The 57,671-nt window shown below is 60.2% G+C and carries 49 protein-coding genes and 1 pseudogene (2 of these 50 cut by a window edge); 33 read left to right on the top strand and 17 right to left on the bottom strand.

Going from position 1 to position 57,671, the window contains the following annotated elements:
• The 5 genes from C1719_RS11650 to C1719_RS11630 all read right to left on the bottom strand — a co-directional run.
• Positions 1 to 843, bottom strand: the 5' portion of a protein-coding gene (locus C1719_RS11650) for a (Fe-S)-binding protein (protein WP_102375265.1). 510 nt of this gene lie to the left of the window's left edge; the window shows 843 of its 1,353 coding nt (coding positions 1-843); its start codon is at positions 841 to 843; its stop codon lies off the left edge, out of view.
• 187 nt (positions 844 to 1,030) lie between these two features.
• Complete coding sequence (locus C1719_RS11645) at positions 1,031 to 1,462, bottom strand: PadR family transcriptional regulator (RefSeq protein ID WP_180963575.1); 432 nt, start codon at positions 1,460 to 1,462, stop codon at positions 1,031 to 1,033.
• 188 nt (positions 1,463 to 1,650) lie between these two features.
• Entirely contained in the window at positions 1,651 to 3,063 is a 1,413-nt protein-coding gene (locus C1719_RS11640; protein WP_245874508.1) for an SLC13 family permease, read from the bottom strand.
• Between the two features lie 133 nt (positions 3,064 to 3,196).
• The gene (locus C1719_RS11635) at positions 3,197 to 4,456 is read right to left on the bottom strand and encodes an MFS transporter (RefSeq protein ID WP_102375262.1); all 1,260 of its coding nucleotides are present in this window, start codon (positions 4,454 to 4,456) and stop codon (positions 3,197 to 3,199) included.
• Between the two features lie 527 nt (positions 4,457 to 4,983).
• Positions 4,984 to 5,958 (bottom strand): LysR family transcriptional regulator, encoded by a 975-nt coding sequence (locus C1719_RS11630; RefSeq protein ID WP_102375261.1) that lies wholly within the window; start codon positions 5,956 to 5,958, stop codon positions 4,984 to 4,986.
• 269 nt (positions 5,959 to 6,227) lie between these two features.
• On the opposite strand from C1719_RS11630, the gene C1719_RS11625 reads away from it, so the two are divergent.
• The 9 genes from C1719_RS11625 to C1719_RS11585 are packed head-to-tail and all read left to right on the top strand — an operon-like array spanning position 6,228 to position 15,445.
• Positions 6,228 to 7,373 carry an acyl-CoA dehydrogenase gene (locus tag C1719_RS11625; RefSeq protein WP_102375260.1) on the top strand — a complete coding sequence of 382 codons (1,146 nt, stop codon included), beginning with the start codon at positions 6,228 to 6,230 and terminating at the stop codon, positions 7,371 to 7,373.
• A gap of 27 nt (positions 7,374 to 7,400) precedes the next feature.
• Entirely contained in the window at positions 7,401 to 8,162 is a 762-nt protein-coding gene (gene fixA, locus C1719_RS11620; RefSeq protein ID WP_102375259.1) for a putative electron transfer flavoprotein FixA, read from the top strand.
• Positions 8,163 to 8,174: 12 nt separating this feature from the next.
• The gene (locus C1719_RS11615; RefSeq protein WP_102375258.1) at positions 8,175 to 9,119 is read left to right on the top strand and encodes an FAD-binding protein; all 945 of its coding nucleotides are present in this window, start codon (positions 8,175 to 8,177) and stop codon (positions 9,117 to 9,119) included.
• Between the two features lie 30 nt (positions 9,120 to 9,149).
• Positions 9,150 to 9,608: a PaaI family thioesterase gene (locus C1719_RS11610; RefSeq protein ID WP_102375257.1), complete on the top strand. Its 459-nt coding sequence runs from the start codon at positions 9,150 to 9,152 to the stop codon at positions 9,606 to 9,608.
• A gap of 48 nt (positions 9,609 to 9,656) precedes the next feature.
• Entirely contained in the window at positions 9,657 to 11,024 is a 1,368-nt protein-coding gene (locus C1719_RS11605) for a phytoene desaturase family protein (RefSeq protein WP_102375256.1), read from the top strand.
• A 22-nt stretch (positions 11,025 to 11,046) separates the two neighbouring features.
• On the top strand, positions 11,047 to 12,288 hold the full coding sequence (locus tag C1719_RS11600) for a CoA transferase (protein WP_102376051.1): 1,242 nt from the start codon (positions 11,047 to 11,049) through the stop codon (positions 12,286 to 12,288).
• Positions 12,285 to 13,856, top strand: a complete 1,572-nt coding sequence (locus C1719_RS11595; protein ID WP_102375255.1) for a class I adenylate-forming enzyme family protein — start codon at positions 12,285 to 12,287, stop codon at positions 13,854 to 13,856. The genes C1719_RS11600 and C1719_RS11595 overlap by 4 nt, the downstream gene beginning before the upstream one ends.
• Before the next feature lie 12 nt (positions 13,857 to 13,868).
• A complete protein-coding gene (locus tag C1719_RS11590) occupies positions 13,869 to 15,155 on the top strand; it encodes an FAD-dependent oxidoreductase (RefSeq protein ID WP_102375254.1) in 1,287 nt (428 codons plus the stop codon).
• On the top strand, positions 15,152 to 15,445 hold the full coding sequence (locus C1719_RS11585; protein WP_102375253.1) for a ferredoxin family protein: 294 nt from the start codon (positions 15,152 to 15,154) through the stop codon (positions 15,443 to 15,445). The genes C1719_RS11590 and C1719_RS11585 overlap by 4 nt, the downstream gene beginning before the upstream one ends.
• A gap of 296 nt (positions 15,446 to 15,741) precedes the next feature.
• Here the strand turns inward: C1719_RS11585 and C1719_RS11580 are convergent, their stop codons facing one another.
• From C1719_RS11580 to C1719_RS16360, 3 genes are all read right to left on the bottom strand, one after another.
• Complete coding sequence (locus tag C1719_RS11580; protein ID WP_102375252.1) at positions 15,742 to 16,566, bottom strand: 4Fe-4S dicluster domain-containing protein; 825 nt, start codon at positions 16,564 to 16,566, stop codon at positions 15,742 to 15,744.
• 2 nt (positions 16,567 to 16,568) lie between these two features.
• Positions 16,569 to 19,181, bottom strand: a complete 2,613-nt coding sequence (locus C1719_RS11575) for a molybdopterin-dependent oxidoreductase (RefSeq protein ID WP_102375251.1) — start codon at positions 19,179 to 19,181, stop codon at positions 16,569 to 16,571.
• A 114-nt stretch (positions 19,182 to 19,295) separates the two neighbouring features.
• Positions 19,296 to 19,547, bottom strand: a complete 252-nt coding sequence (locus C1719_RS16360) for a zinc-ribbon domain-containing protein (RefSeq protein WP_102375250.1) — start codon at positions 19,545 to 19,547, stop codon at positions 19,296 to 19,298.
• Between the two features lie 333 nt (positions 19,548 to 19,880).
• Between C1719_RS16360 and C1719_RS11565 the strand changes: the two genes are divergently transcribed.
• Positions 19,881 to 21,389, top strand: a complete 1,509-nt coding sequence (locus tag C1719_RS11565) for a response regulator transcription factor (protein WP_102375249.1) — start codon at positions 19,881 to 19,883, stop codon at positions 21,387 to 21,389.
• 5 nt (positions 21,390 to 21,394) lie between these two features.
• Here the strand turns inward: C1719_RS11565 and C1719_RS11560 are convergent, their stop codons facing one another.
• On the bottom strand, positions 21,395 to 21,817 hold the full coding sequence (locus C1719_RS11560; protein ID WP_146007892.1) for a hypothetical protein: 423 nt from the start codon (positions 21,815 to 21,817) through the stop codon (positions 21,395 to 21,397).
• A 387-nt stretch (positions 21,818 to 22,204) separates the two neighbouring features.
• Here C1719_RS11560 and C1719_RS11555 point away from each other — a divergent pair, with 387 nt between their 5' ends.
• Complete coding sequence (locus C1719_RS11555; protein WP_102375247.1) at positions 22,205 to 23,785, top strand: hypothetical protein; 1,581 nt, start codon at positions 22,205 to 22,207, stop codon at positions 23,783 to 23,785.
• A 152-nt stretch (positions 23,786 to 23,937) separates the two neighbouring features.
• Here C1719_RS11555 and C1719_RS11550 read toward each other — a convergent pair whose 3' ends face one another.
• Both C1719_RS11550 and C1719_RS11545 read right to left on the bottom strand, forming a co-directional pair.
• Positions 23,938 to 24,354, bottom strand: coding sequence for a SufE family protein (locus C1719_RS11550; protein ID WP_180963574.1), 417 nt, complete (start codon positions 24,352 to 24,354; stop codon positions 23,938 to 23,940).
• 40 nt (positions 24,355 to 24,394) lie between these two features.
• Complete coding sequence (locus C1719_RS11545; RefSeq protein WP_180963573.1) at positions 24,395 to 26,194, bottom strand: putative bifunctional diguanylate cyclase/phosphodiesterase; 1,800 nt, start codon at positions 26,192 to 26,194, stop codon at positions 24,395 to 24,397.
• A gap of 1,004 nt (positions 26,195 to 27,198) precedes the next feature.
• Between C1719_RS11545 and C1719_RS11540 the strand changes: the two genes are divergently transcribed.
• The 3 genes from C1719_RS11540 (at position 27,199) to C1719_RS11530 (ending at position 29,621) form a co-directional block, all read left to right on the top strand.
• The gene (locus C1719_RS11540; RefSeq protein ID WP_102375244.1) at positions 27,199 to 27,921 is read left to right on the top strand and encodes a hypothetical protein; all 723 of its coding nucleotides are present in this window, start codon (positions 27,199 to 27,201) and stop codon (positions 27,919 to 27,921) included.
• A gap of 66 nt (positions 27,922 to 27,987) precedes the next feature.
• Positions 27,988 to 29,121, top strand: coding sequence for a hypothetical protein (locus tag C1719_RS11535; protein ID WP_102375243.1), 1,134 nt, complete (start codon positions 27,988 to 27,990; stop codon positions 29,119 to 29,121).
• 104 nt (positions 29,122 to 29,225) lie between these two features.
• Positions 29,226 to 29,621, top strand: coding sequence for a hypothetical protein (locus tag C1719_RS11530; protein ID WP_102375242.1), 396 nt, complete (start codon positions 29,226 to 29,228; stop codon positions 29,619 to 29,621).
• 645 nt (positions 29,622 to 30,266) lie between these two features.
• Here the strand turns inward: C1719_RS11530 and C1719_RS11525 are convergent.
• From C1719_RS11525 to C1719_RS11515, 3 genes are all read right to left on the bottom strand, one after another.
• Positions 30,267 to 30,446 (bottom strand): hypothetical protein, encoded by a 180-nt coding sequence (locus C1719_RS11525; RefSeq protein WP_102375241.1) that lies wholly within the window; start codon positions 30,444 to 30,446, stop codon positions 30,267 to 30,269.
• A gap of 426 nt (positions 30,447 to 30,872) precedes the next feature.
• Positions 30,873 to 31,127, bottom strand: a complete 255-nt coding sequence (locus C1719_RS11520) for a helix-turn-helix domain-containing protein (protein ID WP_102375240.1) — start codon at positions 31,125 to 31,127, stop codon at positions 30,873 to 30,875.
• An 8-nt stretch (positions 31,128 to 31,135) separates the two neighbouring features.
• Positions 31,136 to 31,369 (bottom strand): hypothetical protein, encoded by a 234-nt coding sequence (locus tag C1719_RS11515; protein WP_146007891.1) that lies wholly within the window; start codon positions 31,367 to 31,369, stop codon positions 31,136 to 31,138.
• A gap of 190 nt (positions 31,370 to 31,559) precedes the next feature.
• On the opposite strand from C1719_RS11515, the gene C1719_RS11510 reads away from it, so the two are divergent.
• The 14 genes and pseudogenes from C1719_RS11510 (at position 31,560) to C1719_RS11445 (ending at position 48,087) form a co-directional block, all read left to right on the top strand.
• Entirely contained in the window at positions 31,560 to 32,207 is a 648-nt protein-coding gene (locus C1719_RS11510; RefSeq protein ID WP_102375238.1) for an ATP-binding cassette domain-containing protein, read from the top strand.
• Between the two features lies 1 nt (position 32,208).
• A complete protein-coding gene (locus C1719_RS11505) occupies positions 32,209 to 34,713 on the top strand; it encodes a YhgE/Pip domain-containing protein (RefSeq protein WP_102375237.1) in 2,505 nt (834 codons plus the stop codon).
• 56 nt (positions 34,714 to 34,769) lie between these two features.
• Positions 34,770 to 35,402, top strand: coding sequence for a TetR/AcrR family transcriptional regulator (locus C1719_RS11500; RefSeq protein ID WP_102375236.1), 633 nt, complete (start codon positions 34,770 to 34,772; stop codon positions 35,400 to 35,402).
• Positions 35,403 to 35,611: 209 nt separating this feature from the next.
• Positions 35,612 to 37,435 carry a glutamine--fructose-6-phosphate transaminase (isomerizing) gene (gene glmS, locus C1719_RS11495; RefSeq protein ID WP_102376050.1) on the top strand — a complete coding sequence of 608 codons (1,824 nt, stop codon included), beginning with the start codon at positions 35,612 to 35,614 and terminating at the stop codon, positions 37,433 to 37,435.
• Between the two features lie 8 nt (positions 37,436 to 37,443).
• Entirely contained in the window at positions 37,444 to 38,163 is a 720-nt protein-coding gene (gene acpS, locus C1719_RS11490; protein WP_245874507.1) for a holo-ACP synthase, read from the top strand.
• Positions 38,141 to 39,016 (top strand): NAD(P)H-hydrate dehydratase, encoded by an 876-nt coding sequence (locus C1719_RS11485; protein ID WP_245874506.1) that lies wholly within the window; start codon positions 38,141 to 38,143, stop codon positions 39,014 to 39,016. Before acpS ends, C1719_RS11485 begins: the two co-directional genes overlap by 23 nt.
• A 263-nt stretch (positions 39,017 to 39,279) precedes the next feature.
• Complete coding sequence (locus C1719_RS11480) at positions 39,280 to 39,801, top strand: HdeD family acid-resistance protein (RefSeq protein ID WP_102375234.1); 522 nt, start codon at positions 39,280 to 39,282, stop codon at positions 39,799 to 39,801.
• A gap of 427 nt (positions 39,802 to 40,228) precedes the next feature.
• Complete coding sequence (locus tag C1719_RS16095) at positions 40,229 to 41,206, top strand: DNA ligase LigA-related protein (RefSeq protein ID WP_102375233.1); 978 nt, start codon at positions 40,229 to 40,231, stop codon at positions 41,204 to 41,206.
• Positions 41,169 to 42,779: pseudogene (ligA, locus tag C1719_RS11470) on the top strand (NAD-dependent DNA ligase LigA); the annotation flags it as partial. The gene C1719_RS16095 and the pseudogene ligA, both read left to right, overlap by 38 nt.
• Positions 42,780 to 42,962: 183 nt before the next feature.
• Positions 42,963 to 44,612: an ABC transporter substrate-binding protein gene (locus C1719_RS11465; RefSeq protein ID WP_102376048.1), complete on the top strand. Its 1,650-nt coding sequence runs from the start codon at positions 42,963 to 42,965 to the stop codon at positions 44,610 to 44,612.
• A gap of 23 nt (positions 44,613 to 44,635) precedes the next feature.
• On the top strand, positions 44,636 to 45,619 hold the full coding sequence (locus C1719_RS11460; protein WP_102376047.1) for an ABC transporter permease: 984 nt from the start codon (positions 44,636 to 44,638) through the stop codon (positions 45,617 to 45,619).
• Positions 45,612 to 46,541: an ABC transporter permease gene (locus tag C1719_RS11455; protein WP_219717859.1), complete on the top strand. Its 930-nt coding sequence runs from the start codon at positions 45,612 to 45,614 to the stop codon at positions 46,539 to 46,541. The genes C1719_RS11460 and C1719_RS11455 overlap by 8 nt, the downstream gene beginning before the upstream one ends.
• Positions 46,542 to 46,549: 8 nt before the next feature.
• Positions 46,550 to 47,494, top strand: coding sequence for an ATP-binding cassette domain-containing protein (locus tag C1719_RS11450; RefSeq protein WP_245874504.1), 945 nt, complete (start codon positions 46,550 to 46,552; stop codon positions 47,492 to 47,494).
• A complete protein-coding gene (locus tag C1719_RS11445) occupies positions 47,491 to 48,087 on the top strand; it encodes an ABC transporter ATP-binding protein (protein WP_245874503.1) in 597 nt (198 codons plus the stop codon). The genes C1719_RS11450 and C1719_RS11445 overlap by 4 nt, the downstream gene beginning before the upstream one ends.
• Positions 48,088 to 48,200: 113 nt before the next feature.
• Here the strand turns inward: C1719_RS11445 and C1719_RS11440 are convergent, their stop codons facing one another.
• Entirely contained in the window at positions 48,201 to 49,019 is an 819-nt protein-coding gene (locus C1719_RS11440; RefSeq protein WP_102375230.1) for an arylamine N-acetyltransferase family protein, read from the bottom strand.
• A gap of 330 nt (positions 49,020 to 49,349) precedes the next feature.
• Here C1719_RS11440 and C1719_RS11435 point away from each other — a divergent pair, with 330 nt between their 5' ends.
• Positions 49,350 to 50,627: an MFS transporter gene (locus C1719_RS11435; RefSeq protein WP_102375229.1), complete on the top strand. Its 1,278-nt coding sequence runs from the start codon at positions 49,350 to 49,352 to the stop codon at positions 50,625 to 50,627.
• Positions 50,627 to 50,956 carry a hypothetical protein gene (locus C1719_RS11430; protein ID WP_102375228.1) on the top strand — a complete coding sequence of 110 codons (330 nt, stop codon included), beginning with the start codon at positions 50,627 to 50,629 and terminating at the stop codon, positions 50,954 to 50,956. Before C1719_RS11435 ends, C1719_RS11430 begins: the two co-directional genes overlap by 1 nt.
• Positions 50,957 to 50,975: 19 nt before the next feature.
• Here the strand turns inward: C1719_RS11430 and C1719_RS11425 are convergent, their stop codons facing one another.
• Positions 50,976 to 52,835, bottom strand: a complete 1,860-nt coding sequence (locus C1719_RS11425) for a helix-turn-helix domain-containing protein (protein WP_102375227.1) — start codon at positions 52,833 to 52,835, stop codon at positions 50,976 to 50,978.
• Between the two features lie 806 nt (positions 52,836 to 53,641).
• Between C1719_RS11425 and C1719_RS11415 the strand changes: the two genes are divergently transcribed.
• Positions 53,642 to 55,333: an MFS transporter gene (locus C1719_RS11415; protein WP_102375225.1), complete on the top strand. Its 1,692-nt coding sequence runs from the start codon at positions 53,642 to 53,644 to the stop codon at positions 55,331 to 55,333.
• A 109-nt stretch (positions 55,334 to 55,442) separates the two neighbouring features.
• Here the strand turns inward: C1719_RS11415 and C1719_RS11410 are convergent, their stop codons facing one another.
• The gene (locus C1719_RS11410) at positions 55,443 to 56,030 is read right to left on the bottom strand and encodes a hypothetical protein (RefSeq protein WP_146007890.1); all 588 of its coding nucleotides are present in this window, start codon (positions 56,028 to 56,030) and stop codon (positions 55,443 to 55,445) included.
• 350 nt (positions 56,031 to 56,380) lie between these two features.
• On the opposite strand from C1719_RS11410, the gene C1719_RS11405 reads away from it, so the two are divergent.
• A complete protein-coding gene (locus tag C1719_RS11405) occupies positions 56,381 to 56,647 on the top strand; it encodes a hypothetical protein (RefSeq protein WP_102375223.1) in 267 nt (88 codons plus the stop codon).
• A 183-nt stretch (positions 56,648 to 56,830) separates the two neighbouring features.
• Positions 56,831 to 57,671, top strand: the start of a protein-coding gene (locus C1719_RS11400; protein ID WP_102375222.1) for a molybdopterin-dependent oxidoreductase. The gene runs 1,472 nt beyond the window's last position; 841 of the gene's 2,313 nt are visible here — the first part of the coding sequence; it begins with the start codon at positions 56,831 to 56,833; its stop codon lies off the right edge, out of view.

Raw genomic sequence — 57,671 nt, 5'->3', positions numbered from 1 at the left:
TCGCGCAATCATCTTCCGGCTTTCCCCGTACAAGACCTCGGGCAACGGGACGATCTCGATTTCGCCGGCAAGCAGTTCGGAAAACTCATCGGCGCACCCGGGGCAGATCGTGATCATGCGGGTTATTCCCGCGGCTCTCATCTGGTCGAGTATGCGTTGTCTGAGCGCGGCGGCGCGATCGAACAGGCCGGCGCTCATGAGGGGGCTGCCGCAGCAGTCGTCTGACAGCGCCCATGCGATGCCCGCGCGGGTGAGCCATTCGCCTGCGGCCCGCGTGAGCTCGGGGGCGTAGCTTACAAGCGAGCAGCCGGGGAAGAAGAGCGTGTCTACGTGCCCCGGGCCCGCCTCGGCGGCCTGCGCGAGCGTGGTGAACTCCGGATACCCTATCCCGTAGATCGCGCGATAGGCGCTGAAGATATGCCACTCGTTATCGACCATTACCAGCCGGGAATCGTCGGGGGGCATGAGACCTGCGCGCATGAACAGCTCGCGCCAGTCGCGCATCCGGTCGGGGGCGAGCATGTGGGTCTGGCACGTTGCCGTGCAGTACCCGCAGAAACAGCAGCGCCGAAGCGCATGGTAGAGTTCGGGTCGGCGCTCGACGATGGCGAGCGTTGCCGAGGGCTGCTCGCTTAGCGGGAGGGCGATGATGGCGCGGTAATCGCCCTCGACTGCGCCGATATCGAGGTCCGGCTCGCGCAGAACCTCGCACCTGAGCGTGCACCGCTTGCAATGGGAGCATGTCAGCCGGTTGTTCGCCCATTCGCCAAGTGCGTCGAGGATGGGGGAATCGATGCGCGCTACAGCGGCAAGGTTCTCTTCCGTCAGTTTTTGCGGCCTCATCGTCGGATACTCCCGTCTCTCAGAATTCGAGTGTAGTGCACTTTTTCGCGTTCAGGTGGTAAAACAGGCCAGCGAGCCGAAGCGTCGCTTTAAGGTGGGGCCTTGTAGCGGTGCGGACGCGTCTGCTCGCATGGCGAACGCGCCGCTTGCGCAACGCGCCCCGTCTGCAAGAAGGCTGGCGCGCAGCCTAGCCGGCGCAGCGAGGCGTGTCGGGCAGATCGATATCCAGCGCGCTGGCCGCATCGGCACGCAGTTCTTCGAGCGTGAGCTCGTAGCAGGCCAGTGCGTCGATCCAGCGGCGCAGGCAGCGGCGGCCTTTGTCGGTCAGCGAGAACATGCGCTTTGCGGAGCCTTCCTCGGGGGTGTCCCATTTCGATGTGACGAGCTCGTTTTCCTCCATGCGCTTCAAGGCGCGGTAGATTCCCGTCGCGTCGGGTTTCTTTCCGCCGAACATGGGCGACTGCGCTGCGAGTTGCACGATGATGTATCCATGAAGCGGCTCTTCGGATTTTGCGAGCAGGGTAAGTATGGTGGGCTGGGAGAGGCGGTTGAGCGATTTTCCGAGCTCGGCGCACTCCTTGAGATCGTCGTCGGACTTGGGGTTGCAGCTATGCCACATGGCGTTCCTTCCAATTGGATTCGATGGGACTATCATCCCATAAATAGTTGCAAACTGCTAGTATTTTCATGCAAACAATCCCTGGAACGACGGAAGCCATCGCGCGATGGCTTCCGTCGCAATGCCGACGTGCTCTGTCCGCTTTGCCGGCTTGTCGGCTGAGCGGACAGAGCTTTGCGACAGTTGCCCTAGATGCCCAGCACCCCCACGATGAAGGGAATCCAGAACGTGATGAGTATGATCAGGATTATGGCGGGAACGACGCCCGTTTTGAACATATCTCCAAACGTGTAATACCCCTCGCCGTAGGTTAGCATGACGGTCGGGTTGACGGGCAGAAGCACGTTTCCCGCCACGACGATGGCGAGCGCGATCGTGGGCACGGCGGGCGAAACCCCGAAGCTCGCGCACAGCGTGATCATGATCGGGATGAAGATGGCCAGGATGGCCGCGCCGATCGGGCACAGCGTATGCAGGATGTAGACGAGCGTCATCAGCACGGCTATCGAACCGAAGAACCCGAGGTTCGTGACGCCGCTGTTCATGAACAGGTTGGCGAGAAACGTTGCCCCGCCGGTCGATTCGACGACCCCGCCGAGCGTGAAGATGGCGCCGCACATGATCACGATTCCCCAGGGCACGGCGCTTTGGAATTCTTTCCAGGTTATGAGATCCATGCCGGGGACGAACATGACGATCAGTCCGACAAGCGCGACGATCGTGGTGTTGAATACGGGGATCCAGTTTCCTGCGATCCAGAGAACGACCATCAGCACGATGACCAGGATTGCCTTGATCTCGAAGGGGGATACGGTTTTGGCTTCTTCGGCCTCCTTGCGGATGTCGGCGAACACGGCCTCGGTGATGGGTTCCGGTTTGATTATGCGCGTGATGGAGAACCAGCAGACCGGAACCATGATGATGACGAGGGGAAGTCCGACGATCATCCAATCGAAGAAGCTGATGGTCTGACCGGTTATCTGCTGCATGACGTTCATGGCGACGACGTTGAAGGAGCTGCCGGCCGGCGTTGCTATGCCGCCCGTGACCGAAGCGACGGGGACGCCGATCATGAGGCAGCGCCCCAGGTTCGATTGCAGCGGCTTGGCGTCAGCGGCTTTGAGGATCGCGAGGGCGAAGCCAAGGAACAGCACGGTGCAGGGGACGTCGGACATGACGGTCGATACGAGAGCCGTCGCGATCATGAATGCGAGTACGAGCTTGGTCGAATCGGTCCCGGTGCGTTTGAGCAGAACCGAGATCAGGCGCACTCCCCAGTGCGTTTTCATCATGACAGCCGGCATGGCGAAGACGGCGATGATGAAGAAGAGGGCCGAGCTGCCGAATCCGACGAAGGCCGTCGACGCGCTTTCGAGCACTCCGATGATCGGGAGCATGACCAGCGTGAACAGTGCGGTTATCCCGACGGGGACGGCCGAGGTGGTCCACAGGCAGACGAGCGAAAGCAGGAGACCGAGGCACATGATCCCCTGGTGAGACAATTCTTCCGAGCCCGGTATCAGGCACGAAACGATGATGCAGATGGCCGCAAGGCCGATGCCGACGAGTCTTTTCGGCATCGGGACGGTAGAGTTTTCCATTGTATATACCCCCTATGTATGCGTACTCTGGTTCCCTCATGCGCCAGTCGCGAGGGAACCCCAAGACCGTGGTACCTCGGTCTCGGGGTTCTCGAATCATGCGACTGTCAAGCATAACAGGCGAGCTGTTTTCCTACGCCTGCTTTTTCTTGGGGATGCGAACGGCGAATGCGCAGACGGCGCAAACGGCGACGATGGCAGCGGTCACGAAGAACGCGGTGGTTGCAAATCCGGTTGCATCGTACAGAGCGCCAGCCATGATCGGGATGATCGACGAGATGATCGTGGTGGTGAGCATGGTGGTGCTGAGGTTCTTCGGATAGGCGGCAAGGCCGAAGTAGTTCGCTACCGTGGTCGGCAGGTTGGTTGCGATCGAGCCGAAACCGAGTCCGGTGCAGATGTAGTAGATGTACATCATGGCGGGGTTGCTGGCCATGGCAGCGCACAGGATTCCTATCACGATGAGCACGAGGGCCGCTCCGATGATGCGGATGGGTTCGATGGTGTCGGCGAGCAGGCCGATGACGAGCTTGCCGATCAGGCTTGCGATGCCCATGACCGACACGGCTGCAACGATGGTGCCGGGATCGAAGCCGAGCGAGGTGAAGTGGATGACGCCCTGCGAGGTCGCGAGGCTGAAGGCGCAGAATCCGCCCGAACCGCCGACGGCGATCAGCCAGAAGAACGGGGAGCGAATGGCCTGGCGATATTCGATCTTATCTGCGTTCTTGTACACCTTGAGGGGCTTCTGGGCGCCGCCGGCAGCCTGGCTTGCACCGCCGTCGGGCTCCTGGCCGATGTCTGCGGGGCGGTTCTTCACGACGAACAAGGCGAGCGGAATGATGATGATGCCGAAGATGGCGATCAGGTACCAGCCGCTTTGCCAAGCTCCGCCCGAAGCTCCGATGATGTTGTTGACGACGAGCGGGGCCGCGAACGATGCGAGGCCGCCGATGCCCATGGTCACGGCCATGGCGACGCCGCGCTTGGCGACGAACCATTCACCGACCGTGCTCTGCACGGAGATCTGGCCTGCCATGATGGTGCTGACGCTCATGATCACGCCGAAGATGATGAAGTACATGATCGCGTCTTTCACGATGAAGATCATCGCAAGAGCGGCGAGGAGCATGATGGCACCGCCGATGGCCATCGTGAATTTGGCGCCCTTCTTGGCAACGAGCTGCCCGACGAGAGGCGAGGGCAGGCCCTGCATCAAGACGAAGAGCGAGAAGCCGGCTCCCAGTACGGTGCCGGTGAGGCCCATCGAGGGGTCTTGCAGCATCATGGGGTTGACGATTTGGGCTGTCGCGAGCACGAAGCCCGACGAGCAGAAGTACATGATGCCGAGCACTACCGTGAGCGGCCATCCAAAGAACTTCTTCTTTTCCATGTTTTCTCCTTGGTGTTGATCCTCTAGTGTTCGCTCGTCAACCGTTTGTCGGTACCGCGGTTGCGGGCAACAGAACCGAAAGATTCAAGCATGCGGATCGTGAATGACTGATTCGGATTGCCGAGACTGCTCATCGAAGCGTGCGCTTCTCGGGTACCATAGCGTCCGGATCGGGTTTCCGAATTCCGGTCAGCCGTGAGCCGCCTGCTAGAATCCATGTTCCCTGAAAAAGATGTTTGCTTCCCCCTTCCCTCATTCGAAACCGTCGGGAGATCTCAAACGGGAGGAATCGCGCTTGGGCGCCTTCGTCCCCCGCTGTAGTTCGGCATTATAGGAACATGCGCGAGTATGGAACAAATACGTATGTTGCAGGAGCCGAGACTAAGGAGAGTTACCTGCCTATGCGTTTTTCGATGCATGTGGTTTCACTTTTCGAATAAAGCGAGGACAGGAAGCGATTGCACGATAAAACAAGGCCTGCGCAACGGCAGGCCTTGCACGTTCGGGCGGCGCGATCGGCTCGGCCGCTACAGCTTCGGAGGATAGATCTCGGGTCGGATGCGCTCGGCATGCTCTTCGAGCTTATCGGCGAAGAATTCCAGTTCGGGGCGATCGAGATCCTTTTTCATGAACACGTACGCGTCGACGTAGCGTTTCTTATCCCGCAGCGGCAACACCGTCACATGTTGTTTGAGAAGATCGGCGATGAGCGGCTTGTACTTCTTGTTCACCTTGGTGAGAAGATGGATTCCGTCGCCGGGGTCGGCTGCGTAGAACTCGAGAGGGTTGTCCGAGGGCACGAGCGTGATGTTCGGGTAGAATCCGACTTCCGAGCACATGCGGATGAAATCCTCGCGGAAGCGCTCGCTGTGCCGGTTCGCTTGCAGGATGAAGCGGCCCTGCGACAGATCGCGCAACTCCAGATCGGTTCGCGACGCCCACGGCGAATCCTTCGCGACGCCCACGACGAGTTCTCCGTGGAACTCGGGGATCCAGATGGAGCGCACCGAGCTGGGGAGCTTCGGATCGGAGAAGCCCTCTTCGGTGATGACGGTCTCAAACGAGATGTCCACCTTGCCCATATCCACCATCTGCTTGGCCGAAAGGCCGCTGCTGTCCATGTTGAGGAACTCGACGCGAAGCCCGGCGAAATTCTGCTTGGCCGAAGCGGCCACCTCGTTGATTCCTATGTAGAGCGCATTGGTGTGCAGCATGTCGAGGATGAGGATCCGGCGGCTTCGCGACGTCGGAAGCGAGTGAAGTTCGGCGAGCATGTTCGCCTGATCGCCGATGATCTTGCCCGAGTATTTGAGCACGACTTCGCCTGCCGCAGTCAGGCTCAAAGGGCGGGTTTCGTAGAACAGCTCGCAGCCGAGGTCGTTTGCGAGCGCCGCCATGTGGCGGCTCAGGGAAGGCTGCGACATATTGAGATCGCGGGCGGCCGAGACGAAGCTTTTGTGGGCTGCGAGTACCATAAATTCCCTGTAGATCTCAATATCCATTAGGAGTCCCCCGTTTTTCGGCTGCGTTCTTGGATTATTCGAAAAGTGAAATGAAGAGTAACAGAAAATGCATGAACAGGTGTGCAGTTCTGAGTATCGGCCTTAACAACATACGTATTTGGGTCATACTCGCGCATGTTTCTATAATACCAGAAAAGCGGCGCATATGAAGGTCCGTGGGGATGGATCTGTCGCTTCCGCCGGGGTCTCGAGACGGCCTTTCGGCAAAGATCTCTATTCAATCCGCCGTACAAGAGAAGGAGTGCACTATGGACTTCAAGAAGACCGAAGAGCAGGAGCTTCTGCTCGAAAGCCTCAGGACCGTCATGGAGCGGGGCAATTTCGAGAGCTATTTCAAAGAGTGCGACAAGAACCACGAGTACCCTCAAAAGGCCATCGACGCCCTCGTGGAAGCGGGCTTCTCGTCTTTGGGGATTCCCGAGGAGTTCGGCGGCACCCCGACCGATATCATGACCCAGATCATGGTTGCCGAAGAGGCGCATGCCCTCGGCTACCCGTCGCTTGTTTGGATCAACTTCGCAACCGAGGTTGACGACATCCTCGCCTTCGGCAACGAGGCGCAGCAGAAGGAGATCCTCAAGTACGCGCTTCAAGGCATCAAGCCTTTCACGCTCGGGTTCACCGAGCCCCAGGCCGGCTCCGACAGCGCCGCCATGGCGACGACGGCGACCAAGCGCGACGGCAAGGTGTACATCAACGGCAACAAGACGTTCAACACGAGTGCGGATCGCGCTCCCTACATGCTCTGCGTCTGCCGCAGCGGTATCAACGAGAACCCCTACAAGGATTTCAGCATGTATCTGTTCCCGATGGACCGCCCGGGCATCACGATCGAAAAGCTCGACAAGATCGGCAACAACATGTGCGGTACCTACGAAGTGCATCTCAACGACGTCGAATGCGAAGAGACCGATCTCGTGGGCGTTGAGGGCAAGGGCTTCTATCAGCTTATGAAGAACTTCGAGGTTGAGCGGCTCACCATCTGCGCGGCAAACGTTGGCATGGCCCGCTGCGCTTACGACGAAGCGGTCAAGTACGCCGGTCAGCGCGAGCAGTTCGGCAAGACCATCGGCTCCTTCCAGCTGATCCAGGAAAAGATCGTCGACATGAAGATCAAGATCGAAAACATGCAGAACCTGCTCTACAAGGCTGCATGGAAGAAGGAGAACGGCGAATCCATCGCCATCGACTCCTCGCTCGTGAAGCGCTATACGGGCCAGGCCGCCTTCGAGGTCATAGACGACGCCATGCAGATCATGGGCGGCATCGGCTATACGCACGACTGCCGGATCTCCCGCCTGTGGCGCGACCAGCGGGTCTATCGCATCATGGCCGGCACCGAAGAGATCATGGTGCATACAGCGGGCCGCGCCCTTATCAAAGAGGCTCAGTAGGCAATCGGAAGGAGAGAGTAAGCAGCGATGAACACTGTTGCGTGTTACAAGGTGGTTCCCGATGCCCAGGACATCGATGTCAATCCTGACGGGAGCCTGAACACCGCGAAGGCGGAGATCGTGCTCGGCGAGTACGATCTCATGGCCATCGAGGAGGCGGTGAAGCTCGCCGAGGCGACGAGCGGCCGGGCGGTCCTTCTTTCGGCCGGCGGACCCAAGCTCGTCGATACGAAGCTCGTCAAGGCTGCCCTTTCGCGCGGTGCCGACGAGTTGTTCTGCGTGGTTGACGAGGCGGTCGAATCCGCCGATGCGTACCAGACCGCTGCCGTTTTGGCGGCTGCCCTCAAAAACATGGAATACGACCTCGTCATCTGCGGGGAGGGATCCGCTGATCTTTACGCCCAGCAGGTCGGATCTCTTGTCGGCGCCTTGCTCGGCCTTCCCGTCGTGAACGCCGTCAGCGGCATCGAGGCGAAAGACGGCGCGGTCGTTGTCGAGCGCACGCTCGAAAACGAAGTCGAGGTGCTCGAAGTGGCGCTCCCCGCCGTTGTCTCGGTGACGACCGATGTCAACCTCCCGAGGATTCCGCAACTCAAGGACATCCTCGCTGCCGGCAAAAAGCCGGTTACCAAATGGACGCTCGACGAAGTGGGCGGCCTTCCCGAGAGCGGCGTCGAAACCCTGTCGGTCAAGGCTCCCGAAAGCATCGAGCGCAAGCAGGTCGTGTACGAAGGCTGCTCCGACGAGAACATCGGGGAGCTTGTTTCCAACATCAAAGCATCATGGTAGGGGTGAAGCCGCATGAGTAGAGTGAACACGGTATGGGTTCTTGGCGAGACCCCTGAAAGCTACGCCTCTTTGTGCTCCGTGGCCCGCAGGCTCGGCGATACGGTCGAGGCGGTTGTGCTCGGATCGGCCGATGCCGCACAGGCCGTCAAAGGAGCGGGCGCCGATGCGGTGCTGCTCGCTGCAAAGCGAGACGGCGCCCTTGTTGAAGATTGCGTTGCGACCGTTGCCGCTGCCGCTGCCGAACGAAAGCCCGACGCGATACTGGTTGCAACGACCAAGCGGATGCGTTTGGCCGCCGCCCGCATCGCCGCTTCGGCGCATACGCGCGTGGTCAACGACGCAACGCGGGTGTGGGTCGACGACGGCTGCCTGTTTGCCGAGCACATGGTGTTCGGCGGCAGCGCCTACAGCATCGAAAAGGCCACGAGCGCCCCGGCAGTCATCCTTCTGGGAGACGGCCTGCTCTTGAACGAGCCGCCTCTCGAAGGCGATGCGCCCGAGGCGGCGGTGACGGAGCTTCCTGCGGCGGATGCTGCTTCCGGGCTGAAGCTCATCGAGACGAAGCCCCGCACGGTCGAGTCTGTGAACCTCGCCGCCGCGCGCCGCGTGGTGAGCGTGGGCCGCGGCATCGAAAACGAAGAGGATCTGCAGATGATCAACGAGTTCGCCCAGGCAATCGAGGCGGAAGTCGGGTGCACGCGCCCCATCGCCGAAGGAGTGAACTGGATGTCACGGGAACGCTACATCGGCGTTTCGGGCGCCATGCTCAAGCCCGACGTGTTCGTTGCCGTAGGGGTTTCGGGTCAGATCCAGCATATGGTGGGCGCGAACACCGCAAAGACCATCATCGCAATCAACAAGGATAAGAACGCTCCCGTGTTCAAGCAGGCGGATTACGGCATCGTGGGCGATCTGTACGAGGTTGTCCCCAAACTCGTTGCGGGGCTGAAAGCGTAAGCAAACCGTTCGAACAAGAGGAGGATTTCAATGGATGAGAAGTTTTTCGAGGGATTGGCAAAGAACGTCAGCGACGGTCCGACGCCGTACATCAACCTCGCCAAGCTTGAGGCCGAAGTCGTCGAGGAGCGCCATGTGCGTCTGCGCCTTCCGGTGACCGAACTGCACAAGAACCATGTCGGCATCGCCTACGCGGGCAGCGAATTCGTGCTGGCCGAGATCGCGGGCGGCACGCTGTTCATGGCTACCTACGGCACCGACAAATACGTTCCGATTCTGAAGAGCGTCGAGTGCAAATACCTCAAGCCCGGAACCAAGGATCTGATCGCCGACATCGCCCTTACCGAAGAAGAGGCCGCCGAGAAGATCAAGGAGGTCGAAGAGCGCGGTCGCGGAAACTACTTCCTCGACGTGCCGCTCGTTGACGTCGACGGCGAGGACATCGCCCTCATGAGCTTTAACTACTATGCACTTCCTGCACAGCACTAGCGCAAGCAACGCGATAACGGCATACCAAGCGAAGAAGGAGGAAGCGTTATGAAGCAATACGATGCGATCGTCATCGGTGCAGGCGTCGGAGGCCTTGCCTCTGCGCTGCTTCTCGCGAACAGCGGCAAGAAGGTCGCCCTGTTCGAGAAGCGACTGCAACCCGGTGGACGTATCGGCTCGTCGAAGCGCGATGACTTCACGGTCGACTTCGGCGTCCATTTGATCTCCCGCGGGGAGAAGGGTCCGCTGATCCAGCTGCTCGACCGTTGCGGGGTGGAAAACGACATCGAGTTCACGAAAGTTCGCCCCATCCAGTCGACGGGCGGCGAAAAGTTCAAGTTCCCCCAAGACCTCAAAGGCCGCGTTCCCGACGAGGATTTCGATGCCGTCATCAAGATGGTTACCGATGTCAAGAACATGACCGATGAGGAGACGGGCGAATACGACGGCCAGACGCTCGAGGAGTTCTTGAACACCTACACGACCGACCCCTTCGTTCATGCGTGCGTGAGCCAGATCGGATTCATCTACTGCTGCATTCCCGAATACCGCCTATCGGCGGGCGAATTCGCCCGCTGCCTCAAATGGGAGGCCGAAGCCCACGCTTCCGGATACCCGTCGGGCGGTTGCGTTTCCATTCTGAGCGCCTACATGGGCGGCCTTGAGCAGTACGGCGTCGAGACCTATTTCGGCAAGCCTGTCGATACGATCGTCATCGAGGACGGCAAGGCGGTCGGCGTGATCGTCGGCGGCGAGGAGTTCCGTGCCGACATGATCGTATCGAACGCAGGCATCCAGGAGACGGTGCGCGACCTTGTCGGTGCCGAGCATTTCGATGCCGAGTACGTCGAGTACGTGAAGAATCTCGAGATTTCGTTCGTGTCGATCATCGCGCGCTTCGCGCTCGATACGGTGATCAGCCCCGAGATCAAAATGCTTTCCGGCTTCTCGTCGGTCCCCGTCAAGGAATACAACGACAAGCTGATGGCGGGCGAGGTGCCCGAGGAGCTCAATTCCTTCATCGTCGTTCCCTCGAGCTTCGATCCTTCGGTTGCCCCCGAGGGAAAGCAGCTGGTCATGATGACGACGGCCGTTCCCGCAGGTATTCCCGACGAGTACTGCCCGGCCATCCTCGAGGCGCTTATCGACATCGCAGAGGAGAGCTTCCCCGGCCTTCGCGACCATGCGGTTTTTGTAGAGAAGGTATTCCCTTCCGATGCTGCACGGATTATGGGCGAAGATGGCGCAGGCATCGGCATCGCCCAGCAGGCGGGCCAGGCGGGCAAGGATCGTCCGGCCATCAAGACGCCGATCGAGGGCCTTTACATCGTCGGCGCCGAAGCAGGTGGCGCGGGCGTTGGTACCGAGCTGGCGGCAAACAGCGCAATCGAGTTCTTCGACACATACGTAGCGTAAATCTCGAAGGGAGATGTCTTTCATGGCAAAGCATTCCGATATTCCCGCGTTTGGTAATCTTCAAGGTCTTAAAGTTGTGGTGTCGGCCGTCTCGACGGCCGGCCCCTTCGCCGGCGAACTGTTCGCCGAAAACGGCGCCGACGTTATCTGGCTCGAGCCGCCGAAGGGCATCGACCCGTTCCGCTGGACGCAGGACGGGTGGGGCGTGCAAAACGAGCGCCGCAACATGCGCAACCTGATGCTCGACGTCGTGTCCCCTGAGGGTCATGAGATATTCCTGAAGCTGATCGAAGATGCCGATATATTCATCGAGGCATCCCGTGGCGGCCAGTGGGAGAAGTGGGGCTACCCCGATTCGCTCTTGTGGGAGCACAATCCGAGGCTGGTCATAGGTCATATGTCAGGTTACGGCATGACGGGCGACCCCGATTACGTGAGCTTGCCCGGCTACGATTTCACCGTAAGCGCGTTCAGCGGCCTCATGTACCTCAACGGGTACCAGGATGGTCCGCCGCTCATGATTCAGAAGTTCGTGACGGACTACTACGCGGGCTTGTTCGCATACGGCTCGTCGCTTGCCGCATACGTGAACGCGCAGCGCACGGGCAAGGGCGAAAGCTTCGACCTCGCCCAGTTCGAAGCCGCCGTCCGCTGCCAGGCGGGTCTGTTCGGCAAATGGTTCGAGAAGCAGATCCAGGAAGATCGCGGAGCGGGGGCTCCGCGCGACAACATCTCCGCCGGCGCCGGTTACTACGAGTGCAAAGACGGCGAGGGCGTATACCTCTTCACTGCAGGTCAGGGTCCGACTAAGAAGGCCATCGAGTTCTTCGGCCTCGAGTACGGCTCCGAGATGTTCCCCGAGGGCATTCCCTCGGTCGGCATCCATTCGGAGGGTGCGCCGGTGTTCGACGGCGCGATCGAGAAGTTCGCTTCCGAGCATACTGCCGCCGAATTTGCGGAGGCCATGGCGAAAGTCGGCATTCCGTGTTCGGTCGTCATGAACTACGACATGATGGAGAAGCATCCGCATTATCTTGCCCGCAACACCTGGATCGAGTGGGATACCGTTGACGGCAGGAAGGTCAAGGGCGTCACCTCCGTGCCCCGCTTCGCCAATCAGCCTTCGCAGATATGGCGCGGTTGCCCTTCGCAGGGAATGGATAACGACGACATCCTTGATGATCTCGGGTTTTCCAAGGAAGAGGTCGCGGAGTTCTACGAGAAGGGCATTCTTCGCAAGAGCGACTACGTGGGTGGGCTTTGATCAACCTCGTCGACATACTAGACGCGTCCGCGAACGCTCATCCTGACAAGGTTGCCATGCGCTTCAAGGATCGGTCCTTCACGTTTTCCGACGTGAAGGACCGGGTTGATCGGCTGGCTGGCGCCCTTGCCGATCGGGGAACCGAAAGGCGGGGGCATGTAGCCGTTATCACGCCCAATACGAGCGCATGCATAGAGATCGTCTTTGCGTGCGCTCGCCTGGGCGCGGTGTGCGAGCAGTACAACACGCGCCTGTCGGCGCTCAGCATCGTGGGATTGCTGCGGCGCTCGGATGCGCGCATCGTTTTTCTCTCGTGCGCCATGTACGACGTATTGAAGGATCATCTGGAATCCGTCGGCAGGCCGCTCACGCTGATTCTGCTCGACGGCGTGGCGGGTGACGAGGCGGCGAGGGCGCGTGCGGTTGCGATAGCGGATGGCGTGGATGCGTTCGATTACGAAAACGTGCTCGCTGAAGCCGAGCCGCTTGAAGCTGCTGCCGACGTTTCGGCTTCGGATGCCGTCATCATGCTGTATACGAGCGGCACGACGGGCATGCCACGGGGCGTGCTCCTCTCGCATGAGGCGCTTTTGGCCCGCATCGAGATCGACACGAAGGAGATGTGGTTCACTCCCGATGACGTTTCCCTGAGCGTCTTGCCCCTGTTCCACGTCACGTGCGTTACCGCATTCGTCACGGTGGCGAACGGCGCGGAGCTCGTGATCGCCGATTCCCATAAGCCTGAAGATGTGGCTGCGATGATCAGGACGTACGGGGTCACGCGCGTTGGGCTCGTTCCGTTTTTGCTGCGCGCGCTTGCCGATTACGTCGAGCGAAACGACATCGGCATCGACACCCTCAGGCTTATCGTGTACGGAGGGGAGCCGATCAGCCTTGATCTGCTGACCCGATGCCAAAAGCTTTTGAAGTGCGATTTCCTTCAAGGCTACGGCATGACGGAAACGGCTTCGGCCATTACCATGCTGACCCCCGAGCACCACAAGAACCCCCGACTCCTCTCTACGGTGGGTACGGTGGTTCCCGGCATGGAACTCAAGGTTGTGGACCGCACCGGCAAAACGTGTCCTCCCGAAATCGCGGGCGAGGTTCTCGTGAAAACGAGAACCCTGATGAGCGGGTACTACCGCGATCCGGAGCGTACGGACGATGTCATCAGGGATGGCTGGTATTGCACGGGCGATATCGGCATTTTGGACGAAGAGGGGTTCTTGACGCTTGTCGATCGTAAGAACAACCTGGTCATTACCGGCGGAGAAAACGTCTATCCCCTTGAGGTCGGGCGGTGCATCGAAGCCATGGGCGACGATATCGTCGATGTCGTCGTGATCGGCATTCCCGATGCCGTTTGGGGCGAAACGCTTGCCGCCGTCGTGGTTCGCAAAGAGGGATCGGATGTTACGGAAGCCGATATCGTCGCCCACTGCGCGCATAGGCTTGGCGGGTACAAGAAGCCGCGCAAGGTGCTGTTCGTCGACTCGCTCGTTCGAAACGCGTCGGGGAAAGTGCCGAAGGATTATCTCGAGAAGATAAAAGAACAACTGATGTAAGGAAGGACGACCATGGCAGATTTCGATGCGATAGTCGTGGGAGCCGGGTGCGCCGGATCCGTTGCGGCCTGCGTGCTGGCGCGCGAGGGAAAAAGCGTGCTTCTGATCGAACGCGGCGGCGATGCGGGCTCGAAAAACATGACGGGCGGGCGCATCTACACGCATTCGCTTCGGCCGGTGTTTCCGGATTTCGAAGACGAGGCTCCCCTGGAGCGCAAGATTACCAAAGAGAAGATTTCCCTGATCACGGAGAATGAGAATACGACGATCGAGTTCGCTTCGCCCGAGCTCGGACGACCCGAGAACAGCTCGTATTCCGTGCTGCGCGGTCCTTTCGACCGCTGGCTTGCGGCAAAGGCCGAAGAAGCCGGTGCCGAGTGCATTTTCGGGATCACGGTCGAAGATCTCGTGTGGGAGGACGGCAGGATCGTCGGCGTTCGCGCAGGGGAGGACGAGATAACCGCAGAAGTCACCATTTTGGCCGATGGCGTGAACTCGCTTCTGACCGAGAAGACGAAGCTTGCCACCCGTCCGTCTGCCCACCAGCTCGCCGTGAGCGTAAAAGAGACGATCGAGCTGCCCGAACAGGTTATCGCAGATCGTTTCCAGGCGGAGGCCGGGGGAGGATCCGCCTGGCTGTTTGCCGGCGCGGCGACCCATGGGCATGTAGGCGGCGGTTTTCTGTACACGAACCGCGAGTCGATTTCAATCGGCTTGGTGGCAACCTTGTCCGATCTCTGCACATCGAAGGTTCCGGTCTACCAGATGATGGAGGATTTCAAAAACCATCCGTCTGTCGCGCCGGTTCTCAGGGGAGGCAAGCTCGTCGAATATTCCGGACACCTTATCCCCGAGGGCGGATACGATATGATTCCGACGCTTTACGCCGACGGCTGCCTGGTCACGGGCGATGCTGGCATGCTGTGCATCAATTTGGGCTATCAGGTTCGCGGCATGGACTATGCGGTCGCTTCGGGCGAGATCGCCGCTCAGACAGTGCTTGAAGCGCTCGAGGCGGGCGACGTCTCGTCGGCTCGGCTTTCGTCGTATCGAACGAAGCTCGAGAACAGCTTCGTGCTCAAGGACTTGCAGGCGTATCGCAATTTCCCCTCGTTCATGGAGGGCACCTCGCGGATCTTCTGCGGGTATCCTGAGATGGCGGCGGATATATTGCGCTCGATGTTCACGGTTGACGGATCTCCTGTGCAGCCGATCAAGAAGAAGGCCATGGGTCCGGTCAAGGAGCTCGGCATGTGGAACGTGCTCAAGGATGTGCGGAAGGGTGTGAAGGCGCTATGATCGAGGAAATCACGGTCAACGTCGACGAGAAGCTCGCCGTCGACAAGTTCAACGTCGACGAGGCGAATCCTCATATCGTTCTGGTCGACGACCCCGATCCTGCCGAATTCGACAAATTGATCCTCTGCTGCCCTGCGGGGCTCTACAAGCGCAGCCCCGAGGGAGATACGAGTTTCGACTACGCAGGATGCCTTGAGTGCGGCACCTGCAGGATTCTCTGCGGCAGCACCATTCTCGAAAAGTGGGAGTATCCCCAGGCGGGAATGGGCGTGTCGTATCGGTTCGGATAGGCGGGGGCGCACACGCAGGATGCGGCTTTCCCAGGGCTTCGTACCCCCGAAAGCCCTGTGCAAGGCAGAGGCGGTCGACCGTAGCGCAAGGCGCGGTCGGCCGCCTCGTTCTGTCTGCAGGCGATTTCGGTCTGGGGGGGGGAGGCGGGCCTGCCGCTTCGGGAAACGGCATTTCGGAGGCACCGTTTCCCGAGATGCCGTCTTGCCTTCGCCCGGGTATTCCGCAAAACAAAACCGCCCCGGCTTTCGCCGGGGCGGTCGATCGTTCGCCAACTTGGGGATGGTTCAATCCGCCGCTAAGCGAGTTGGTTGACGAACAGCTCGATAACGCCGACGTTTCGATCTTCGTCGACCGTCGTCGTATCGATCACGCGGGTGAGGTAGCCGTCTGCTTCTACGTATACCTTGTAGAGCGCGGCATCGACGTTGTGGAACCAGAAATCTCCGAATTCGTCGGTTTCGGTGGCCACCACATCGCCGTTGTCCAGATTTTCGAGCGTTACTTTGGCGCCGATGATGACCTCGTCGGCTTCGAGATCGACGACGATTCCGCCGATGAAGCGTTTCGGCTTGTTGAGGAAGTACATGCGGGGCTTGTCGTCGGCGCGCTCGGGTACAAGCAGCTCTGCTGCGGCGATTTCTTCGGCGAAGTCGGATTCCTCGCCGAAGCGAAGCGCCTCATGCGGGCATACGTCGACGCAGTGCGGAATCTCGCCGGCATCGACGAGGTGCGCGCAGCCCGTGCACTTCTGCGGAATGCCGAGCTCCTCGTTGTAGAAGATGGCATCGTAGGGGCACGCTTCGACGAGCTCCTTGATTCCTTCGGCCTTAGCGGGATCGATGATGACAAGGCCGTCGTCACGTTTGTACACGGCTTCGGGGGCCGCAGCCATGCATGGCGCGTTGTCGCAGTGCTGGCACATGCGAACGGTGTAGGATACCTTCACTTTGGGAACCTGGCCGCGAACCTTTTCCTCGAGCTTCGTCCAGAACTGCCCGGTGTCGGGCTGAGGCTTGGCGTAGGGCATCCAGTCGTTGTCGACATGTTCGTCTTTGCAGGCGAGCTGGCAGTTGCGGCAGCCGTTGCATTTGTTGTAATCGAAGATGAAAACCTTGCTCATCGTTATGCTCCTTCCACGATGCGCGCGGTCGCTACGAGGCCGCAATCGGGGTCGTATTCGCGGTTGAACGCTTCGGGATACTGCTCGGCAAGCTGGAAGACGTCGACTTTCTCGATGTTGACGAGGAATCCGCTCGTCACCTCGCCGACGGTGTTCTTCGAGGTAGTCGGCAGCGGGGCGATCAGGTTGTTTGCGCCGCCGCGGTCGAGGCCGCCCGCACCCATGACGATGGGATCGACGCGTGCGCCGTGATCCTGGTAGATCGCGCCGGGTATGATGCGCTCGGACACGATGACGCCGCCGAGCACGCCGCCTCGCTCGTTGTAGATCTTGGCGATATCGCCGGTTTCGAGGCCGAGCTTGCCGGCATCGGAGGGGTGGACCCAAATGGGCTCGTACTTGTAGCCGTCGGGGCCGGTTACCTTGCAGGTCTCGATTTCGCGAAGCCAGGTTACGTCGTCATGCTGCGCGTGCACGCGGAAGTGGGGATGGTTCGAAACGAGCAGGAACGGATACGTGCGTCCGCGGTCGAGATACTGGCGCTCCTGATGCTCGGGCGATTCGTCGACCCAATGGGGCACCGGGCCGCGTTCCTTGTCGTCGGGCCACATCTGAGCCAAGGAGGTCGAATAGTACTCGAGTTTGCCGGTGGGCGTGCGCAGCGGGCTCTTTTCGGGATCCTTGTAGAACTTGCTGAGGCCGACGGGCATCTCCCGGTAATCCTCGCGGGTCGGGAATGCGAAGTACTGCTTCTCCTTGAACTCTTCGAAAGAGGCGTCTTCGGGGACGCCGGATTTCTCGAATCCGTATTCGATCCACTCGTCGTCGGTTTTGCCGCCCAGATAGCGCTCGTAGATGTTCTCGTAGATGCCGCCGAATTTCTCGAGGGCCTTGGCAACCTCGCCGACGGCTTCCTTGTCTGATTTCGAATCGTAAAGAGGTTGGATGGCCTGGCGCTCGTACAGCACGACGTTCCACTGGCCCGAATCGGAATCGCTGCCGATATCCTCTGTTTCGAACTTGGTGTTCGACGGAAGGATGATGTCGCCGAAGAAGCAGTCGTTTTCCATCCAGGGGTGCTGGATGACGACGCACTCGACGTTCTCGTGGCGCAGGGCGTCCTGCATGTGGTACCCGCCGTTCCAGCAGGTTTCCCAACAGGGCGTGTCGGACCAGACCATATGGATGCCGTGATCGCCTTCGAGCGGGAAGGTGAAGGGGCCGGTGAACTGGTCCTCGCGCGGAAGACCGGCGGTCACATGGCCGTACCAGGTAACTTTTTCGCCCATGATGGCCTGCGGGATCATGGTCTTGGGGATGAAGCTCGGCTGCGAGCCGCTGCTTACCCAGCCGCGATAGGCGGCACCCATATCCGGGATCTTCGAGGGAGGCAGCGGCGATACGCCGGGAATGCCGAACAGCGTCCACTCCATGAACTTGAACTGGTTGGCGCCGGGCTTGCCGAGCCCCTGCATGCCGAGCAGCGCGACCTCGAGGCGGGCGGGCTCGTGCGAGAACGCCGAGCGGATGTAGCTGCCTCCGTTGCAGTGCGCAATGGAAACCGCGTGCTTCGCCCAGTAGCGGGCGAACGCCTTGATGGTGTAAGACGGCACGCCGCAGATCTTTTCGGCCCATTTCGGGGTCTTCGGAATTCCGTCTTCGCCGCCGAGCACATAGTAGCGGAAGTGATCGAATCCGACCGCATGGGTGTCAAGGTACTCCTGGTCGTAGGTGCCTTCGGTGATCCATGTGTAGGCGATGGCAAGCTGCAGCGCCGCGTCGGTGTTGGGAAGCACGGGGATCCACTTGTCGGCGTGCACCGCGTTCGTGTAGTTCACGTCGGGCGAGATGTGGATCTGCTTCACGCCGATGTCGGTGAACCAGAAGCAGATGCGGCTTGCCATGTAGCCGCCCCAGCCAAGCGGGGTGGTTTCAACGTCGCAGCCCCAGAACAGGACGGCGTCGCCGTTTTCGGAGATATCCTGGATGATGTTGCTTTGCTTGGATTGCTGGCCGAGCGGATCCATGCCCCAGATGTGCTTGGCTCCCCAGTACCAGCCCTCCCAGCTGTCGGGTTGGCGGGCCTGCGAGGTGAATCCCCCGCAGAGTTCCATGAGCTTGGTCATGCAGCCGTGGGCCGCATGGACGATTTTCGTCTCGCCATGGCCGTCGTATTCGCACAGAATGGAATTGGGGCCGTACGTGTCGTGAATCCGCTTGATCTCGCTGGCCACGAGCTGTGCGGCCTCGTCCCAGGAAATGCGGACGTATCCGCTGGTCCCGCGATTCTGCGGGTTGCGCTCTCCATTGGGATCCCAGTCGATGCGCTTCAAGGGGTAGGGGATGCGGTTTTTCGAGTAGACGCGCTTCTTGTAGCAAAGCGAAAGCGGCGAGATCAGCGTTTTGAAGCCGGGCTCGAACGTTTTGCCGTGCGCCTCGATCTTCCAGGGGTTGAGGTCTTCGGGGTCGTAATGCTCGTCGAAATGGAAGGGGCGAATGCGGAGAATCTTGTCGTTCTCCTCGTCGATGTCGACCGAGCAGGCGTTTGCGCCGAGGCCGAAGCTATCGAAGCCCAATCCTTTCACTATGTGGGTGCCGGTAACGTTTTTTCCCATCTTGTTTCTCCTCACTGTGTAAGGGCTGTTGCGGCCGGTCTTGCAAGCGGCCGCTCTGGCTTGAGCCGTCGTCTGCGCTCGGCTCGCGCAGACGACGGCTCCGATCCCCGCGGTTTACGCTCCGGGTGTCGGAGGCTTCGGCGCCGAAGGCGCGCCGGGTGCTTTCGGGGCGCTTGGCGCGCCGGGAACGCCGGGTGCTTTCGGGGCACCCGGAGCGCCGGGGGCACCCGGCATGGGGGGGATTCCGGGTGCCGGCGCTGCTTTGGCGCCGCAGCTCGGGCACTCGTTGGCGGTTGGATCCACCTCTGCTCCGCACTGGGGGCATTTGACGGGGCCTGCCTCAATGGTTGGCGGTCTGAAGCACATGGTTTTCGTCCTTTCTGCGGCGAGCCGCTAATCGTTCCATTCACTGTTCGTTGGACTTCTATGCACAACTCGAATCCTGCGTATGCAACATCTGCAGACTGGGGTCCCAGACGTTTCAAATCGCGCGGCCCGAGTAGGTACCAAAAATGTAAACAGCTAATTTACCTGGTGTTATAAAGGAGTTGAGAACGCGCTGCCCCGTCTGTTTTTCCATCGTGGCAACGGTCTGAAACCAGTATCGCCAGGTGGCGAAAAATATCTACAACTGCTAATGTTGAAATCAGTCTTTTTGAAAAAATCCGTATCATACTGAAATGTTGAGAGGCTGACTCGATGGGGGAAATTGGCGATACGGTCGAACCCGAGCGGACGCATACGCCGGGCGACCTTCTCAATACCTACATACTTGCAGGCATCGGTTTTTCGTGTCTTATCGGCTGGGAGCTTTCGGCGGTGTTCGGCCCGTCGCTTGCACTGCTGAGCTTTTGCGATATCCGGGAAGCCATCCTTTTGCGCATCGTATCCATTCTGACGCTCGCGCTGTCGTTCGTCGTGTTCATCTGGAAACAGGATTGGCTTTTCGAGCATCGCAACCGGCTCTTCACGATCGGTTCGCTTCTCGCCCTCTTCGCTGTGGTAAACACGCTTGTGAACCTATCGGTCGAATGGGTTCCCATCTGGGTGTCTGCGCTCGTGTGGGCGCTGTTCGGCGTAGCTCAGGCGAGCATCATGACGTATTGGTGCATCTTCTTCAGCCTTATTCCGACTCGTCGGACGGCGGTTACCATCTGCATCGGGGCATGCGGCGGCACGCTCATGTTCGTGTTCGCCAACGCGACGCTCGAAGCATGGATCGGGCTGCTTGAGATCGCCTTTCTCATCGTGGGTTCGGTTGGCTTGGCGGCGTTTCTCTCGATGCGCATTCCGAAGGATCGGATCCTGCCGGTAGGGGAGTACAAGAAAAGCGCGCTCTTGACCGTTCCGGCAACGCTGTCTGTGGCGTGCCATGGCGCGGTGTACGGATTCATGTCGATCTTGATGTGCTCGATGGGGCCGATTCCCGCCATGGTGTGCGGCGCGAGCGGCATCATCGGGTCGATCCCCGCGCTTGTCTGGGGCTATCTCGGGCCGAAGGTCGACGTCGATACCGGGGTCGTCCAGCGCATCTCGCTGCCTCTCATTATGGCGGGGTTGCTGCTGTTCCCTTTTTTCGAGGGTGCGGGGCAGGTGCTCTGCGGGTGCCTTGTCAACATGGCGCTTGCGCACTCCTCGGTGATCGCATGGTATTCCACGAGTATCGACAACGCCGAGTTCCAGCTGCACCCCGTTGATCGGTTCGCCCATCGCCAGGCCCCAAGCTGGACGGGATTCTTTCTCGGATCCATCGTCGCCTATCTGCTCGTGTTCGCCTTCGGCGTTTCCGAATCGGCTTTCGCCTTTGCCGTGGTGGTGTTCGCCATCGTCGTGATCGCGGTGTTCTCGATATACGGAGGCGATGAATCGAAAACCAAGAAGCGCTTGAATGATCTGCTCACCTCGGCGACGGCTTCGGCGGCCGCGACGGCATCGAAGAGCGTCGACGATGCGCATGTGAACACGTTTCGCGTACGCTGCGATCGGGTGATCGAAGAGCACGAGCTCACGCCTCGCGAGGCCGAAGTGTTTTACCTGCTTGCGAAAGGGCGCAATGCCGAATACATCGGCAAGCAGCTTGTGGTGAGCAGCGCCACGGTGAAATCGCATATCTACCATATCTATCGCAAGCTGGGAATCAACTCCCAGCAACGGCTCATGACGATCGTGGATGACGAAACCATTCCCGGAATCGACGGCGGTCGATAGTTTTTTCAGGCAGGCTCCGCTGCGGCTCGGATGCCCGCAAGCTGCCTTGCGACCTCTTCGGCGAGCAGGGGAACCGTGTCGAGTTCTGCTGCCATGACGGGTGCAAACGTCAATCCGAGCCTTTTTCTGATCGTGATGAGCAGCAGGGCGTACTTGGTTTCGGCGGACGAGGATCCCGTGCAGTTCATCGAAAGGTCGCCCAGGCTGTCGTTCTCGTCGATGTTCGCGAGCAGTCGGTCGATGCTGTATTCGGCGAGCTTGGGAATGCGATCGTCCCAGAATTCATCGTCGTCGATAAGAAATCGGTACCTGATGAAACTCTTGAGGTGGTTGTAGGTGTTCTCGTAGGAGACGGGCTCTCGTTTTAGGGCATCGAGTTCCTCATCCGAAAGGATTTTTGATTTTTCGACATGCTCCTTCAGCCCCATGGTTCCTCCTCGCGAAATACGGCGTTTTGCTGCGACGTTCCGGCCATGCCCGTCGAGTGCGGTCGATATCGTCTCGATTGTACGGTTTTCGTTCGCGCGGTGCGTCAACATCAGAAGTTGAAATGGGGTTTTTCGGAGGTATCAACATTTCGGTATGAAATGGAAGGCTCATTTCAACATGCTCAGCCGATGCCTGCGCGGTAAAACGGCGCAATGATTCGCCTATCGTGCATGCCTTGCCGTGCGGCGGAACCATCGGGATTGAGTTCCTCTTCCCCGGGTGGCGGTTCGTGTTTCCGCGAGGCGGGCGTCACGTGATTACAGGGCGAGACGTCATCGGCGAGGGACGTCGGTGGCGAACCGATATGCAATGCGAAAGGAGCTGGCATGAATCTTGCAGAAAAATTCGAGCTGCGAAACAATCGTGAGGTTACGCTCAATGTGAGGCCAATCGAAATCGGCCTGTACCACGATTACGTGTTCGAGGGCCCGTGCCGATTCGGAAAAGGGGACGAGCTGACCAAAGAGCACGACATGATGGTCATCGAGATGAAAAGCAAATCCGATTATCAGAAGCTGCTCGATAACTTCGGAGACATCCCCGGCGTCAACATCATGGATCAGATCGTGATCCGCCGCGACGAGACGTTTCCTCTGAACGATGCGATGCTCGAGGAAATGGCCGTCGATCACGATAAGGTCGATCTCTATATATACAACTTCACCGTGTTCGGCGCCGATCTCGCCATCGAGTTCGCCCGCCGTTACAATGTCGCTTCGATGATCCTGCCCACGCCCAACAACGATGCCCACATGTCGGCGGCATTTCGTGCCCGCGGCCTTGAAATGCACAGCCCGGCCACTTTGGAGGACGCTCGCAAAACGTTGCGCGCGCTGCGCGCCCGCAAGGTCATGGCGAGCACCCGCGCCCTGGTCGTTGTGCGAAACAACTCGGTGTTCCCGGTGACGAACTACGATTCGTTCCTGAATCATGCCGACGTGACCGAGCGCCTTGGCACCACGTTCACCTATTACAATCTGCATGAGTTCCTCGATCAGCTCCATGTGGTCGATCCCATGACGAATCCGACGCTTCCGGGCCGCAAAGCCGATAACATCACCGAGGAGGAGATGGTCGAGATCGAGCAGATGGTCGACGAGTTCATCGATGCGGCCGAGGATTGCCATATGCCGCGCGAGAACATCGTCCCGTCGATGCGCGCCCATTATTTGGTGAACAAGCTTCTGAAGAAGCTCGACTGCAACGCGTTTGCAGCCCCGTGTCCCGATATGTGCGCAACGCGTCGCCTGAACCAAGAGAAGACCACGATGTGCCTGAACCACGTGCTCAACAACGAGTGCGGCGTGTGCTCGGCATGCGAGCAGGACGTCTCTGCGCTTTTGTCCATGGTGCTTCTCTCGAGCCTCTCCCAGACTCCGCCGTACATGGGCAACACCGTGCCGACCAAGCTCGATGAAAACGATCCGCTCGTCATCAAGACGCGCGTCATGTTTCGCCCCGAGTCCTGCGATGCCGAGACGCCGAACCTCGAAGCGCAGGGCGCCAAAAGCGTGTTCTCCATCTACCATGCGGTGCCGAGCCGCCGCTTCGAGGGCTACGACGCGCCGCTTGCCCCCTACGCCATCCGCCCGTTTGCCATGGACGGGCGCTGGGGCGCGACGGTCCGCTACGACTTCAAGCGCGATATCGGCAAGACGATAACGCTTGCCCGATTCGACCCCACCTGCTCGAAGATCCTCATCGCCCGCGGCAAGATCGTCGGCGGCATCGGGTACAACGACGAAAACTGCAGCGAGGGCGTGTTCTTCGAAGTGTCCGACGGGCGCAAGTTCCGCGAGTACACGATGACGACCGGCAACCATACCTCGCTTGTGTACGGCGATGTGTTCGACGAGATGGTGCTGTTTGCCGAAAGCGTCGGACTTGAGGCTCTGACGGTCGAATAGCCTGCGAGAAGGGCTTTGCTGCGAGTCCTCCTCCTCGATCGATGCGGTGCCCCGAGCATGCGAGCGTTCGCCCGCGTGTTCGGGGCGCTTTTCTGCAAGGGCGATTGGATGGTTCGGGTGAAGCGGGTTGTCGATTCCGAGAGCGCGGTTCCCTAGACTTCGGCGACTGCCTTTCTGATATCCCTCATGACGGCTTCGATGCCGCTTTGCCGCTCTGCGGAGAACAGATCGGCGAGCTCGGTCTGTTCGAGAAACGTGAAATCCGTCGTGCGGATCTCGCCGTCGGGGCGACCGGAGTAAATCTGCACGATCGCATGCAGCACTCCGCGCACGATGAGCGTGTCGCTGTCGAGCGCGATTGCAAGGTTCCCATCGGCGCCTCGATGCGCGTTGAGCCAGACTTGCGACTGGCATCCCTCGACGAGCCGAGCCCGCTTCTTTTCTTCGTCGGGCATCACCGGCAGGTCGGCAGCAAAGCCGAGCAGGTACTCGTACAGGGAAAACGGATCGTCGGAGAATTCCGCGAAATCGTCGATGAGTCGTTGTTGCGCTTCTGCTGCTGTTTCCATGGCGGGCAATATTATAGCGCGATTTCGCAGCATGCGCCCATCAGCGTTCGGCTTCGTCCCATGCTTTTCGAAACGCTGCGAAATCCGAGGCCGGCATCGGGCGGGCGAACAGGTAGCCCTGGCCGACGGTGCAGCCGAGGCCCCTGAGCGATTCGGCCTGCTCGGGCGTTTCGATGCCCTCGCAGACGGTGGCGATGCCGAGATCGCGCGAGAGGTCGATGATGCCTTGGAGCACGCGCGCCTCGCGGGGCGTCGCATTTTCCTGCGAAATGAACCGTCTGTCGAGCTTCAGCACGTCGATGGGCAGCTTGCGCAGCAGGCTGAGCGAGGAATACCCTGTTCCGAAATCATCCATCGAAATGCGGAAGCCTTGGCTGTGCAGCGTTTCGACGATGCTTACGACTGCATTCTCGTCAACCGAAAAAACGGTTTCGGTCACTTCGATTTCGAGTCGGTGCCGCTCGATTCCGTAGCGCGATACCGTTTCGCCTAGCCTCTCGGCGAAGCTTTGCTGGATGAGGGTGTTGCGGGAGAAGTTGACGGCGAACGTTGCCGGCGCCGCTTTTGCGGCCGCGAGATCCCGATAGGCTTCGCATGCCCGCTCGAGCATGTAATGATCGAGATCGACGATGTGCCCGTTCTTTTCGAACAGCGGTATGAAGCCGTCGGGCATGAGGAAGCCGAGGGCCTTGGAATCCCATCGGCAGAGCGCTTCGGCTCCGACCACCTCGTTGGTGTTCAGATCGATCTGCGGCTGGAGGTAGAGCTTGAACTCGTTATCCTGGATGCCTTCGGACATGTGCCTGACGATATCGTTTCTGCGGCGAAGCGTTTCCTCGAAGGCGCTGTCGTACCAGGCGATGCCGTCCTCGAGCTTGCCTTCTTTGAGCGCGGCGGTCGCGTTGCTTATCGCTTCGGTCACCCCCATGCTCCCCGAAATTCTGCACACGCCGACTCCGAAGCGAAATACCTCCGAGGCGCTGGCGTTTCCCTGGCCTTGCAGTCGCCGTTGCAGCTTGTCTGCTATCGAGCGTATTCGCCCTGGCACGTCTCTGACGAGCAGCACGAAATGATCGGCGTTCGCGTGGGCGCACAGTTCGTTGCCGGAGCAGCTCTCCTCGAGAAGCTCGCCCGTTTCGATGATGATGCGGTCTCCTGCGTCGTGTCCGTAAGATTCGTTGATGATCCTGAAATTGGTGATGTTGGTGTAGGCGGCGAGATACGAATCGGCCTTCGACCCAGCAAGCAGCGCTGTGGCGTCTCCCTCGAACGCCGCGAGGTTGATGCCCTTGGTGAGCAGGTCGGTTCGGTAAGCCATCTTCTCATGGCGCATGCTGCTGCGCTCGAGGAAAAGGACGAGCGAGGTGGCGGCGAGGATGAGGACGAGTCCGAAGAAAAACGAAGCCGCGAAATCCTGCTCGGCGCGCGCCTGCGCGGCGTACACCATCTCATCGGCCAGCTCGAAGTGCCGTTCGCTCAGCTCGAGCAGCCGCTCGGTCGAACCCTCGCCCGCATCGAGCGCGGCGATCTCGTCTTTCATAAGATTCCACTGGATGCGCGTCGCGTCGATCTTCTCGATGAAATCGAGCGTTGCCGGGCTTTTGAGCGGGCGGTTGTTCTCATCCTCCGAAATATCGTTCAAGAGGTCGTCAACGCGGCTTGCGGTCTTGTCGGCATGTTCGCCCATGAGCTCCATTTTGGCCACGCGCTGCGCGCCTCCCCGTATCACGCCCGCTTCGTTGATGATGCCCGCATAGCTTTGCATTTGGAAGAAGAGGCAGAGCAGGAGCATGGCGCCGAGAAACCAGGCGGCGATGATGATGAGGTTTCTCCGTTTCACGGGCAGCCTTTCGGGGGATGAACGCATACGTAACCAGTATAGCCTTCCGGCTCGAACAGTGAGAAAAATAGTTAGGTATAAAGTACTTTTTGAACCCCCTTTTTTGGCCTTTTTGGACCGGGGTTGGTTGCAAACGCAAGTGAAGCACTGTACGGATAAATGCAACCATTGCATTTATCCGTACAAATCTGGGCCTAAAGCGTTACGTTAGCCCTTGCGAGTTCGCTTCGGCATCCTCTTGAGGCTTCCGACCCTGCCGCTCGGATCGGAAGTAGGGCATGCTAACGCAGACCCCAGTCCTGGGGTCTGCAAGGCTAGATGCAATGCCTGGAAGCTTCCGACAGTGGTGCGATCGGCGCAACCTCTACTTGGATATCGCTTTGTCGACAAGCACGCCAAGCGCCTCGAGTTCCACGGCCGTTTACCAAAAACCCATCTAGACCTCCTTATCGCTGGGCTCCCGGTACAAGGGAGCGTTTTCACCTCCCTGCAACCCGGGTGACTACCAGTGCATGACCGCCCATTCTCTCGTCGCCCGATAACATGGGGTTCGTCCGCGTCTCTGCTCGGGTATTAGGCTGTCAAAGCATAAGGTTTCACTCCCAGCAAGGCGGGTTCTACGGAATACGTAGGTACGTATATTTTCCGACGTGGATTAATTGCATTGCATCAAAGGCATGCGTTCACACCATCGGGATGGCGGACGGTCACGCGGCGCAAAACCAGCGAAGAATCCGCGACCTTGTGTTCGAGCATGGTTGGGCCTCTTCGGTCCTCTGAATTATCGCCTCGTTTTGATTTATAATTACATTAGTTATATAATGTTATTCGTTAAAATTACTATCTTAATCATTATATTTGGAATAGCGTTTTCTTACTTGAGGAGCTGATGCCTATGCGGGTATCTACTAACCAAAAGAAGAAGGAATGCCGGCACGGCGGTCTTTTCCCTCTTTTCTTGAGTTTCGGTTATTGCTCATCAAGGAAACAGTAAAGGATAAATTATGGCTGAGAACAAGATATTCTATTCCCGCAGGGACCTACTGAAATTCGGAGCGTTCGGCGCTGCTGGCTTGCTTGCGGTCGCAGCCGCCTCACCAGCTAAAGCTCTTGCAGGTGAGGAGGCGGGCCGCTCAACCGCCTTCCCGATAGTAAAGGCCAGCATTACCGATTCCTCAACGGGCGAGCTCCTCGCCGAAACAAACAGTGTCGATGCTGCATCTATTGCAAGCTGTCCAGGAGTAGAACCCTACGTGCAGATCAATAACGTATCGAGAGACTTGAGGGACAATAGCGCCGGTTACACCGCCGTGATTAGATATGTGTTCCCGGTAACGGATTCGATGATCGAGAACGCAATCAAGTCGGGGTACGTTGAAGAAACTCGTGAACTCGGTCCCGATGTCGAGATGAATGCGAAGATAACCCTCGGAGTCGACTGGGGCACTGATGCCAGCACCGTTCAGATACAGCGAGGAACATTCGAGGTTTCGCAGAAAAGCCCGTTCATTACTTACAACAACACTTTCTACGCGATGATGCAAAAGGACAGGTTCATTCAGGAGATGTTCAATGGCCAACGCGTGACGATTGAAAGCGGGTTTCCTGCGATTTCGTTCGACCACTCAGCGGATCTCTATACGTGTGGAGGCGGCGTCGGGGGAGCAGGCTTCAACATACTGACCGGGCAGGGTTTCAACTATCAAGTGGATCTCTATCTGGAATAGGAGCCAGCGACGGCCTTGACCGCCAATCAAGCCACATCGAGATATGATAGGAATCGAGGATAAATTATGAATAGAAAACGCATTGTCGCATTCATAGTAGGAGTCCTCTCTGCCGTCTTCATCGCGTTTCCGGCGTATGCGGATGATGGGACCGACGGAAAAGTTCTTGTCGACGACGCCGTAGCCGTCGACATGGGAGAAAGGTTTTTTAGTACGGTTGTGCCCGACCAGCAGGTGACGGCGGCAGACCCGATAAAGCTGTACAACAAGGACGGCCAAGCTTCGGGTTACGTTGTTCATGCATATTGCGACGGAACGCCCTACGGATATGTTGTTTACGACTTCGACAGCGATTCGGGGATCGCAGAGTTCGCCTACGGCGAGGAAGCCACAAGCCCTTACATGACATCAACAGAGCTCGCTCCTGCGACCCGATCTGGTGGTGAGAAGAAGTTTTACAAGCTCGATATGGTAACGTACGCCCTCATTGATGATGAAACGGAACTGGGCTTCACAAATTTTGGAGAAATCGTTGATGCCGAAGCTGAGGGTGTTACCGTTAACTCTGCAAGCACACGTTCGAGTAAGCCGACAAGTTGGAACCAGTGCTTCGTAGACGCAACTGTTGTGTACAAAGACTATAACGTCGGTCAGGCAAACGCGGTGTCGGGATACCAAACGTACAGCGAACCTTTAGTTGAATCAACTACCGGAACGTATGCCTGCGTTGTATCGGCAATGCTGACGGTCAGCAGTCATTTCGTGTCTACGGGCGGAACAAGCGGATTGAAGTCGGACTATGCAGAGCTTTGGAATCTTTCGTCGACAACAGTGTACAAAGTAGAGAACGGCATCTCCTACGGTTCCACTAATATGAAGAATGCTGGTCCGGCAATCGTTGCCTACGCGAAAGCTCGCGGGAAGAATCTGAACTATGCGAATCATTTTCTCTTTCCTGGGATGAACGTATACAGGGACTCGATCGATGACGGCAATATGTCCATCTTTGGCGCTGGTCTGGCAGCCGACTCAGATATTGGGCACGCCATGGCCGTTACCGGATATATGACCTTAAACGCTAAAGATGGATCGGGTTCCTTGAATTGTCTATCGGTTTGTGATGGCTGGAATGGCAACACGCGAATTCTCAACTACGATTCAAGCTACTATCGCGACATGACCGCTATCGCAATCTGGTAGTTTATTTCTTAGGCTCGACGATTAATTGATTATCCGCATGGAGAGGATATGCGAATTTAGCCGATCCTCTCTATGCAGAGACTTCCAAAGATCGGAAGTGATGCATGGCCATTAAAAGAAAATCGACGAAAGCACTAGCAATCGCGTTCGCAATAACGGGAAGCTTAGCCGTCGTTGCAGGAGGTTTCTTGCTCTGGCATGTGATCAGGGTTTCCAACGCCGGAACGGGCCCGAGCGACCATATGTTCTACACGACGGGTAAGGTAATCTATGTGGATTCCGATGCGATGGTATTCACGATGACGGTCGATTCGGGCAATAAGGAGGGCATCGGGGACGGGTGTCTTTCGGTGGACTATTCAACCGTGTTTACCTTGCATGGAAACATTGATGAGCTGGAAGTCGGGCGAACCGTAAAGGCCGGCTATCTGATTCCTTTCTCCGAATGCGTCGCCATAGCCTATTACTTGGAAATAGGGGAGGGCGGTACCGGCTCCTGAAAACCCGCTGTCGCTAACCGCGCTGCAGGCTACCTGCAGCGCGGTTAGGCTATGCCCGACCCGCCTCCGTCCCGAGTCCCCTGCTCAAGACCGCCCCGGCATGTGGAAAGATATTGCCGGGTCCTTCCCTTCCGCATGCGCAGCTTCCCGCAAGTCGACAGACCCTGCTGAGGAAAGCTGGCTCCCGAACGATCGATACGCTTCGCGCGCTTTTCATCTCAAGAGGAGAAGCAGGTTAAGGGAAATGCACACGAATGTGCATTCGAACGATTTTCGGCGCGTCGAAAACGCTGGTAGAACGATAAATCTCGATAGTGCATATTTGCCACATATCAGGCTGACTGAATAACGGATTGTAATACGGATATTCGAATGCCGTATTGCTACTTCGAGAAGGTACTATGTCTGATCCGATGCTTCAATTTCGCGCCGCAGCGAACTGCAGCGGGTAATTGGGATCGCCCTCTCGTATTCCGCGGCAATAGGTCGGCAGCAATCAGAGACTTGATCCTGGTGGGCGCAGCCCAGCACGATGCCATCGAAGGAGCCGTGGCCAAAGCCCTTGACGAGGCCTCTGGAAGATTCGCCCGCATCGCTTCGCGAGGCACGAAGGCCTCGCGCTCTTGTAGATCATGCTCTCTCGATTTACTTGCCGATCTTCTTGAAATCGCCCGCGCAGCAGAGCTTCCGGCGCATGTCAGGAAGGCCGAAAGTGCATCCGAGGCAGTGCGGCGAGCCGGTGATGTAGAGCCACTCTTCGTCGAAGCCAAACAGCTCGATGGGGTCGGTATGGTCGTAGTGGATCCTTCGGGCCTCGGCCGACACCCGTGCATTGAGCCGATAGCCGGGGGTGGCACCACGAGGTACGGGTATTTGCGGCGGGCCTACTAAAGGGTGCCGACGGCTCCGACTCCGAGGGCCTTTGCGAGGAGGTTCTTGGCGAGCATGATACCGTGGCAGGCTTCCTTGTCGCCGCCGCCCACTACGGGTCTGCTGTGCGGCTCCGGGCGTTCTGGGTACTCGATCTGCGCGTAGCAACAGTTTATGTCGCTGCGCAGTCTTGTGCGTTCGGTTATGTCTGGTTCTCTTCGAAAATGAACTAATGCTTGTTCATTTTCGAAGAGAACCGGGGGGGGGTGCCTCGAGGCGAACAGATTGGGGAGAGTCTCATCATGGAGGATCAGTTTTCAAAAGAATGCAGTATTAGTTTTTCAGAAGAGGCGGCCGAGAATATAAGCATAAATATCCGAATCATGAGTCTTCGTCTTCGAGCCTGTAGCACGCAAGCCCCATCTCGTCCGGGTTGTCGGTATATTCCAGGATGTCGCCCGGCTGGCACTGGAGGTGCCTGCATATCGCGTCGAGCGTGGAGAACCTGACAGCCTTGACTTTCCCCGTCTTGAACCTCGAGAGGTTGACGTCCGCTATGCCGACCTTCTCGGCCAAATCCTTCAGCGAGACCTTTCTCTCGGCCATGGCCCTGTCCAGTCTGATGATTATGGCCATGCTGTCACCTACATCGTCTCGTCGGTGAGCTGTTGGAGGAGGGATCCGTATTCGAAGAACACGGAGAGACAGTAAAGGACCGCTGCCATGAAGATCGCACCGCCGTTAATCTTGACAACGGATCCGCCGAGGTCGGTTGTGCCGACGACCTGTATTTCTATACCCGATTGCAGAAAGAGGATCGCGCTGCCCGCGGACATGGTCAGTTCTAGGACGGCAAGCCATATCATGAGAAGAGCCATTGTTCGGATGCGCTTGACTTGAGCAGGGGAGAAAGGGGATTCGCCTCTCTCCATTCTTTTTGAACCGTGCGCCTGTGGCGTTCGTGGGGGTTCGGTTGACGATCGGGTAACGGGGCTTGCAACGCCGTTCCATGGTGCTATACTTCCCACAAAAATAAACTGACTAGTCAGTCAAAAAAAGGAGTAAGCAATGACAGGGCAACCGTACATGGCGGCACGCGGCCTCGAGCTGAAGACGCTTGCGGGCTATGCGTACAAGGGAGTCGATCTCGAGGTGTCGAAAGGCGAGCTTTTCGCAGTGCGCGGCCGCAACGGCAGCGGCAAGACGGCGTTGCTGCTCACGCTGGCCGGTCGTATGAAGCCGACGGGCGGTACGCTCGTCGTCGGGGGATTCGATCTTCCGAAGCAGCGTGCGAAGGTCGGGCGACGGGTGGGGCTCGGTGTCTTCGCCGGTCTCAACGAGCTTCAGGAGAGTCTGACGGCGATGTATGCGGTGGGAGCCGAATTCGAGCTGTTCGGACGCAAGCCCAAGCGCGAGCAGGTTGTCGGCTACATGCGCGCCTGGGGCATCGACGACGTTGCCGACGTTCGCATCAAAGACCTCACGGCCGAGAAGATGGCGCAGCTTGGCATCGCTCTCGCGTTTGCGGGAGACCCCGATGCCGTGGTCATCGACGATATCGAGGATCAGCTGACGATGTCCCAATCGGAAGGGCTCATGGAGCTGCTGCACCGCTCGGCGCGCGAACGCGATGTCGCGATCGTAGTGGGCGTGGTCGAACGCGCCCTTGCCGAAATGGCGGACGATAGGATCTACCTGGCGAAGGAAGGTGAGTAGCATGGCGTTCAAGGGTTTGCGATTCGCCGGACTCGAATGGAAGAACATAACGGCATCGAAGGTGATGTGGGTTGTCATTGCGGCGATTGCGATCATGCCGCTTCTGTACGGCGCGCTGTACCTCGCGGCGTTTCAGGACCCGTATGCGCGCCTCAATACGGTGCCCGTCGCGGTTGTGAACGAGGATGAAGGCGCAGTGATCTCGGGCGAGAACCGCAAGCTCGGCGACGACGTGGTCGACGAGCTCAAGAAAACCGATGACGGCCTGCAGTGGAACTTCGTGTCGGCGGAAGAGGCGCAAAGGGGTCTTGAAGACGGCACGTACTTCATGTCGTGCACGATTCCGGCCGATTTTTCCGAAAGCGTCGCCTCGGTCGACGGCGATTCGCCGCGCAAGGCCCAACTGAAGATCGAATACAACCAGAGCGAGAACATGCTTGCCTCCCAGATCGGGGAAACGGTGTGGAAGGAGGTCCGCCAGCGCGTGAGCGACAGCGTGGCCAACGAGTACTGGACGACCGTGCTCGATCGCGTTGCCGATTCGGGCAAGGACATCCAGAGTGCCGCCGATGGGGCGGGCACGCTCGAGGACGGGCTGAAGACGGCTCAGGACGGAAGCAAGACCATCACGACCAACCTCTCTGTGCTCAAAGACGGCGCGCTTTCGCTCGAGAGCGGCCTCGTTACGCTCGCAGGTGGGGCGCTTTCTCTTGACGAGGGTACGAAATCCCTTGTTTCGGGCGCCGATCAGCTGCAGTCCGGCGCCGATCGGCTCGCGTCGGGAGCCGATACCGTTTCGGCGGGCGCTTCGAAGCTCGAGAAGGGGGGTACGGGCGTTGTGGCGGCCGGAGCGAGCCAGCTTGCCCGGCAGACGGCCGATTTGCCCGAGCAGGCAGCGCAGCTCGATGCCGGAGTGCAGCAGGTCGTGGGAAGCATGAGCGCGCTTGCGGGCAGCATCGGCGCTGACGATTCCCGATCGAGCTCCGAGCTCATAGGGGGCGTGAACCTCGTTGCGGACGGCTTGGGTCAGGTGTCGTCGGGTGCGTCGAGCTTGGCATCGGGATTGCAGGGAGCATCGGCGGGCGTTTCTCGGATAAGCGACGGCGTCGGCTCGGTTAACGCGTCGGCAAACGATGCCCTCGCCGTGCTGGGCGACACCTCGCTTTCCGATCAAGAGAAGCTCGCTGCCGCAGAGCGGTATCTCACCGGCATATCGGACGCAACGGGACCGTCCTCCGATCTTGCCGCAGGGGTTGCCGGGGTGCAGCAAGGGCTTGCGAGCACCGATCCCTCAAACCCCGGTGCCATTGCCGCGGCCCAGTCGATCGCCGCTCAGACCGGTAGCGGATCCGCGCTGCAAACGGGGCTTGCGGGAGTCAAGGGCGGCCTGTCGACCGCGCGCAACGGCATCGAGGACAGCGCCCCCCAACTCAAGGCTCTCACCGATGGGACGGCGGCCCTCGCTGCTTCTGCACCTGCGCTGGCAGGCGGAATAAGCAAGCTCGATGCGGGGGCAAGCGAAGTGAGCGCCAACATGGCTGCGCTCGCTTCGGGCGCCGCCGAAGTTGCTTCGGGCGCGAGTCAGGTTGACGAAGGCGTTTCTTCGGCCGCATCGGGAGCGGGCGAGCTTGCCGACGGCGCATCCCGGATTGCGGCTGGAGCGCAGTCGGCCAAAGACGGATCAGTGCAGATCGCCTCGGGCGCATCGCAGCTCGAAGAGGGCAGCGCCACGCTGACCGACGGCCTTGCCGATGCTGTCGACGGATCGGGCGAGCTCTCGACCAAGCTTGCCGAGGGGGCGCAAACCGCGGCCGAACAAACCGAGAACATCTCGGGCAAGGCCGATGCCATGTCCGATCCGGTGGAGCTTGTGAACGAGTACTACACGACTGTGAAGAACTACGGCACGGGCTTCGCTCCGTACTTCATGGCGCTCGGCCTGTGGGTCGGGGGGCTCGTCGCCGGGTTCGTGTTCAAGCCGCTCAACTCCCGTCTCATCCTTTCGGGCGGCAATCCCGTCATGGTCGCGTTTGCCAACTTCATGCCGATGGCCGTATTCGCGATCATCCAAGCGACGCTTTTGATGGTGGTGCTCCAGTTTGGTTTGCAGCTTCAGATCGACAACGTGCCCGCGTTCTACGCGATGGGCTATCTGACGGCGATCGTCTTTGCGGCCATTATGCAGTTCCTTATGGCTGCGTTCGGGTTCCCGGGCAAGTTCGTCGCCATCATACTGCTCATGTTGCAGCTGACCGCATGTGCGGGCACGTTCCCCATCCAAACCACGCCCGATTTCTTCCAGGCCATCAATCCGTTCATGCCGATGACCTACGTGGTGCAGGGGATGAGGCAGATCATGACGGGCCTCGATTACGGCATCGTGGCTTTCGACTGCACCGTGTTGCTCATGATCGGTGCGGCGTGCTTCGCGCTCACAAGCGTGGTAGCATATCGTAAACGCACGGTCCGCATGGACGATCTGCATCCGGTGCTTCAGCTCGGGTAGCGAAGCGGGATGTGCGGCCTGTGCTCAGCGCAGGACCCGTCGGATAGGATGGCGATATGGGTCGGGTACGTGAAGCGGTTTCTCGGCAGGGTGAAAAAGGCGGCAAGGCACGCGCGACGCGCGCCTTGCTGCTCGATGCTGCGGTGAAGGTGATCGGCCGAAAGGGGTACACGGGGGCGACGGTCGACGAGATCGTAGAAGAGGCGGGCGTCTCCAAGGGCCTTGCCTACTACCATTTCAAGAGCAAGGCGGAGATGGCCGAGAGCATCCTCGACACCGGTATGGGCGAACTCGCCGATGAGTTCGTGGAGATCGCCGCGTGCGCCGACAGCGGCCCCTCGGCGCTCGTCGGCATGATCGAGCGGTTCGCCGTGAAGATATTCGAGAACAAGGAGTTCGGGCGTTTCTTCGTGTCCGAGCTGTGGCGCGAGGGCCGCGTGTGGTCGGGGTCGATGCGCGAAAACGAAGAGCGGCTGCTCGGGCTCATACGCGATCAGCTTGCGCGCGCGAAAGCCGAAGGTCTCATCAGACCCGAGATCGACGTCGATTTCGAAGCGGTCGCCCTGGTGGGCATGGTGCTTACGACGTCGTTGTACTATATCGACGAGAAGGCCGCAGTGAGCAAAGAGGCGTTCATCGAAAACATCATCGACTTCGTCCGCCATGCGAACGTGGGCACGGAGCAGTGAGGGCATTCGGCGCGATCCGCTCGTGTGCTCGCTGCCGGCGGTTGCTCGTCCGATCGAAAACGGCACGGCAACGCGGTTTTGTTGATTGAGCGAGTCGTGCCTGCCCGAGGTCTCGCTGCGTTACAATGATCGGCATCGAAACGGGCGCATGCGCCCGTCGCAGGTGCGCGCATGCGATTGCGCGAAGGCAGACGAAGGAGTACGGCTCTATGTGCGGAATTGTCGGCTATACGGGTTCTCGGCCCGTCAAGGATATTCTCATCGAGGGATTGAAGCGCCTCGAATACCGCGGGTACGATTCGGCGGGCATCGCCGTCGAGGGCGAAAACGGTCTCGATATCGTGCATTGCGTGGGCAAGGTCGAAGGCTTGGCGGAGAAGGTCGCCGATAGGGATATGCCCGGAACGTGCGGCATCGGCCACACCCGCTGGGCGACCCACGGCCGTCCGAGCGAAGAGAACGCCCATCCCCACACGTCGTGCGACAGCCGAATCGCGGTCGTGCACAACGGCATCATCGAAAACTTCGCCGAGTTGCGCGAATCGCTTATCGCCCATGGGCACGTGTTCACGAGCGACACCGATACCGAGGTGCTCGCGCATCTGATCGAGGATGCCTACGAAGGCGATCTGCTCCATGCCGTGCACAGCGCGACCCAGCGCGTGATCGGAGCCTACGGCCTTGCGGCGGTATGCGCCGATGAGCCGGGCACCGTTATCGCCACGCGCAAGGATTCGCCGATCGTCATCGGAAAGGGCGAGGACGGATCCTACGTCGCCTCGGACATAATCGCGCTCATCGACGCGACGCGCGACGTCGTCATTCTCGGGGACAACCAGTTCGCCAAGCTCATGCCCGATTCCATCGAGTACTACAAAGAACCCGGCGAGCGCTTCGAACCTGAGGTGACCCGCATAGATTGGGATGTCGATCTCGCTGAGAAGGGCGGATATCCCGATTTCATGATGAAGGAGATACACGAGCAGCCGCGCGTCGTGCGCGACACGTTGGCGGGCAGGCTCACGGGGGGAACCCTGACGATCGACGAACTCGATTTGAGCCATGAGGAGCTCAACCTCATCGACCGCGTGTACGTCATCGCGTGCGGAACGAGCTACCATGCGGGGCTTGTGGCCAAGCAGCTGATCGAAGGCTGGGCGCGCATCCCCACCGAGGTCGAGGTGGCAAGCGAATTTCGGTATCGCAACCCCATCATCACGCCCACCACGCTCGTCGTTGCCGTATCGCAATCGGGCGAAACCGCCGACACGCTGGCCGCCATCCGCGACGCCCGCGTGCGCGGCGCGAAAGTGTTCGGCATAACCAACGTGGTCGGCAGTCCTGTCGCCCGCGAAAGCGACGGCGTGATCTACACCAAAGCGAACAAGGAGATCGCGGTCGCTTCCACGAAATCGTTCCTCGGCCAGGTCGTCAGTTTGACCCTGCTCTCGATGCTGCTCGCACAAACGAAGGGCAAGCTCACGACGAGCCAGATCAAGCTTCTGTTCAAAGAGCTCGCCGATACCGCCGAGCAGATCGAGACGATCCTCTCCGATACGACGGCCATCGACGAAGCGGCGCTTGCCTGCAAAGACGCCTGCTCGTCGCTGTTCATCGGGCGGGGCCTCGGTTCGGCCATCTGCGCCGAGGGGGCTTTGAAGCTCAAGGAAATCAGCTACCTGCACGCCGAATCGTATCCGGCGGGCGAGATGAAGCACGGCCCGATCGCGCTTATCGACGAGGGATTTCCCGTTGTTGCCGTGGCTACGCAGAGCCCCACGTACGAAAAGACGATCTCGAACTTGCAGGAGAGCCGCGCACGCGGTGCCATGGTCGTCGCCATTGCGACCGAGGGCGATACCGAGATCAAGAAGCATGCCGAGCATGTGATCTACATTCCGAAGGTGCGCGACTGCTTCTCGCCGATTACCGCAAGCGTTCCCTTGCAGCTGTTCGCCCGCGCCATTGCCGTTGCGCGCGGGTGCGATGTCGATCAGCCTCGCAACCTCGCTAAATCCGTGACGGTCGAATAGGGGCGCCCGTGGTCGAGATCGGTGATCAGGCGGTTGCCGCTGCGGCGGGAGATCTCCTCGAGCGCGACGGCATAGCGACAGCGCCCTTGCAGGACGCTGCCGCTTCGGGTGCAGAGGCGCCGACGGAAAGCCGCGTCGTTGCATCGGCATCCGCCGAACACGGCGAAGATGCAGAGGCATCCCCCGAAGTCGGTGGGCGGCGCATGCGCACGCTCGAGGAAGTCGGCCTTGGGGTCGACATCGTCGAGATCGCGCGCATGAAGGCCATTCTTTCGCGTACGCCGAGCTTCAAGAAAAAGGTATTCTCAGAAGACGAGCAGGTCTATTGCGATGGCAAAGGCGTGCCTGAGATCCACTACGCCATGCGGTTCGCCGCCAAGGAGGCGGTCTTGAAAGCCCTCGGTACCGGATTCTCGGAGGGCATCGGCGTGCTCGATGTGGAGGTGGTGCGCAACGCGAAGGGCAAGCCTTCGGTGGTGCTCCACGGGCGCGCAAAAGAGGTTGCCGCCGATCTGGGCGTCGTCGAACTGCCACTCTCTCTTTCCTACACCCACACCGAAGCCGTTGCCTGCGCGATGGCCATTACCGCCGAATCGGTTAAGGCCGCCGAAAAGCGCGTCGACCCGATGGAGGAGCTCGCCAAGCAATTCAAGGAGGCGCGCTCCCTGCTCGACGAGATGGATCAAAAGCCGAAAGAGAATGCAGATGAACCCGTACGGCAAAGCTAGGTTGCGCGAGCTTCTTCCGCATCCTAGCGAGGGGGCGAACAAGTATACGCGCGGCAAACTGGTCCTTATGGCCGGAAGCGCGGCGTATCCGGGCGCCGCATGCCTTTCCGCGCTCGCGAGCCAGCGCATGGGGGCAGGCTACACCGAAGTGATCACCGATAAGCGCGCTGTCGAAACCGTTCGGTCGGTCGGGCCGTCGCTTGTCGTCGCATCCGACGAAGCATGGTTCGATCGCCCGCCTGCGGTTGCAACGGAGAAGCACCCCTGCGCCGTTGCAGTGGGATCCGGATTCGATTCCGGCGAAGGCCGTACGGCGCGGCTGCTTTTCTGCGCGCTCGAAGATGCCGACGCCCCGGTTCTTGTGGACGGCGGCGCCCTCGGCGCCTTGGCAAGCGACGAGGGCCGCGCCCTGTGCAAGCGGCGCTTCGTGGAAGGCAGGCCGACCGTTGCGACGCCGCACGGAGGCGAGGCGGCCCGTCTTGCGAAGCCGTTCGATCTGCCCTGCGACGATCCGTCGCGGCTCGCACGGTCCCTATCGCTTGCATACGGCATGGTCGTCGTGCTCAAAGGACCCGATACCTGGATCTCCGACGGGGATGACGCCTTCTGCATGGACGAGGGGACGGCGGCTCTGTCGAAAGCCGGCACCGGCGATGTGCTCGCGGGCATGATCGGCTCGCTGCTCGCCCAAGGGCTTGATCCCCTCGATGCCTGCATGCTGGGATCGACGCTCCATGCGCGTGCCGGGAAGATGGCCGCCGACGAGCTGACGGACATCTGCGTGAGCGCCGAAGACGTCGTCCGCTTTCTGCCGCATGCGATCAGGTCGCTCTCTTCCGAAGGCGGCAGATAGCCGCACGCGATCGGCCGCCGCCTTCGCGCGCAGTTTTCCCGCATGGGGCGCGAAGGACGCTTTTCGGGTGCGCAAAGGCCCTTGGCGCCGTTCGATAATCTCCCGTCTTATCGTTTTCGCGTCGGTTGCGTTCGCGTAACCGTTGCTTCACGAATCTCCGATCGCCCGTGACGGGTTCTTCTCGGCAGTACAATCAGTGAAATCGAAGAGAGGTCAGGCGCCCGCTTGGCGGGCGTCTGCGAACGAGGCTTAAGGAGTTCGATATGGAAACGACGAAAAAGCGGGATTGGGGATTGGTCGTTGCGGGCGTGCTGCTCGTGCTGTGCGGCGTATTCTTCTTGTTCGCCCCGGGGCTGACGCTTGTCACGATGGCGGCTTTTGCCGGCGCGGCGTTCCTCGTTTCGGGCGTGTTCGACATCATCTCGTATGTCCGGTTCAGGAAAGTTGCGAACATGTCGGGTTGGGCGCTTGCTTACGCCATCCTCGACATCATCGTGGGTCTGATGTTCCTCATCCATCCGCTTGCGCTTGCGGCGGTTATCCCGTGGATCATCGGGCTGTTTTTCGTCATATTCGGCATATTCGAAATCGTCGGATCGTTCAAAATCAGGAAAACGGGTTCGGGTCTTTGGGGTTGGATGCTTTTCTCCGGTATCGTGGGCGCGCTCTGCGGCGTATGCTTCTTCGTGTTCCCGGCAAGCTTCGTCATCTACATGGCGGTGTTCGTGATCATGCGCGGTGTGTCGCTTGCGATCTACGGCGCTTCTTCGCGCACGATGCTGTAAGGCTGCATGCTGCGTATTGCGGTACCGCTTGCGAGCCACCAACGGGCCGAGTCCGAAAGGCGGCGCAAGCCCCGCGCGGCAGGTTGAGCGCTAAGCGAGGCTGCGCATCTCCCTTCGCGACCGGTTGTGCATGAAAAAAAGCCGATTCTGCCAATTTATCTCGACAGTCCTGCAAAACCAAGGCGCTTCAGGTCCATTTCCGCGCGCGGTCAAAATGGGTGTTTGCAAGCCCCCAGTTCAATCGCGAGCATCTGTACGGACCAATAACGTAATGAAGCGCCAGCCGCAGGACTGTCGAGATAAATTGGCAGAACTGAGGGCGATTGGTGCACGGGAGACCGCACGACACGGCTTCATTCCAATCTGGCTGAAAAATCCACTTTGGGCAATGATAATTGCAATAATCAGCGATTTGCGATTGTGATCCATGGTAAACGTGCAGGTCGTGCGAANCGGCGCGACCGCCCGCAGGTGCGCTCGGTGCGCTCGGTGTGGCGGACCCGCCCGGCTCGCCCGACTCGCATTGCGCGGCCGTTCTTTCCTTCTTCTATCGGGATTGTGGCTTCTTCTTTTCACTGCGTCCGTTTTGCGGGAAAAAACAAAGCTTTGCCCTACAATAGATGCCCGAGGCCGGATGGTGCCGAAGCGGCGAAATGCTGCGCTGCGCACCGGCATCCGGTCGCTTACGGTACAGATCAAGAGCGAAGGCGAAGATACCATGGCAGACCCGAATGGCGATAGGTTGTTCGAATCCGACGATCCAGCGCGGGCCGCAGCCGATGCGAAAGCCCGCATCGATGCGCTGCGCCGAGAGATAGAACACCATACGTATTTGTACTACGCCAAAGATGCTCCCGAGATATCCGACGCCGCATTCGATTCGTTGATGCGCGAACTGCGCGAACTCGAAGCCGAGCACCCTGAGCTCATCGACGCGTCGTCGCCGACCCAGCGCGTCGGCGGTTACGTGGGCGAGCAGTTCGCGCCCGTTGTGCACGAACGGCGCATGTACTCGCTCGACAACGCGATGGACATCGAGGAGCTCGACGCGTGGCTCGAGCGCGTGATCGAGGCGTTCGGCCGCATGGTCCCCGTTGTCTGCGAACTCAAAATCGACGGCTCGTCGATTGCGCTTACCTACGAGAACGGCGTGCTCATCCGTGCGGCAACCCGCGGCGACGGCACGACGGGCGAAGACGTGACCGTGAACATGCGCACGGTGCGCGATGTGCCGCTGCGCCTGCGCGACGGGGCTTTGGCGGGCGCTGTCGATCTTGAAGCCGCGCTCGAACTGCGCGGGGAAGTGTACATGCCGAAATCGAGTTTCGACTCGCTCAACGCAGCCGCCGTTGCGAACGGCAAGAGCGCGTTTGCGAACCNCTTTGGCGGGCCCTGTCGATCTTGAAGCCGCGCTCGAACTGCGCGGGGAAGTGTACATGCCGAAATCGAGTTTCGCCTCGCTCAACGCAGCCGCCGTTGCGAACGGCAAGAGCGCGTTTGCGAACCCGCGCAACGCTGCGGCGGGAAGCCTTCGCCAAAAGGACGCCAAGATCACTGCGGGCCGCGATCTTTCGACGTTCATGTACGCGATCGCCGACGAAGGCAAACTCGCCGCATCGGGGCAGTGGGAGCTGCTCGAATGGCTGCGCGAAGCCGGATTCCACGTCAACCCCGATGTGAAACGTTGCGAAACGGCGGACGAGGTGCATGCGTTCTGCAAGACCGCGCTGCAGCGGCGAGAAGAGCTGCCCTACGAGATTGACGGCGTAGTGGTGAAGGTGGATTCGTTCGCCATGCAGGAATCGATGGGATACACCGCGCGCGCCCCGCGCTGGGCCATCGCGTATAAATTCCCGCCCGAGGAGAAGACGACGCTTTTGCGCGACATCACCGTTCAGGTGGGCCGTACCGGGGCGTGCACGCCGGTGGCTGAGCTCGATCCGGTGGTTGTTGCGGGATCGACGGTCGCCCGCGCTACGCTTCACAACGTCGATGAAGTGCACCGCAAGGATGTGCGCATCGGCGATACCGTCATCGTGCGCAAAGCGGGCGATGTGATTCCCGAAGTGCTCGGACCCGTGCTGAGCCTGCGTTCCGAGGGGGCCCTGCCGTGGAAGATGCCCGAAACCTGTCCGAGCTGCGGATCGCCGCTTGTGCGCGAGGAGGGCGAGGCGGCGTATCGCTGCATTTCGATCGACTGTCCCGCCCAGGCGCTCGAACGTCTGCGCCACTGGGCAAGCCGCGGCGCCATGGATATCGAAGGCATGGGCGAGGAGATCATCTCGCGCCTCATCGAAAGCGGCCGCATTGCCGATGTGGCCGATTACTACAGCCTCGACGAAGTCGAGCTCTCGCTGCTCGATATGGGCAGGGTGAACAAGGACGGCGACCCCATCAGGCTGGGATCTACCGTGGCGGCGAAGCTCGTGGCCGCCATTGAGGCGAGCAAATCGCGCAGTTTCGCCCGCGTGCTGTTCGGTTTGGGCGTGCGGCACGTCGGCAAGACCACCGCCGAGTTCATCGTGGCGGCGTATCCTTCGATCGATGCGCTTGAACAGGCAAACGTGGAGGATCTCTCGGCAATCGACGGAGTGGGCCCCATCATCGCAAAGAGCGTCTGGTCGTTTTTGCGCACGCCCGACAACCTGCAGGTGATCGAGCGGCTGCGCAAGGCGGGCGTGAACCTCGAGGAATCGACCGGCGGCGAAGACGGGTTGCCCCAAACGCTCGAGGGTCTCACTTTCGTGCTGACGGGGAGCCTCGTGAAAAGCGGCATGACGCGCGATGAGGCCGGAAGCGCCTTGAAGGCGCGCGGCGCCAAGGTGTCGGGCAGCGTGTCGAAGAAGACGAGCTACGTTGTTGCAGGTGAAGCGGCTGGCTCGAAGTACGATAAGGCGATCGCGCTCGGGGTGCCGGTGCTCGATGAAGATGCGCTGCTCGCCGTCATCGAGACGGGCGAGGTGCCGGTTGGGAAATAGGCGCCCGCGAATGCCGCGTCATCGGCTGCGGCATATGCGCCGTTCACCCAAAAAAGTTACGGATACCAAATTCGTAACACCATCATGCAAGAACTCTGCTATCCTGTGTTACGTAAAGTTAAAACGTAACACTATGCTGATGAGAGAACGGTTAATCGCATCGGCATGAGGGCGGAGGGAATCATGGGAGCATACACGCGCCGTACATTCGTAAAGCTTGCCGGCACTGCAGCGGCAGGCGCGGCGTTCGGCGGCATCCTTTCGGCTTGCGCGGCGGGCGCCGATCCTGCGGCTTCGAGCTCGCAGAACGGACAGGCCGCGGACACCGCGGCAGATCAGGTGATCGTTGCGATGAATACCGGCAGCGAACCGGCGGCCGGATTCGATCCGTTCGTGTCGTGGGGCTGCGGCGAGCATGTTCACGAGCCGCTGATCCAGAGTACGCTCATCACCACGAACGCCGATATGGAGTTCGTCAACGATCTTGCGACGTCCTACGAGTGCAGTGAAGACGGGCTCACCTGGACGTTCGTGATTCGCGACGACGTGAGGTTCACCGACGGCGAACCGCTGACGGCCGAAGACGTCGCCTTCACCCTCAACGGCATCAGGGAAGCCGATGCCGCCGAAGCCGACCTGAGCATGGTCGACGAGGTGGTGGCCCTCGATGCGACGACGGTTGAGATCCGTATGGGCAAACCGTTCAACGCATTGCTCTATACACTTGCCGTCGTGGGCATCGTGCCCGCTCACGCGCATGGCGAAGATTACGGCAGCAACCCTGTCGGCAGCGGGCGCTACATGCTCGAGCAGTGGGATAAGGGCCAGCAGGTCATCCTGGCGGCAAACCCCGATTACTACGGCGAAACGCCCCGGATGAAACGCGTTATCGTCGTGTTCATGGAAGAGGATGCGGCGCTTGCTGCGGTCAATTCCGGCCAAGCCGACATCGCATTCACTTCGGCCACTTACCACGATCACGAGGTTGCAGGCTACGAGCTGCTTGCCTGCAAAACGGTTGACAGCCGCGGAATCTCGCTGCCTACGGTGGAGCCCGGGGCGACGAAGAGCGACGGCGGAACCGAATATCCGGCAGGCAACGCGGTGACAAGCGATATCGCCGTACGGCGCGCCATCAACTACGCAGTCGATCGCGATGCGATGATCGAAAACGTGCTCAACGGCTACGGCGCGCCCGCGTTCAGCGTTTCGGATAACATGCCGTGGTCGTCGGATGACATGAGGATTTCAACAGATCGCGAGCAGGCGAAACGACTGCTCTCCGATGCGGGCTGGGTTGCCGGATCGGATGGCATCCTTGAAAAGAACGGTACGCGCGCGGCGTTCGACCTGTGGTACGCTTCGAACGATTCGGTGCGCCAGGCGCTCGCCGCCGAGTTTTCCAACCAGATGAAAGAGATCGGCATCGAGGTTTCCATCAAGGGCGGAAGCTGGGACGATCTGTATCCCAACCAGTTTTCGAGTCCGATTCTGTGGGGCTGGGGCTCCAATTCGCCGACCGAGGTCTACGAGCTCAACTATTCGAGCGGGTGGGGTAACTACGCCTGCTACGAGAGCGAGACCGTCGACGGGTATCTCGATGAGGCGCTCGCGCAGTCGGATGTGGCCGACTCCTACGAGTTCTGGAAGAAGGCGCAGTGGGACGGTGCCGAAGGCATTGCCCCCCAAGGCGCGGCAACGTGGGTATGGCTCGCCGATGTCGATCACCTGTACTTCAAGCGCGAGAACTTGCACGTGGCCCAGCAGAAGCCCCATCCCCATGGGCACGGTTGGTCGCTTGTGAACAACATCGATGAATGGAGCTGGGCTTAGGCCTTCGGGCGCCCGTAAAAGCGATGACCCGGTTCATACTCAAGCATAGCGCGAAGTTCGTCCTGCTCCTGATTGCGGTGAGCATGGTCACCTTCATCCTCGTGAGCATATCTCCGATCGATCCGGTGCAGGCGAACGTCGGTCAGGCGGCCTACATCAACATGAGCGAGGCGAAGCGCGCGCAGCTGGCCGAATACTGGGGCGTCGATACTCCGATGTGGGAGCGCTACATCAACTGGGCAGGCAGCTTCATCCAGGGCGATATGGGCACTTCGCTTCGCTATAACGCGCCCGTCGCCGAGGTGATCGCCACCCGGTTCGCCAACTCGGCGGCCCTCATGGCGGTTGCGTGGGCGATATCGGGAACGATCGGGTTCGTCCTCGGCATCGTGGCGGGCGTGTACCGCGGCCGCTTGGTCGACCGCATCATCAAGGGGTACTGCTTCTTGCTGGCATCGACGCCGACGTTTTGGCTGGGATTGGTGTTCCTCATCGTGTTCTCGGTGCAGCTCGGGTGGTTCCCGTTCGGCTTCTCGGTGCCCATCGGCGTTTCAGCCGTCGATGTGACCTTCGCCGATGCGCTGCACCATCTTGCGCTTCCCGCCCTCACCCTTTCGGTGATCGGGGTGGCCAACATCGCGCTCCATACGCGCGAGAAGACGATCGACGTGATGGGAAGCGAATACTTCCGCTTCGCGCGGGCGCGCGGCATGAGCGTGTGGGGGGCCATGCGCCGCCACGGGCTGCGCAACCTCGCGCTGCCGGCTCTCACGCTGCAATTCGCCTCGATCTCCGAAATATTCGGAGGATCGGTGCTCGTCGAGCAGGTGTTCTCGTATCCGGGCCTCGGGCAGGCGGCCGTGACGGCGGGTCTTGGCGGCGATGTTGCGCTGCTCGCCGGCATAGCGGTTGTTTCGGCGGCGTTCGTGTTCGGCGGAAACCTGATCGCGAACGTGCTGTACGGCGTTGTCGATCCCCGTATCAAGCGAGGTGAGGCGCATGGCTGACAACGGTACCTCCACCTGCGGGGGAGCGGGCGCGCAGGCGCCGGGCATGCAGGATGCGCCCGTCGTGCAGACGACGACGGCTTTCCATGCGCCGCGCGCCGAGCGTTCGCGCAATCGTTTGCGCACGCTTGTCGTCCTCGTAGCGTCCGTTGCGCTGCTGGCGGCGATCGTGATCTCGGGCGTGCTCGCGACCGATGCGGCGATGCAGACCGACTTCTCTGCGAAGAACCTCGCACCGAGCTTCGCGCATTTGTTCGGAACCGATTGGATGGGGCGCGATATGTTCCTGCGCACGCTTGCCGGCCTTTCGACAAGCGTGCTCGTCGGTTTGCTCGCAGCCGGTGCCTCGTCGCTTGTCGCCCTTGTGCTGGGGGCGGCTGCGGCGCTTGGCGGCAAGAAGGTCGATGCGGCCGTGACGTGGCTTATCGACCTTATGATGGGCGTGCCCCACATCGTGCTGCTCATCCTTATTTCGTTTGCGCTCGGCAAGGGGTTTTGGGGCGTGGCCATCGGCGTGGCCCTGACTCATTGGCCGAGCCTCGCCCGCGTCGTGCGCGCAGAGATACTTCAGTGCAGGCAATCGACGTTCGTCGAGGTTGCTCGCAAGCTGGGGAAAAGCCGCGCGAACATCGCGGTGCGACACATGCTTCCCTATGTGCTGCCGCAGTTTCTCGTGGGACTCATCCTGCTGTTTCCCCACGCGATCCTCCACGAAGCAGCCATCACGTTTCTCGGATTCGGGCTTCCGCCCGAGCAGCCCGCCATCGGCGTCATCCTCAGCGAGTCGATGGGGTACCTTTCTGCGGGCATGTGGTGGCTTGCGGTGTTTCCCGGCCTCGCCCTCATCGCGACCGTGCTGCTGTTCGATGCGGCGGGGTCGAACCTGAGACGGCTCATCGACCCGCATAGTTCGCAGGATTGAGGTTGGGCATGGAAGAGAGAACCGAAAGCGAGAAAGGGATGCGGATGGCGAGGGAAACCGACGACATAGCGGCCCACGAAGCGGCTGAGCACGCTTCGGCGCACGTGCATCACGGACACTCCCATGCGCCTTCCTCGCACCATGCGGGGGGCCATCATCTTTTGCAGGTGGAAGATCTCACGGTGTCGTTCTCGATGTACGATGTCGCGTCGGGCTCGTTCTTCGGCGCCAAGAAGGTGGAGTCGCGCGTGATCGATGCGTTGAGCATCTCGGTCCACGTCGGCGAAATCGTGGCGGTTGTGGGGGCTTCGGGCTCGGGCAAGACGTTGCTTGCCGATGCGATCCTCGGTCTGTACGAGCCGAATGCATCCGTGAGCGGCCGCATCTGGTTCGATGGCGTTTTGCAGGATGCCGAATCGCTTGCCGCCTTGCGCGGCAACGGCATCTCGCTTGTGCCGCAAAGCGTCAACCACCTCGATCCGCTCATGAAGGTCGGACGGCAGGTTCGCGGTTTCTCGGGCGATGCGAAAGATCGCGAGATCGAACAGAACCGCCTGTTTGCGCGCTACGGCCTCGACGAGTCGGTCGACGATTTGTACCCGTTCGAGCTTTCGGGCGGCATGGCCCGCCGCGTGCTGCTTGCCTGCGCGCTCATCGAGAATCCGAAGCTCATCGTGGCAGACGAGCCGACGCCCGGCCTCGATCTCGATCTGGCGGTGGCGGCGCTCGACGACTTCCGCACGTTCGCCGATCGCGGCGGCGGCGTGCTGCTCATCACCCATGATATCGAGCTTGCCCTGCGGGTGGCCGATCGCGTGGCGGTGTTCAAGGACGGCACGGTCGTCGAGGAGACGGCGGTTGCGAATTTCGCATCGCCCGATACGCTTGTGCATCCCTTCAGCAAGCAGCTATGGCATGCGCTGCCCGAGCACGGGTTCGAGGTGATCGCGTGAGCGTGCTCGAAGCCAGGGATATCGTCTATGCTTACGGAAAGGGCGATGCCGTGCTGAACGGTGTTTCGCTTCGCGTGGAAAGCGGGGAGCGCGTGGCGCTTTCGGCGCCGTCGGGCACCGGCAAGACGACGCTCGCCCGCGTGCTTGCGGGCTACCTTGCCCCCGATGCAGGCGAAGTGCTCGTCGACGGCGAGCCTCTTCCGAAGCGCGGCGCGTGTCCCGTGCAGATGATCTGGCAGCATCCCGAGGCGGCGGTCGATCCCCGCATGCGCCTGGGCCGCACGCTTTCCGAAGCCGGCGATGCCGATCCGTCGCTGGTGAGCGGCCTCGGCATCAGAAGCGAATGGATGGACCGCTACCCCCACGAGCTCTCTGGCGGCGAGCTGCAGCGCTTCTGCATCGCCCGTGCGCTTACGGCCGATCCCCGCTTCCTCATCGCCGACGAGATGTCGACGATGCTCGATGCGCTCACGCAGGCCCAGATTTGGCGCTTCCTCGTATCCGAGGTCGATCGTCGGGGCATCGGGCTCGTATTCGTGTCTCATTCGCCCGCGCTGACCGAACGCATCGCAACGCGCATCGTCGAGCTGTAGAACCGCGCTTTCGGATCGGCTTCCGTCTGAGCGAGCATTCGGGCTTTGCATGCGAGGTTGCGGCGAAGCGTCTCGGTGCGCGTCGTCGGGTTAGGCTTGCCGCATGCCTCGGTTCAGCGTCCGGGCAATTCGATTCCGAAGTCCTTTTCGAGGATCGTCCGGTACTGCGCCTCCGATTCGATCGTCACCCGTTTCTTTTCGCCGTGGACGGTTTTCGTGAACACGTCGCCTACGATGGATACGCTGCCGTCATCGGTGCGTCTGTTGACGTTTCTCCATTGGGTGAATACCGAATCGGGGTGCGTCGAGCAGAAGTGGGAGAGAGGTACGAAATCGACCTCGTCCTGGGGCAGATCCATGAACGCCATCACGGCTTCTTCGGCATCCGAGCCGCAGGCCTTTGCATCTTCGCGGCCGCAGTACGTAAGCTTCCACCAAGGGCCGTCCTGCCGGTCCATGCGAAAAGCCTGCCCGCACGAAACGATGCGCAGCCCGTCTTCGAGCGGAAGGGCGCATGCGGGCATCGGCCCGCCGTATCCCACGTCGCAGAACAGCTTTTCGCCATCGAGCGACACGATGGTGCCGCGGTGGGCGATCGGCTGCGTGTAGCCGCGGTTCTTAAGGCTCCGCGCGAAGCACGGAGCGGCATCGAATCCCGTCTCTGCAAGCAGCATGCAGAACAACGCGTTGAGTTCGAAGCAGTAGCCTCCACGCCTCCTCGCGATCATCTTGTCGAACAGCGCGGGCATGCCGAGGTCTATCGTGCGCCCGAAATCGACGATGTCGAGGTTTTCGAACGGAATCGCCCGCTGGTGCGCGGCGATCATGCGGTCGAGCGTCTCGGCATCGAGCGGGCCTGCGGGCTCGTCCATCCCAAGGCGATCCCAATACCGTGCGCGATCCGGAATGGGTTGGTAGAGCTCTTCGTACATAGGTCTCCTTTCGGCGCGGGCCTGCGAAGCCGCCGCATCCCAGGCGAACCGATTCTATAGCTTGCGCCGAGGCGCGCGCATCGCCCTGGAAGAGCCAATAACGGGCGATCGCCGTCGAATTCTCGCGCAGCTCATCCCAGGAGTGCGAGGGGTCGTACCCACGCGGGGATGAAAATCGGCTCGGCTTAGGGCGGGTGGTCGGATCCGTGCTTTCCTGCGCTCGGTACACTGGGCGGGCCTGCGGTCCCTGCGCTTTCGGATGGCGGGCCGGTGCCGCTTCTGCGGCGCTCGACGAATCGTTTCGCATCCGTATCGACAAAGGGGTTGTCCATGCCAGAGCTCTCTATCGCTCAGATCAAACGCACGCGTTCTCTCTACCTTGCCCTGTCGACCCTCGCGCTGCTGTTCCTAGGGCTCATATACGCGTTCTCCATGTTCGCGGCGCCCATGAGCGCGGCGTTCGGACTTGACAAGGCGGCTGTCGGACTCACGTTCAACATCATGATGATCACGTTCTGCTTCGGGGCCATCGGCGGATCGCAGATCGAGAAGAGCCTCGGCACGAGGGGCGCCCTCATCGTTGCCGCCGTGCTGTTCCTCTGCGGCTTCGCGGGGACGGGGCTTTTCGGTTACGGCAGCATCGAGGTCGTGTACCTGTGCTACGGTGTGCTCGGCGGGTTGGGGGTCGGCGTGGGCTACAACTGCATCGTGGCAACGACGAATCTCTGGTTTCCCGATAAGGTGGGCTTTTCATCGGGCGTGCTCATGATGGGTTTCGGCCTCGGATCGCTGATCCTCGGCACGCTGTCGGTGAACCTCGTCGCCTCGATGGGGCTCGGCACCGTGTTTGCGCTCATCGGCGTCATCACGTGTTCGGTGGTCGTCGTGCTTGCCCTGCCGCTTCGCCGCCCGCCCGCCGGTATCGTCCAGCGCATGGCTCCCGAGAAGGCGGGCGGTTCGGGCTATGATCCCGGCGAGCAGGATGCGGCCCTCAAGACGCCGACGTTCTACGTGTACTGGATCTGGGCCATCATCGTGATTGCCATCGGCCTCGCCACCATCGGCAACTGCGCTTCCGACGCGCAGGCGGTCGGGCTCGATGCCGGCTTCGCGACGCTGCTCGTAGGCCTCGTTTCGACCTGCAACGGACTCGCCCGCGTCGTGATCGGGCTCATCTACGATAAGACCAACGTGAAAACCACCATGCTCGTCGACGGCCTGATCGCCGTGGTCGCCTGCGCGTGCATCATCGGTGCGTTCACAGCCGGCATCCCCGCGCTCTACGTTGCGGGTGCGTTCTGCTGCGGCTTCTGCTACGGTGGCGTGCCGGTTGTGGCTTCGGCGTTCGCGCGCCAGCGGTTCGGCGCGAAGAGCTACCCGCTCAACCTGTCTCTGGCCAACTTCGCCATCATGTTCGGCTCCGTTCTCAACATAGTGATTCAGGCGGCGGTGGGCGGAGCTGACAACCGCCTTGCCGTGTTTGCGGTCATGGGCGTGCTTTCGATCGTTGCGACGCTTGATGTGCTGCCGTTCTCCAGGCTGTGGAACTTCGACATGCGCAGGCTCGAGGCGCGCAGGAAAAGCGCCGAGGCGGGCGGTGGGCGGTAATGGCCGCGAAACGGGGCGGTCGCAGGATCGCGGCGCTCGAGGAGATCTGCGCGCTTAAGGGCAAGCGCAGGATGGATATCATCAAATGCGCGTTCGCCATCATGGTCGTCGTTTTGATCATAGCGGGAAAGCCCCTGCTGGAGACGATGGGAATCATTCCCGAGGGCAGCATGGTCGCTTCGGCGGCCATGTTCCTGTCCGCGGTCGTACTGGCTGTTTTCGCGGGTTCGGCAAGCACCGATTTCGCGAAGAGCGGGCGACGCATCGAGGAGCTTTGCGCAAAGCACGCGATCACGAAAGACGACGTGCGCGCCTACGAGCGTCTGTGAATCGGAGTTGATTCGACGATCACGCGCGGCGGTTCGGGCCGAGCGGTCCGCGCAAAGCTCCCTCGGAATGCGTCGGGTCGTCGGTCTCCTCGACCATGAGGAGCAGTTCTTGCTGGTTGTGGATGTTGAGCTTGCGGTAGATGTGCCCGATATGGGTTTTCGCGGTGCTCTTCGAGATGCAGAGCCTGTCCTGGATGTAGGCGGCGTTGTATCCCTTCGCCAAGAGGAACATGACTTCCGTTTCGCGGCGCGAAAGCAGATAGCGGTCGGCGATCGTCTCGCATTGGGCTCTGAAGCGACCGCTTTTCCGGGCGGTGTCTGCTTCCTCGGCCGATCGCGTCGACGGTCCCAGCGAGGCGGGTTTCTGCGCGGGCGATGCAATGCCGGCATGTCCCGAACCCGCTGCATGCCGAACGCCCCCCTTCTCGCGCGCGTCGTGCGCGCCTTTTCCCGTATCCTGGGCGTTCGGATGCCGCCCGGGTTCGTGTTGGACGCGAAGGCGTTCCTCTCCCGCGGATGCGCCGTCGGCTCTCACCCGAAGCTCGCCGCTTTCTTCCGTGTCCTGGACGCGCCTTGACGTTTCCGCAGCAAGTTCCGCTTGGCGGTTGAACGTGGCGATGGCGGGATAGCCCTCCGGTTCGGGGGCGATGACGATGCGTTTGATGTCGCGTACGCGCGGCAGGAGCGCATATGCCATCACCATGACGAACATGATGAGCACGGCGCCGCCCGCTTCGCCGAAAGGCGTCAGCGATCCGAGGATCGAGGGATCGGCAACCGAAAGCGATCCGGCAAGCGAGCCGAGCGCGAGGCATCCTCGGCCGATCCCGAACACGAAGATAGGGGACAGCCTGAACTCCTGCGACATCTCGCCGAAGAACACCCACATGAGCGCCTCGAAGCACATGTAGCCGGTCAGGAGTACCAGTGGCTCGAGCACCGAGTTTCCCATGGGCAGCGTCGGCAGGAAGAACAGCGTAACGGCGATGAACGGGATAAGCGGGCGAAACAGGAAATCCCAGTGGCCGCGCTTGTCGAGGCAGAACGAGGTGACGAGCAGCAGCACGGTGGCGGCGCCGCCTGCAATCAGGGCGAGCAGCTGCGTGGTCAGATCAGATGACGGCAAGATGACCTGAGTCGATATGGATCGCAGCGCACCGAGGGCGAAGCCGAACAGAAGCGTGGGCAACGCGAGTCTGATCGAGAAGGGCGGCTTTCGCACGGGGAGCGGGTTGAAGATGGGTATCGCGTGGCGCACCGCGTAGCTGACGGGCGTGAGCCGCCACAGAAGCGGAAGTTCGAGCAGCGGCAGGCAGCAGGTGAGGATGCCCGAAAACGGCGGCGGGATGATCTGGAGGACGAACGAGTACAGGGCGATGGCGATGACGATGGCCACGGCCGTGTTCATCACGATGGTCGCCGCTCCGTGGCGCGAAAAGGCGATGCCCCAGAACAGAAGAAGCAGAGCAGAACCGATGCCGGTCGAGATGCCGGCGAACAGCGTTGCGGCCGCGCCGAGGACTCCCGGCGCGTTTGCCGCGAACACGGCGGCCGTGCCGATGGCGGTCAGAACGGCTGCGGCGATGATCACGCGTTTTGCGGTGTAGAACTTGAGGAAGCGCTGATCGGTCATTGCGGCGAACAGCAGAGATATGCCGAACACGACGATGGAGATGAGGAAGACGAGCGATATGGACGATTGCGCTTCGGGGCCGAGTGCCTGGGGAACGTGGAATATGGTCGTCGTGCCGAACATTGCCGTGTAGATCCACGATTGGTGGATGCCGAACCCGAGTGCGAGTATGTTCAGCTCGCCTTGCGTTCCCGTGCCTCGATCGTCGTCTACCGTGATGCTGATTCGCGGAAACGTGATAGCCATAAGCGGAACCTCGCTTTTCCCCTGTCGTTGCGGTCGAGTGATCGCCTAGCGATTCCCTTCGGCGCACGGCCTTCTGCGCCTCATGATCGTGTGGGAGCCGGCCGAGCCCCCGAAAAACACTGTTCGCCATCATAAACGGAAGCCTCTCCCTGTTCAACTATCGATAAACGATTAATTAGGCTTCTCATCAGCATATATGCTATCCCTCCTGCCGCAAGATCGATAAAAATCAACCTCTGGGGTCGATGGTTTCTCCTGCGAAAACGCATCTTTACCGCCGTGCGGCATAGTACGGCGTCGTCTTTCGGAACCCCGGTTCGCCGGATGCGAAGCCCACTTGGGCTCTGCGGCTTTCGCTTGCGTTCGCGGCATTTCGATAAATCGATCCCTCGGACCGATGGGGCCAGGGGAAAGCGTCCCGGCGAGCCGATGACCGCTCGATTTCGGTTCCGTACCCTTCGATGTGCTTGATTCTTTTGCAGGGAATCGACTGCGGTTGCTTCTGCTTGCAAGGGAAACGAAACCGGGAAAGAGAAGGGGAAAGGGGGCGCGCGCAATCGTTTCTTCTGGGCGACGAGCGATTCGGTCGGTTGAGAGAGCCGATGGAAACGGCGATCGAAACTACGGAAGCATCCGTTATTTTCAGGCGTGAGGTTCTGAAATACTGAAGCATCCGCATCGCGGCGCGAACGCGGTCGGACCCGGTCTTGCTATTGCGTACAAGGTGATTTCAGACAAATGGCTGGCCTGCGCTTTCCGTAATCGGGAGCGTCCGGTCAAACGATCTCACACTGAAGGGGGGACTGATGGATAAAAAAGAGTTCACGATCTCAGAGGTCATCGACTCTATTGGCATCAGCTCGCATACTTGGATAGTCTTCGTGCTTTTGGCGTTCGCCATGATCTTCGACGGATACGATTTCATGATCGTCAATTCGACCAACCTGTTCGTCGCGCATACGTTTTGGCCGGATAACGCCAATCCCGGCGCGCTCATGGGCTCGCTTACCACATGGGGCTTGCTCGGCATGGTCATCGGCGGTGCCGTGGGAGGCATCATGTCCGACAAGCTCGGGCGCAAGAAAACGCTGATCGCCGCCGTCATGTTCTACGGTTTGTTCACCTTGCCGCAGGCTTTCGCCAACGATCTGGCGTTTTTCGCCGCCTTCCGCCTGATCGCGGGATTCGGCGTCGGTTCCTGCATTCCCGTTGTCACGACGGTGTTCTCGGAAAGCATGCCGTCCAAGCAGCGCGGCGTGTTCGTGACGTTCGGCATGGCCTTCATGGTCGTCGGCTGGGTTCTCGCCGGCCTCATCGCCAACCCGATCTGCAATGCCCCGACGCCGCTGCTCGGCGAACTTACCAACCAGGTAACGTACATGACTGCCGACGGCGGCACGGCAACCATGTACGCGAACTGGCGTCTGTGCTATCTGATCGGCGCCATTCCCTTGCTCTACGGCATCGTTCTCATCTTCACGATGCACGAGACGCCGCACTGGTATGCGAACTCCGGTAACAAGGAGAAGGCTTGCGAGCGCCTCACTCAGATCGAGCAGGCCACGCGGCATACCTCGCACACCTACGACCCGGCTCTGCTCATCGTGCCTCCGAAGCCTGCGAAGACCGGGCCCTCGGTTCTGTTTTCGAGCAAGTTCATCGTGGCGACGTGCGCCATCTGGGCCGCCTATTTCGTGGGCCAGTTCTGCGTGTACGGCATGAATGCCTGGATTCCCACATGGTTCGTGGGCCTCGGGTACTCGTCGGCCGATAGCGTCGCGCTGCAGACGTGGAACAACGTGGCAGCCATCGCATCGAACATAGCCGTCGGTTTCGTGTCGGACAAGGTTGGCCGCAAGCGCAACCTCGCCTTCTCGTGGCTGTTCTGCATCGTGGCGATCATCCTGTGCTCTTTGTTCGTCGCCCCGAACAACATGGGCCTGTGCATCGCGCTCATGCTGCTGTTCGGCTTCGCGTTGAACTACGCGATCACCGCCGTGCAGCCTCTCATGCCGGAAAGCTATCCGACCGCCATCCGCAACACCGGCACGTCGTGGTGCCAGGCGTTCGCCCGCTTCGGCGGCTCCGCCTCGTCCATCGTGCTCGGCGGCATTGCGGGCATGGCGTTCTTCCAAACGGCAACAGGTGCGACCAACTGGAGCACGGTCGTACTCGTCCTCATCGTTCCGTTCGCGCTCGGATTCGTCTGCACGGTCCTGTTCGTGAAGGAGACGGCGGGCAAATCGATGGATCAGCTTGCGGCGGAAGAGGAGAAGCTCGGCGCTTCCGAGAGGGACGGTGCCGTGCGCTTCGTCGTGATGCTCGTCATCGTAGCCATCCTTGCGATTCTCTGCATCGTGTGCCCGCTGGTGGTTGAAAACTGGTCGAAGCAGCCCTACGCGCTGCCGCTCATGGCGATCGGCCTGCTCTTGCCGTTCGTGTACTTCTTCGTATTCGGCGGAAAGCAGCTTGCGAAGAACAAGGCCGCTGCGAAATAGCATCTCGCCGCACGTGCGCGTGGAAAACGTAAAGGAACCCCCGGTCAGGGGGTTCCTTTACGTTTCGGGAGCTTGCGGTGCGCTTCTTGGGGGCACCGCTGCGGGCTTGTCAGCGGGAGGCATCCTCTTCGAGGAGCTGCTCATAGGTTTTCCCCTTGCCTGCGAACAGCCAGTTCTTCGCCTTTTCGAGCCTCGACGCGTTCGGATTCTCGATGCCCTCGCTCAGTCCCCGGTACTCTTCTTTGATGCCCATTGCGATGACGGCGGCGACGGCTATCCTCAGCTTCGCCACGTCTTTCGCCTTGATCTCGTAGCATTCGCCGCGATCCATGAATTCGACCACGCGCACGTGCACGTCTTTGACCGAATCGTCCTCGCGCACGAAGTCGAGCGGCGGCTCGCTGAGGGTTCCGTCGATCTGCCAGCGCATCCCGTTGACGTAGTAGTCCTGGAACAGGCGGCGCGTGTGGAACACGTATTCCCAGCGCTCGAGCTTCAGATAGTACGCAAGCGCTTTGGCATCGGGTTTGACGGCTCCCATCTCGCCTCCCATGCGCCCGAAGATCGCAATCTCGCTCCTCTCGCTTTCCCATGCCCCCCTGATGCTCAGGAAGGTGTCTCCATCGGCGTACCACACATCGAAATCTTCATGGCGGGCGAATGCATCCTTGGGCAGATAAGCCTTGTTGTTCTTCACGGGACCTCCCGACGCTGCTTTTACGTTGGCGGGATTATAGCGCATCGAAGTGATTTTACACGTTGCTAGGATGTGAAAAAAAGCACCTTTGAACTGGGGTTATAAAAACACCCAACCCTACAGTCCGACGAAAATCAACCCCGCAGGACGATGGTTGCAGCAGCAAAAACGTCCCCCTGATTCGATGTTGCTCGCCGCGCAGTCCGTAAGCTGAGAAACGCCAGATGCTTCGAGCTCATCCGCGTCGTGCAGGGTGCTGCGGGCGTGGGTGCATGGCATATCCGAGGGTCTGAAGCGTGGTGCGCGTGCGCTGCCGAACAGACCGAAGCGATCGACGAGAGAGGTTCACCATGTGTTTCAGACCAGCTGATGCATCCGCCGGCGGCGGCATGAACAAATGCCCCGAGTGCGGCAAGACCATTCAGATGATGGCGGGCGTCACCTTGAAGAACTGCCCGTTCTGCAAGTGCGATTTCACGCCGTATCTCGACGGCACGAAGCCGCTTCCCAATGCGGCTCCCATTGCCGGCTCTCCGGGCGCCCCCGCTGCTCCGGGCGCCCCGAAAGCGCCGGGAGCCCCTGCCGCTCCCAGCGCACCGAAACCTCCGACCGCTTAGCGCAAGCAGGCAGAGCACCGTGCAGGAGGGCGGCGATCGGTTGATCCGGCGCCGTCCGAGGGGATCGAGGAGGTGATGCACGGAATCGATAGCGTCCGAAAGCCGCGCACGGCATGCGCGGCGAGTTTCCAAGGTTTTACGAGTGAGTGAAGCGAGTGAACCAAAGAAAGAAGGAAGGAAAACATGGCATACGGTAAACAATGGCAAACCGTGAACGAGGATGGGACGGTCGTAACCCGCAGCAACACGTGGTCGCCTCCGGGGAGCCACCCTGTCGGATACGGCGTCAAGGTCGTGACGAAAGACGGCGAGCTCATCCGTGTCGAGGGTGACGACGACAACCCGATCACCACTGGCCGCGTCAACGCGATGAACCTTGCTCTGCGCGAGTACACTTACGCTCCCGAACGCATCATCCACCCGATGAAGCGTGCGTTCGAGGATCGCGGCAAGGATAAGTGGGTCGAAACCACCTGGGATGAGGCTCTCGACACCATCTGCGAGAAAGTGCGCTACTATCAGAACAACTACGGGCCCGAATCCATCGTGGTCTTCGGCGGCACCGGTCGTGAGGCGTGCATTTTCTACTACGCGCTCACGTTCTCCGTCCTGCAGTCTCCCAATTGCTGCTATACGCAGTCTGGGTGGTCGTGCTACGGACCGCGCTGCTCCATCGCCGACTACGTGCTGGGCGCGGGCTATCCCGAGCTCGATTACGCCGGCCATCTTCCGGGCAGCTATCAGGATCCGCGCTACACCGTGCCCAAGTGGATCGTCGTGTGGGGCAAAGAGCCCCTGCCGTCCAACGGCGACGGCTTCTTCGGCCACTGCCTGGTCGACCTGATGAAGCTCGGCACCAAGATCATCTCGATCGACCCCCGCATCACCTGGGTCGGCTCGCACAACGGAAACATCAACCTGCAGGTACGTCCGCAGACCGACACCGCCCTTGCGCTCGGCATCATGAATCTCATGTTCGAGAGCGGCGAGTACGACAAGGAATTCGCCGAGAAATGGATCTACG

This window comes from Raoultibacter massiliensis, from assembly GCF_900199545.1.
GTDB classification, from domain to species: Bacteria; Actinomycetota; Coriobacteriia; order Coriobacteriales; family Eggerthellaceae; genus Raoultibacter; species Raoultibacter massiliensis.
This window is presented reverse-complemented; position numbering and strand designations above follow the sequence as displayed.

What these genes read in the sequence shown, in the direction of transcription:
- C1719_RS11645 (WP_180963575.1), bottom strand. Translation starts at nt 1,462, where the DNA reads ATGTGGCATAGCTGCAACCCCAAGTCCGACGACGATCTCAAGGAGTGC.
- C1719_RS11640 (WP_245874508.1), bottom strand. Translation starts at nt 3,063, where the DNA reads ATGGAAAACTCTACCGTCCCGATGCCGAAAAGACTCGTCGGCATCGGC.
- C1719_RS11635 (WP_102375262.1), bottom strand. Translation starts at nt 4,456, where the DNA reads ATGGAAAAGAAGAAGTTCTTTGGATGGCCGCTCACGGTAGTGCTCGGC.
- C1719_RS11630 (WP_102375261.1), bottom strand. Translation starts at nt 5,958, where the DNA reads ATGGATATTGAGATCTACAGGGAATTTATGGTACTCGCAGCCCACAAA.
- C1719_RS11625 (WP_102375260.1), top strand. Translation starts at nt 6,228, where the DNA reads ATGGACTTCAAGAAGACCGAAGAGCAGGAGCTTCTGCTCGAAAGCCTC.
- fixA (WP_102375259.1), top strand. Translation starts at nt 7,401, where the DNA reads ATGAACACTGTTGCGTGTTACAAGGTGGTTCCCGATGCCCAGGACATC.
- C1719_RS11615 (WP_102375258.1), top strand. Translation starts at nt 8,175, where the DNA reads ATGAGTAGAGTGAACACGGTATGGGTTCTTGGCGAGACCCCTGAAAGC.
- C1719_RS11610 (WP_102375257.1), top strand. Translation starts at nt 9,150, where the DNA reads ATGGATGAGAAGTTTTTCGAGGGATTGGCAAAGAACGTCAGCGACGGT.
- C1719_RS11605 (WP_102375256.1), top strand. Translation starts at nt 9,657, where the DNA reads ATGAAGCAATACGATGCGATCGTCATCGGTGCAGGCGTCGGAGGCCTT.
- C1719_RS11600 (WP_102376051.1), top strand. Translation starts at nt 11,047, where the DNA reads ATGGCAAAGCATTCCGATATTCCCGCGTTTGGTAATCTTCAAGGTCTT.
- C1719_RS11590 (WP_102375254.1), top strand. Translation starts at nt 13,869, where the DNA reads ATGGCAGATTTCGATGCGATAGTCGTGGGAGCCGGGTGCGCCGGATCC.
- C1719_RS11585 (WP_102375253.1), top strand. Translation starts at nt 15,152, where the DNA reads ATGATCGAGGAAATCACGGTCAACGTCGACGAGAAGCTCGCCGTCGAC.
- C1719_RS11580 (WP_102375252.1), bottom strand. Translation starts at nt 16,566, where the DNA reads ATGAGCAAGGTTTTCATCTTCGATTACAACAAATGCAACGGCTGCCGC.
- C1719_RS11575 (WP_102375251.1), bottom strand. Translation starts at nt 19,181, where the DNA reads ATGGGAAAAAACGTTACCGGCACCCACATAGTGAAAGGATTGGGCTTC.
- C1719_RS16360 (WP_102375250.1), bottom strand. Translation starts at nt 19,547, where the DNA reads ATGTGCTTCAGACCGCCAACCATTGAGGCAGGCCCCGTCAAATGCCCC.
- C1719_RS11565 (WP_102375249.1), top strand. Translation starts at nt 19,881, where the DNA reads ATGGGGGAAATTGGCGATACGGTCGAACCCGAGCGGACGCATACGCCG.
- C1719_RS11560 (WP_146007892.1), bottom strand. Translation starts at nt 21,817, where the DNA reads ATGGGGCTGAAGGAGCATGTCGAAAAATCAAAAATCCTTTCGGATGAG.
- C1719_RS11555 (WP_102375247.1), top strand. Translation starts at nt 22,205, where the DNA reads ATGAATCTTGCAGAAAAATTCGAGCTGCGAAACAATCGTGAGGTTACG.
- C1719_RS11550 (WP_180963574.1), bottom strand. Translation starts at nt 24,354, where the DNA reads ATGGAAACAGCAGCAGAAGCGCAACAACGACTCATCGACGATTTCGCG.
- C1719_RS11540 (WP_102375244.1), top strand. Translation starts at nt 27,199, where the DNA reads ATGGCTGAGAACAAGATATTCTATTCCCGCAGGGACCTACTGAAATTC.
- C1719_RS11535 (WP_102375243.1), top strand. Translation starts at nt 27,988, where the DNA reads ATGAATAGAAAACGCATTGTCGCATTCATAGTAGGAGTCCTCTCTGCC.
- C1719_RS11530 (WP_102375242.1), top strand. Translation starts at nt 29,226, where the DNA reads ATGGCCATTAAAAGAAAATCGACGAAAGCACTAGCAATCGCGTTCGCA.
- C1719_RS11520 (WP_102375240.1), bottom strand. Translation starts at nt 31,127, where the DNA reads ATGGCCATAATCATCAGACTGGACAGGGCCATGGCCGAGAGAAAGGTC.
- C1719_RS11515 (WP_146007891.1), bottom strand. Translation starts at nt 31,369, where the DNA reads ATGGCTCTTCTCATGATATGGCTTGCCGTCCTAGAACTGACCATGTCC.
- C1719_RS11510 (WP_102375238.1), top strand. Translation starts at nt 31,560, where the DNA reads ATGACAGGGCAACCGTACATGGCGGCACGCGGCCTCGAGCTGAAGACG.
- C1719_RS11505 (WP_102375237.1), top strand. Translation starts at nt 32,209, where the DNA reads ATGGCGTTCAAGGGTTTGCGATTCGCCGGACTCGAATGGAAGAACATA.
- C1719_RS11500 (WP_102375236.1), top strand. Translation starts at nt 34,770, where the DNA reads ATGGGTCGGGTACGTGAAGCGGTTTCTCGGCAGGGTGAAAAAGGCGGC.
- glmS (WP_102376050.1), top strand. Translation starts at nt 35,612, where the DNA reads ATGTGCGGAATTGTCGGCTATACGGGTTCTCGGCCCGTCAAGGATATT.
- C1719_RS11485 (WP_245874506.1), top strand. Translation starts at nt 38,141, where the DNA reads ATGAACCCGTACGGCAAAGCTAGGTTGCGCGAGCTTCTTCCGCATCCT.
- C1719_RS11480 (WP_102375234.1), top strand. Translation starts at nt 39,280, where the DNA reads ATGGAAACGACGAAAAAGCGGGATTGGGGATTGGTCGTTGCGGGCGTG.
- C1719_RS11465 (WP_102376048.1), top strand. Translation starts at nt 42,963, where the DNA reads ATGGGAGCATACACGCGCCGTACATTCGTAAAGCTTGCCGGCACTGCA.
- C1719_RS11460 (WP_102376047.1), top strand. Translation starts at nt 44,636, where the DNA reads ATGACCCGGTTCATACTCAAGCATAGCGCGAAGTTCGTCCTGCTCCTG.
- C1719_RS11455 (WP_219717859.1), top strand. Translation starts at nt 45,612, where the DNA reads ATGGCTGACAACGGTACCTCCACCTGCGGGGGAGCGGGCGCGCAGGCG.
- C1719_RS11450 (WP_245874504.1), top strand. Translation starts at nt 46,550, where the DNA reads ATGGAAGAGAGAACCGAAAGCGAGAAAGGGATGCGGATGGCGAGGGAA.
- C1719_RS11440 (WP_102375230.1), bottom strand. Translation starts at nt 49,019, where the DNA reads ATGTACGAAGAGCTCTACCAACCCATTCCGGATCGCGCACGGTATTGG.
- C1719_RS11435 (WP_102375229.1), top strand. Translation starts at nt 49,350, where the DNA reads ATGCCAGAGCTCTCTATCGCTCAGATCAAACGCACGCGTTCTCTCTAC.
- C1719_RS11430 (WP_102375228.1), top strand. Translation starts at nt 50,627, where the DNA reads ATGGCCGCGAAACGGGGCGGTCGCAGGATCGCGGCGCTCGAGGAGATC.
- C1719_RS11425 (WP_102375227.1), bottom strand. Translation starts at nt 52,835, where the DNA reads ATGGCTATCACGTTTCCGCGAATCAGCATCACGGTAGACGACGATCGA.
- C1719_RS11415 (WP_102375225.1), top strand. Translation starts at nt 53,642, where the DNA reads ATGGATAAAAAAGAGTTCACGATCTCAGAGGTCATCGACTCTATTGGC.
- C1719_RS11405 (WP_102375223.1), top strand. Translation starts at nt 56,381, where the DNA reads ATGTGTTTCAGACCAGCTGATGCATCCGCCGGCGGCGGCATGAACAAA.